The sequence below is a fragment of the Bacteroides acidifaciens genome (assembly GCF_024623065.1).
Classification (GTDB): domain Bacteria; phylum Bacteroidota; class Bacteroidia; order Bacteroidales; family Bacteroidaceae; genus Bacteroides; species Bacteroides acidifaciens.
This window is the reverse complement of the sequence record NZ_JANJZR010000019.1, coordinates 1-57,671: the sequence shown is the minus strand read 5'-3', so window position 1 is coordinate 57,671 and position 57,671 is coordinate 1. Positions and strand designations below refer to the sequence as shown.

Annotated in this window: 43 protein-coding genes (1 of these 43 running past the window's edge); 27 read left to right on the top strand and 16 right to left on the bottom strand. The window is 43.6% G+C overall.

Annotation, left to right across the window (positions count from 1 at the left end; genetic code table 11):
- Together NSB03_RS08075 and NSB03_RS08070 are read left to right on the top strand one after the other, a co-directional pair.
- Positions 1-118: the 3' end of an S-adenosylmethionine:tRNA ribosyltransferase-isomerase gene (locus NSB03_RS08075; RefSeq protein WP_120468896.1), read on the top strand. The gene continues 1,103 nt to the left of window position 1, outside the view; only the last 118 of its 1,221 coding nucleotides appear in the window; the start codon falls outside the window, past its left edge; the stop codon is at positions 116-118.
- Positions 119-172: 54 nt separating this feature from the next.
- Positions 173-691, top strand: a complete 519-nt coding sequence (locus NSB03_RS08070; protein WP_024986865.1) for an NUDIX hydrolase — start codon at positions 173-175, stop codon at positions 689-691.
- A 532-nt stretch (positions 692-1,223) separates the two neighbouring features.
- Here the strand turns inward: NSB03_RS08070 and NSB03_RS08065 are convergent.
- The 16 genes from NSB03_RS08065 to NSB03_RS07985 all read right to left on the bottom strand — a co-directional run bounded on the left by NSB03_RS08065 (position 1,224) and on the right by NSB03_RS07985 (position 31,513).
- On the bottom strand, positions 1,224-3,170 hold the full coding sequence (locus NSB03_RS08065) for a glycoside hydrolase family 97 protein (RefSeq protein WP_257466320.1): 1,947 nt from the start codon (positions 3,168-3,170) through the stop codon (positions 1,224-1,226).
- A gap of 53 nt (positions 3,171-3,223) precedes the next feature.
- Complete coding sequence (locus NSB03_RS08055) at positions 3,224-6,481, bottom strand: GH92 family glycosyl hydrolase (protein ID WP_172504317.1); 3,258 nt, start codon at positions 6,479-6,481, stop codon at positions 3,224-3,226.
- A gap of 8 nt (positions 6,482-6,489) precedes the next feature.
- Complete coding sequence (locus tag NSB03_RS08050; protein WP_024986864.1) at positions 6,490-7,287, bottom strand: basic secretory family protein; 798 nt, start codon at positions 7,285-7,287, stop codon at positions 6,490-6,492.
- A gap of 13 nt (positions 7,288-7,300) precedes the next feature.
- Complete coding sequence (locus NSB03_RS08045) at positions 7,301-9,643, bottom strand: GH92 family glycosyl hydrolase (protein ID WP_257466319.1); 2,343 nt, start codon at positions 9,641-9,643, stop codon at positions 7,301-7,303.
- A gap of 6 nt (positions 9,644-9,649) precedes the next feature.
- Entirely contained in the window at positions 9,650-11,935 is a 2,286-nt protein-coding gene (locus NSB03_RS08040; RefSeq protein WP_162222678.1) for a GH92 family glycosyl hydrolase, read from the bottom strand.
- 307 nt (positions 11,936-12,242) lie between these two features.
- A complete protein-coding gene (locus tag NSB03_RS08035; protein ID WP_024986863.1) occupies positions 12,243-13,868 on the bottom strand; it encodes a RagB/SusD family nutrient uptake outer membrane protein in 1,626 nt (541 codons plus the stop codon).
- Positions 13,869-13,895: 27 nt separating this feature from the next.
- Positions 13,896-17,033 (bottom strand): SusC/RagA family TonB-linked outer membrane protein, encoded by a 3,138-nt coding sequence (locus tag NSB03_RS08030; RefSeq protein ID WP_024986862.1) that lies wholly within the window; start codon positions 17,031-17,033, stop codon positions 13,896-13,898.
- A gap of 282 nt (positions 17,034-17,315) precedes the next feature.
- On the bottom strand, positions 17,316-21,275 hold the full coding sequence (locus NSB03_RS08025; RefSeq protein ID WP_257466318.1) for a helix-turn-helix domain-containing protein: 3,960 nt from the start codon (positions 21,273-21,275) through the stop codon (positions 17,316-17,318).
- A 752-nt stretch (positions 21,276-22,027) separates the two neighbouring features.
- A complete protein-coding gene (glmM, locus tag NSB03_RS08020) occupies positions 22,028-23,416 on the bottom strand; it encodes a phosphoglucosamine mutase (RefSeq protein WP_004313060.1) in 1,389 nt (462 codons plus the stop codon).
- Positions 23,417-23,453: 37 nt separating this feature from the next.
- Entirely contained in the window at positions 23,454-24,128 is a 675-nt protein-coding gene (bamK, locus tag NSB03_RS08015) for a BamK family beta-barrel-assembly machinery protein (RefSeq protein WP_024986861.1), read from the bottom strand.
- A gap of 118 nt (positions 24,129-24,246) precedes the next feature.
- The gene (locus NSB03_RS08010) at positions 24,247-25,284 is read right to left on the bottom strand and encodes a DHH family phosphoesterase (RefSeq protein WP_024986860.1); all 1,038 of its coding nucleotides are present in this window, start codon (positions 25,282-25,284) and stop codon (positions 24,247-24,249) included.
- A gap of 46 nt (positions 25,285-25,330) precedes the next feature.
- Positions 25,331-27,424: a ComEC/Rec2 family competence protein gene (locus tag NSB03_RS08005; protein WP_024986859.1), complete on the bottom strand. Its 2,094-nt coding sequence runs from the start codon at positions 27,422-27,424 to the stop codon at positions 25,331-25,333.
- Positions 27,425-27,432: 8 nt separating this feature from the next.
- On the bottom strand, positions 27,433-28,083 hold the full coding sequence (gene rpe, locus NSB03_RS08000) for a ribulose-phosphate 3-epimerase (RefSeq protein WP_065537708.1): 651 nt from the start codon (positions 28,081-28,083) through the stop codon (positions 27,433-27,435).
- A gap of 67 nt (positions 28,084-28,150) precedes the next feature.
- Positions 28,151-29,122 (bottom strand): methionyl-tRNA formyltransferase, encoded by a 972-nt coding sequence (gene fmt, locus NSB03_RS07995; RefSeq protein ID WP_024986858.1) that lies wholly within the window; start codon positions 29,120-29,122, stop codon positions 28,151-28,153.
- A 33-nt stretch (positions 29,123-29,155) separates the two neighbouring features.
- Positions 29,156-30,949, bottom strand: coding sequence for a chloride channel protein (locus NSB03_RS07990; RefSeq protein WP_217931170.1), 1,794 nt, complete (start codon positions 30,947-30,949; stop codon positions 29,156-29,158).
- Entirely contained in the window at positions 30,950-31,513 is a 564-nt protein-coding gene (locus tag NSB03_RS07985) for an L-threonylcarbamoyladenylate synthase (protein WP_024986857.1), read from the bottom strand. It abuts the gene before it with no gap.
- A gap of 78 nt (positions 31,514-31,591) precedes the next feature.
- Here NSB03_RS07985 and NSB03_RS07980 point away from each other — a divergent pair, with 78 nt between their 5' ends.
- The 25 genes from NSB03_RS07980 to NSB03_RS07860 all read left to right on the top strand — a co-directional run bounded on the left by NSB03_RS07980 (position 31,592) and on the right by NSB03_RS07860 (position 57,127).
- On the top strand, positions 31,592-32,023 hold the full coding sequence (locus NSB03_RS07980; RefSeq protein ID WP_024986856.1) for an acyl-CoA thioesterase: 432 nt from the start codon (positions 31,592-31,594) through the stop codon (positions 32,021-32,023).
- Between the two features lie 145 nt (positions 32,024-32,168).
- Entirely contained in the window at positions 32,169-33,692 is a 1,524-nt protein-coding gene (gene flxA, locus NSB03_RS07975) for a flexirubin biosynthesis tyrosine ammonia-lyase FlxA (protein ID WP_121765418.1), read from the top strand.
- A gap of 1 nt (position 33,693) precedes the next feature.
- Positions 33,694-34,422, top strand: a complete 729-nt coding sequence (gene flxB / locus NSB03_RS07970; protein ID WP_024986855.1) for a flexirubin biosynthesis SDR family reductase FlxB — start codon at positions 33,694-33,696, stop codon at positions 34,420-34,422.
- Between the two features lie 28 nt (positions 34,423-34,450).
- Entirely contained in the window at positions 34,451-35,674 is a 1,224-nt protein-coding gene (locus NSB03_RS07965; protein WP_024986854.1) for a beta-ketoacyl-[acyl-carrier-protein] synthase family protein, read from the top strand.
- Between the two features lie 20 nt (positions 35,675-35,694).
- On the top strand, positions 35,695-35,946 hold the full coding sequence (locus NSB03_RS07960) for an acyl carrier protein (protein WP_024986853.1): 252 nt from the start codon (positions 35,695-35,697) through the stop codon (positions 35,944-35,946).
- Positions 35,947-35,948: 2 nt separating this feature from the next.
- A complete protein-coding gene (locus tag NSB03_RS07955; RefSeq protein ID WP_024986852.1) occupies positions 35,949-36,890 on the top strand; it encodes a lysophospholipid acyltransferase family protein in 942 nt (313 codons plus the stop codon).
- Positions 36,871-37,965 carry a FlxJ family methyltransferase gene (locus NSB03_RS07950; protein ID WP_121765414.1) on the top strand — a complete coding sequence of 365 codons (1,095 nt, stop codon included), beginning with the start codon at positions 36,871-36,873 and terminating at the stop codon, positions 37,963-37,965. The genes NSB03_RS07955 and NSB03_RS07950 overlap by 20 nt, the downstream gene beginning before the upstream one ends.
- A 1-nt stretch (position 37,966) precedes the next feature.
- The gene (locus NSB03_RS07945; RefSeq protein WP_024986851.1) at positions 37,967-38,401 is read left to right on the top strand and encodes a hotdog family protein; all 435 of its coding nucleotides are present in this window, start codon (positions 37,967-37,969) and stop codon (positions 38,399-38,401) included.
- Positions 38,398-38,841 carry an acyl-CoA thioesterase gene (locus tag NSB03_RS07940; protein WP_257466317.1) on the top strand — a complete coding sequence of 148 codons (444 nt, stop codon included), beginning with the start codon at positions 38,398-38,400 and terminating at the stop codon, positions 38,839-38,841. The genes NSB03_RS07945 and NSB03_RS07940 overlap by 4 nt, the downstream gene beginning before the upstream one ends.
- Complete coding sequence (locus NSB03_RS07935; protein WP_024986850.1) at positions 38,826-40,622, top strand: beta-ketoacyl-[acyl-carrier-protein] synthase family protein; 1,797 nt, start codon at positions 38,826-38,828, stop codon at positions 40,620-40,622. The genes NSB03_RS07940 and NSB03_RS07935 overlap by 16 nt, the downstream gene beginning before the upstream one ends.
- Before the next feature lie 17 nt (positions 40,623-40,639).
- Entirely contained in the window at positions 40,640-40,921 is a 282-nt protein-coding gene (locus NSB03_RS07930; RefSeq protein ID WP_024986849.1) for a phosphopantetheine-binding protein, read from the top strand.
- A 3-nt stretch (positions 40,922-40,924) separates the two neighbouring features.
- Positions 40,925-42,223 carry a beta-ketoacyl-[acyl-carrier-protein] synthase family protein gene (locus NSB03_RS07925; protein ID WP_257466316.1) on the top strand — a complete coding sequence of 433 codons (1,299 nt, stop codon included), beginning with the start codon at positions 40,925-40,927 and terminating at the stop codon, positions 42,221-42,223.
- A 12-nt stretch (positions 42,224-42,235) separates the two neighbouring features.
- Positions 42,236-43,267 (top strand): beta-ketoacyl synthase chain length factor, encoded by a 1,032-nt coding sequence (locus NSB03_RS07920; protein ID WP_024986848.1) that lies wholly within the window; start codon positions 42,236-42,238, stop codon positions 43,265-43,267.
- Positions 43,264-43,944 carry a polysaccharide deacetylase family protein gene (locus tag NSB03_RS07915; protein ID WP_024986847.1) on the top strand — a complete coding sequence of 227 codons (681 nt, stop codon included), beginning with the start codon at positions 43,264-43,266 and terminating at the stop codon, positions 43,942-43,944. The genes NSB03_RS07920 and NSB03_RS07915 overlap by 4 nt, the downstream gene beginning before the upstream one ends.
- An 11-nt stretch (positions 43,945-43,955) precedes the next feature.
- Positions 43,956-44,591, top strand: a complete 636-nt coding sequence (lolA2, locus tag NSB03_RS07910) for a flexirubin biosynthesis/transport protein LolA2 (RefSeq protein WP_257466315.1) — start codon at positions 43,956-43,958, stop codon at positions 44,589-44,591.
- On the top strand, positions 44,566-45,126 hold the full coding sequence (lolB2, locus tag NSB03_RS07905; protein ID WP_024986845.1) for a flexirubin biosynthesis protein LolB2: 561 nt from the start codon (positions 44,566-44,568) through the stop codon (positions 45,124-45,126). The genes lolA2 and lolB2 overlap by 26 nt, the downstream gene beginning before the upstream one ends.
- Before the next feature lie 3 nt (positions 45,127-45,129).
- Positions 45,130-45,561 carry an ApeI family dehydratase gene (locus tag NSB03_RS07900; RefSeq protein WP_024986844.1) on the top strand — a complete coding sequence of 144 codons (432 nt, stop codon included), beginning with the start codon at positions 45,130-45,132 and terminating at the stop codon, positions 45,559-45,561.
- A complete protein-coding gene (locus NSB03_RS07895; RefSeq protein WP_024986843.1) occupies positions 45,558-46,748 on the top strand; it encodes a DUF2062 domain-containing protein in 1,191 nt (396 codons plus the stop codon). The genes NSB03_RS07900 and NSB03_RS07895 overlap by 4 nt, the downstream gene beginning before the upstream one ends.
- A complete protein-coding gene (locus NSB03_RS07890; RefSeq protein ID WP_257466314.1) occupies positions 46,745-50,602 on the top strand; it encodes a 1-acyl-sn-glycerol-3-phosphate acyltransferase in 3,858 nt (1,285 codons plus the stop codon). The genes NSB03_RS07895 and NSB03_RS07890 overlap by 4 nt, the downstream gene beginning before the upstream one ends.
- A 1-nt stretch (position 50,603) precedes the next feature.
- Positions 50,604-52,094: a phytoene desaturase family protein gene (locus NSB03_RS07885; RefSeq protein ID WP_024986842.1), complete on the top strand. Its 1,491-nt coding sequence runs from the start codon at positions 50,604-50,606 to the stop codon at positions 52,092-52,094.
- Entirely contained in the window at positions 52,087-53,805 is a 1,719-nt protein-coding gene (locus NSB03_RS07880) for a C45 family autoproteolytic acyltransferase/hydrolase (protein ID WP_024986841.1), read from the top strand. The genes NSB03_RS07885 and NSB03_RS07880 overlap by 8 nt, the downstream gene beginning before the upstream one ends.
- Before the next feature lies 1 nt (position 53,806).
- Positions 53,807-55,102 carry a flexirubin biosynthesis putative acyl-CoA ligase FlxY gene (gene flxY, locus NSB03_RS07875; protein ID WP_024986840.1) on the top strand — a complete coding sequence of 432 codons (1,296 nt, stop codon included), beginning with the start codon at positions 53,807-53,809 and terminating at the stop codon, positions 55,100-55,102.
- A 60-nt stretch (positions 55,103-55,162) separates the two neighbouring features.
- The gene (locus NSB03_RS07870) at positions 55,163-55,732 is read left to right on the top strand and encodes a hypothetical protein (RefSeq protein ID WP_024986839.1); all 570 of its coding nucleotides are present in this window, start codon (positions 55,163-55,165) and stop codon (positions 55,730-55,732) included.
- An 18-nt stretch (positions 55,733-55,750) separates the two neighbouring features.
- The gene (locus NSB03_RS07865) at positions 55,751-56,467 is read left to right on the top strand and encodes a DUF481 domain-containing protein (RefSeq protein WP_024986838.1); all 717 of its coding nucleotides are present in this window, start codon (positions 55,751-55,753) and stop codon (positions 56,465-56,467) included.
- 45 nt (positions 56,468-56,512) lie between these two features.
- The gene (locus NSB03_RS07860) at positions 56,513-57,127 is read left to right on the top strand and encodes a hypothetical protein (protein ID WP_024986837.1); all 615 of its coding nucleotides are present in this window, start codon (positions 56,513-56,515) and stop codon (positions 57,125-57,127) included.
- Positions 57,128-57,671: the final 544 nt, after the last annotated feature.

Here is a 57,671-nt window from a genome sequence, read left to right as displayed (position 1 = left end):
CTTGCTGCTTTTGGTTTCAGCTTTTGTAAAAGGGAATTGGCGCACTATTTATGATTATGCACTGGCGCATGACTTCCGGTTCTTAAGTTATGGAGATTCTTCTTTATTAATACCATAAAATATTCTCCTCTCCGAAAGATTTTACCCAATTTTACCCAATATAAAAGACACTATGCCAAGCGATAATAACCAGGAAATGTTCCCTATCGTAGACGAACAAGGAAATATCACCGGAGCCGCCACTCGCGGAGAATGTCACAGTGGTAGCAAACTGCTTCATCCGGTGGTTCACCTTCACGTATTCAATGCCCAAGGAGACATCTACTTACAGAAACGTCCCGAATGGAAAGACATTCAACCAGGAAAATGGGATACGGCTGTGGGCGGACATATTGATTTGGGCGAAAGTGTAGAAATCGCCCTAAAGAGAGAAGTCCGTGAAGAATTAGGCATCACAGACTTCACCCCCGAGCTTCTCACCAGTTATGTTTTTGAATCCAGCCGTGAAAAAGAGCTTGTTTTTGTCCACAAAACCGTTTATGAGGAAGAAATCCACCCCAGCGACGAACTGGACGATGGACGATTTTGGAAGATCGAAGAAATAAAAGAAAATCTGGGTAAAGGAATCTTCACTCCCAACTTCGAAGAAGAGCTGAAAAAAGCCTCTCTTATTCCTTCTCTGCCCAAGTAATAATCTATCCAAGTAATAATCTTTTCAAATAGCAGACTTTCTTATAAATTAGGGAAGTACACAACTAATACCAAAGAAGTACAGTGAGGCAAAGTTTCCCTATTAACAAGAGAAGTATTCCCAGTTAACAGGGAAAAGATTCCCTATTAGTAGGGAAAGTATTCCCACATTTTGCGGGAATAAATTCCCATAATATGAGGGAATACTTTCCCACAATATATGGGACAAATGAAAGATGTAACAGAAGTAAACGAAGATTGCATAGTTTCATTGATTCATTACTATTTCCGATACACTATGAGAAATGAATGCAACAAGTATGAGAAACAGGATCAAATCCGAGCTTTTTTACGGAGAAACTATGAGAAATGCTGTTTCAAAAATCATTTCTCATAATCTATCCTATTAGTTTTCTGTCATTTACATCTAACGAATGAGAATATGAGAAATGAAATTCAAAAATCTTCTCTGGGAGACGCTGTTAAAATTAAATTTGAAAGAGAGGGAGGAACATTATAAATTAAATATTCTGTTACTCAATGACAGCTACAAAGCCGCCATTTCTAACCATCTTTATAGTTAGCTGCTCTCCGGCTTTCACCTGGGATGACTTGCAACGATAATCCATCGCCTGACGTCCTGCGTTGATACCATCCTCAAAAGAGGTCATTTGATAAGAGCGATCTTTATCCAAGAAATCTAACTTTATGGTAAACTCACGTTCCTTTTTACCATTATTAGTCATTCCTCCTATAAACCACTTATCTCCTTTCCGTTTTGCTACAATGACATATTCACCTGTTTTAGCTTCCAGTGCCACAGTCTCGTCCCACGTTACGGGCACTTGTGTGATGAAACGGGTACAATCTTCATTACGATAATAAAGAGTAGGATTATCCGCCAACATCTGCAAACCACTCTCAAAAACCACAAAGAGTGCCAACTGATAAGCACGTGTTCCGATACTTGCAGCATTAGGACGTTCCGACCGATACACATTAGGCTGCATGCTGATCATCGCTCCGGGAGTATAATCCATCGGACCAACAGCATTGCGCATAAACGGCAAATACAGACTATTGTCCGGATAGCAACCGCCCATTTGTTCCATGCCACGCACTCCTTCGTAAGACAACACATTCGGATATTTATATTCCAGTCCGGCCGGTTTGAAAGATCCATGAAAATCGACAAACAAATGATGCTTGGCTGCTTCCCGGGCTACCCGTTCGTAAAAGTTGACCATCCACTGGTCACTTCTGTCCATGAAATCAATCTTAAGTCCTTTTACTCCCCATTCCTTGAAAGTCTTGAAAAGATCAAAATTGTTTTCTACCGTCAACCACGTCAGCCAAAGCACAATCCCTACATTTTTTTCCTTGCCATAACGAATCAACTCGTGCAAGTCAACTTTAGGATTAGGCGTATAAGGATCACGCGTACTTTTAGCCCAGCCTTCATCCATAATGATATATGGAATACCAAATTTAGAAGCAAAATCAATGTAATACTTATAAGTATCCAAGTTATAACCGGAAACAAAATTCACATCCGGTCCGTAAGGAGAAGCGTCATTCCACCATTCCCAGCTCACCTGTCCCGGCTTAATCCATGAAACATCCTGGAGTTGATTCTTTTCAGCCAGTTTATAAGTCATTGTGTTCTCAAGCAACTGCTTATCATTTTTACTTATCACAAAGTAACGCCAAGGATAATTTCTCGTACCTTTTGTTTTAGCGATGTAATCAGCTTCTTGAGTAATCTTCACGCTACGATCACTATTCTCGGCAAACGCAAGCGGAGCTTTAGGAAAAACAGAGATTGCTCCGTTCGTGCCCGTTCCTTTGAGAAACATACATGGATAATCAGCCAGATCCGACTCGCTGATTAATATTTTATAGTCTTTTTGTGTGTCAACCAATACCGGCAAAACAGCTATCCGTTCTTCAGGCTTCCACGCATTACTTTGAACATGTGTGTAAGGTTCCTCATAAGCTGTATGGAAACTTCCCGGTTGTTGCAAGTGAAGAAGATAATCCGACGGGAAGTTGATAGCACACTCTTCGTTCATTACTTCAACATCCCCTTTTTGTGAGGTAATAAACCGGTAAGCAACTCCATCGTCAAAAGCACGGAATTCTACTGAATAGTCTTTGAAGGTCAGTAGCAATTGATTATAACGATTACTGACTTTCGAATATTTCAAAGGAACAATAGGAGTTAATTGCTCGTCGATATTCCATTGCTTCTGACGACGCAACTTAGGATTCTGTCCCAACACTTGATTTTTCAGAACCAACAGAAGAGAATTGTCTTTCAACAATACATCTCCGTTATAATCTATACTATAATAGATTTTATCCGAGAGATTCAAGGACACTTTCAGTTCTCCATTGGGAGAAACCAACTCTAACCGGTTCTGCGCATGAAGTAGTGAAACCAAGCACAAACACACAACTAACAGGATATATCTTCTCATGATTTAGATATTTAATTAATTAATCGTTTTACAGTGGCAATGTAATAAAAACATCACTTCGTACGATCAAACGGACTGGGTAATACTCCTTCAAAAGTCATTTTCACAGGTTTGATATACCCGTTTTCATCAAAATACATTCGATCAATACAAGTTTCACGACTATTTGCTGCTGTTTCACCTAACGGACGACGATGATAAACAATATACCACTCATCTTCTCCGGCTCCTTTTATCACCGAATGATGCCCTGCTCCGGTAGCTACCGAAAGATCCTGTTCCAGGATTTTACCAACCCTTTTGAACGGACCAAAGGGGGAATCTGAAATGGAATATGCTACACTATAGTTCGGGAGTCCCCAGCCACCTTCCGACCACATGAAATAATATTTTCCATTACGTTTCAACATAAATGGTCCTTCCACATAGTTTTCCGGAGTGACTTCCTTATACATCGTTCCGTCCTCAAAAGGAACAATACTCAACAAGTCAGGAGCCATTTTCACCATATTACAATGTCCCCAGCCACCATAATACATGTAATATTGCCCGTCATCATCCTTGAATACAAACTGATCGATAGGTTGAGCGCCATGAACAATCTTATCAATCAGCGGCTTGCCCAAAGCATCCTTAAAAGGTCCGGCAGGATTATCTGACGTAGCGACACCAATTCCCCCCACTTCATTATTATTTTGGATATCATTGGCTCCGAAAAACAGATAATACTTATCATTCGCCGCAAGCACCGCTGGCGCCCAAAGAGCACGACGAAGCCAACTGATATTCTCTTTTGATATGACTTTCGGATGCTTTGTCCAGTTCACCAAGTCTTTAGACGAAAAAGCATCCATAAAGGTTTGTTCATCATAAGGTGCCGAATACGTAGGATAGATCCAATATTCATCTCCAAACACGACTCCTTCGGGATCGGCATACCAACCTTTAAAAACAGGATTGCCACTCGTTTTCTTCTCTGAAAAAGTTGCCTGATATTTCATTGTCTTTCCAGGCAACGACAAAGAAGGAGCTACTGCTTCATCCGATACCGCACGCTTATAGTTCGGTTTACTGCTCATGACAAAACGTAGTTTCACGCCATCACGTATATCCTCATATTTCAAATAAGATTTGTCATACTTCTTGCCATTCACATACAACTCCTTTACATACACATTCTTCGGCGACCAATTATCTGCTACCATTTCAATAGCTTTTCCGTTACTCATCCGAACTGTTATTGCCTCAACGCAAGGAGAACCGATATTATACATATTGCTTGAAGGAGCCACCGGGTAAAAGCCAATGCAATTGAACATATACCAAGCCGACATCTGTCCGCAATCGTCATTGCCACTTAATGCATCTGGAGTATCGCCATAGAAACGGTCAGCAATCGTACGGACCCACTTCTGACATTTCCAAGGTTCTTTCAAGTAATTATAAAGATACGCTACATGATGGCAAGGTTCATTTCCATGCCAATAGGCTCCGATACGACCTTGAATATCATGTGCTCCCGGAATGTCATCCGGCAACTCTACCGTGAACAGTTCATCCAACCGATTGCGGAACCAATCTGCGCCAGCTTCGTTCATATATCCTTGTACATCTTGTGGTACATACCAGGTATATTGTACAGTAAAGCCTTCCGTAATATCCCCCCATCCATTTACAGATCCGGGTCCCTGATAAGCTACCGGAGTAAACGGTGTGCGCCAGTTTCCCTGACTGTCCTTGCCACGCATATATTTCGTTTCCGGATCAATCAAAGTCTGATAAGAGAGTGCACGATTCAAGAAATAACGATAATCATCCTCCTTACCCAAAGCCTTGGCAGCCTGTGCCATGCAATAATCATCATACGCATATTCCAATGTTTTAGATACTGACTCCGCCTCTTTATCGAAAGGCACATATCCCATCATACGATATTCCGGCAAACAGTCATAATTCGGATTCATCGCCGTGGTCTTCATAGCCTCATACGCACGTTCGTAATCGAACCCTTTCACTCCCTTCACAATCATGTCAGCCAATACGGAAACGGCATGATAACCAATCATACACCAAGTCTCATTTCCATAAAACGACCAGATAGGAAGCATTTTCTCCACACTTTTATCATAATGAGCCAGCATGGAATTGGCAATATCGGCATTCACTTCCTGTTGAACCAGATTGAACCAAGGATGCAAAGCCCGGTAGGTATCCCAAAGAGAGAATACCGTATAGTTGGTAAATCCTTCGGCTTTTTCTATATTTTTATCTAATCCTCGAAACTGCCCGTCTGCATCCTGAAAGATGAACGGATGCAAAGCCGCATGGTAAGCCGACGTATAGAAGGTTCTTTTCGTTTTACGGTCGGCAGTAAGGGTATATTTTCCAAGTTCTTTTTCCCATAGTGCTTCTCCTTTAGCTTTCAGATCATCGAAAGCGAGTCCGGCAAGTTCCGCCATATTGTTCTTTGCTCCGTTTGTGCTGACCGATGAAATAGCAGTTTTTACAATCACTTCCTCTCCGGCTTTTGTATCAAAAGAGATACAAGCCATCAGATTCTTTCCCCAAGCCTCATAGCTGCTACGAAACCGGGAAGTATTGTAAATCACCGGCTTCTTATTCTGCATAAAGCGCAAGCCGGTCAACTTTTTAGAGAAAGTAGCCGTGAAATAGATATGCCGTTCCGGTCCCCAGCCTTTCACCAGTTTATATCCGGTGATGGTAGAATCATTTTCCATGCGCAGATTCGCCCATTCACAAGATTGCCATAAAGTATGGTTCATATCGATCATTATAAAAGCTTTATCCGATTGAGGATAGGTGAAGCGGAACATACCGCTACGCACCCCTGACGTCATTTCAGCTTTTACTCCATAATCAGACAGTTCCACCGCATAATAATTAGGTGATGCCCATTCCTTTTCATGAGAATAACGTGAACGGTATCCTTTTTCCGGCTCCTCACGTGTTCCCGGATCCAGTTTCATCTCGCCTGTTCCGGGAATAAACAAGAAGTCTCCCAAATCAGGTATACCAGTCCCGCTTAAATGAGTCAGGCTGAATCCCAACAAGGTGGAATGATTATATTTATAACCGGAAGCCGCATCATAGTATTTACTATCCGTGTCCGGACTCATCTGAATTCCTCCGAAAGGAATCTGCGCACCCGGATACACATTACCATAACCATCTGTTCCCACAAATGGATTCACATAATCAATCAGTTTCTCGGTTTGAGCCATGCCCGGCAAAATACTCACCAGACACGACCAAACCAAAAACAATCTCTTTTTACCCAATCTACTAGCCATATTTATTCTTATTGTGCTTGTATATCTCCTACTGCAACTTGATATTCGTGCCACAGTTCATCAATATTATATTCTTTCCCTAAAATATGTTTGATAGCACCATCGAACGACCAAGGCACCACCTCCAACGTACTGCGATTGAACTTACGCAGGAATTCAGGATCTTTGTTATCACGCAACCAGACAAAGAAATAACCGGCTGTACGATAACCGTCCATATAGTTCCCGCCTTTCGGACGGGCATTAGGACCATCGAAGCCACCGTTTGCCACACGTACAGCATCTGCCATACCTTCAATAAATGCCCAGAACACACGGTTAGTCCCATAAGAACCAATCCCCTGTGGTTCCAGCTGATAAGCATGTGTCAGTTCATGCAACAATACCCCGCGCGTTTCGAAAAACAACTTTGCCGTATCATTCGCTGCAAAAGATTTTTCAATATGACGTGTACTGTAGAAAATCGTCACATCACCATTGCCACCGCCTTTAGCAGAAATACCGTTGATATCTTCCAAAGTATAATGTATCTTGTGCACTGCGGGAATACTATCTTCCGGAGAATTATAAAGGGTAGCTAATACAGTACGTGCCTGTTCCTTGATGTACGATTCAGCATCGGGAATAATCCGGTGATAAATGTCCGATCCCAACGTTTCCGGTGCTTTATCCTCAAACAATATAGCACCTGTATTGTACTCTTTCCATACATCAAAATTATCCTTCACCTGCTTTTGCACACTTGCAGCACAAGCCCCCATACCTACCAGCAGGCAAGCAGCATAGATTAAATGTATCTTTTTCATATTTCTTTATTGATTATTGATTGATTCCGTTAGTTAATGAATAAGGTTTATCCTCCGGTGATAATCCGCGGCGTTTGTTAGGTGACGCACCCATCTTGAATTCAAGCACGCCTCCTTTCAAAAGGTCTTCATGTGTAATATACATCTTGTCGTATACTTTGCCGTTCAATTTCAGCGACTGCACGTAACGTTTCTTATCGCTGACACCCGGCGCTTTGATCTCCAATGTCTTTCCATTAGGAAGCGTCATCTTCAGATAAGGTAGGTAGGGAGCTCCCAATACATACTGGTCTGTACCAGGACAAACCGGATAGAAGCCCATCACGGAGAAAAGGTACCATGCTGACATCTGTCCGCAATCATCATTTCCACCCAATCCGTTAATATCATTCTTATACATCTTATTCAGAATCTCACGTAGCCAGTACTGTGATTTCCACGGCTGGGAAGTCCACGCATATAGATAAGGAACATGGTGGCTCGGTTCATTCCCATGCACATATCCGCCGACCAAACATTCTTCCGTAATATCCTCATTATGTTCATAGTACTTCTCCGGCAGATGCATGGAGAACAGTTCATCCAATTTCTGCACGAACGTCCCTTCTCCTCCCATCAAGTCGATCATGCCAAATACATCGTGTGGCACATGAAAAGAGAAATTCCATGAATTGCCTTCAATAAAACCTTCACCATAGGTTTGTAATACATCAAACTCTTTCTTGAAAGAACCGTCACTATAACGGGGACGTGCAAAGCCGATGCTCGTATCGTAAATGTTACGGTAGTTGAGGGCACGCTTGCGGTAAGTGTCCGCTATTTCCTTGTTACCGGCTTTCAAGGCTGTCTGATAAATGGTCCAGTCATCATATGCATATTCCAGCGTAGTAGAAGCTGCTGTACCACTTTTGTCAAGCGGAATATATCCCAGCTTCATATAATCAGCTATACCTTCATAATACGGAACGGTGGATGTACTGACCATTGCCGCCAATGCCTCATCCACATTCGAAAAGACGCCTTTGGTTATTGCATCCGCCAGTACAGACACAGCATGATAACCGCTCATACACCAGTTTTCATTTCCCATCAGACTCCATATCGGCAACATTCCGTGCACGCTTTGTTGCTCATGTTTAATCATGGATTCCACCATATCCGCATTGCGTCCCGGTTTCACCAGATTCAGGAAAGGATGTTCCGCACGATAGGTATCCCAAAGGGAAAATATAGTATAGTTGGTGAATCCTTCCGCCCGGTGTATGTTATGATCCAGCCCACGATAGGAACCGTCTACATCCATATACACAGACGGATTAATCATGGTGTGGTAAAGAGAAGTATAGAACATTGCTTTCTGATCGGGCGTACCTTCGATCTCGAAATGTTTCAGTTCACTATTCCAATCTGTACGAGCAGCTTCCGTCAACTGTTCGAAACTCTTTCCGGAAGCCTCGGCATGCAGATTCTTAATGGCCCCTTCCGTACTGACTGCCGACAATGCCACTTTTACAACCAGTTCCGAATTGTTAGCGGTATCGAAGTTAAAGTAAGCCACGATTTTTCGACCTGTGATTTCGGGGAAGTTCTTTTCCAACTTAAAACGACGCCAAAAGCCATTGTACAATACTTTTTCCTTATCCTTATATCCGTAGTCTTTAATCGGCTGTGACAAAGAGATAGCAAAATAGGTATAATTCGTACGCGCCCATCCATTGGTGATACGATATCCGGTCAACAGAGTATCGTTTTCGACTCTCAAATTGGCCCATAGAACTTTGCCGTCATAATTATAAATACCATGCACCAGATCCAAAATCAAATGACCATCTTTTCCTTTCGGGAAGGTATATTTATGTATACCCGTCCGTTGTGTTGCTGTCAGTTGGGCCTTAATGCCATAATCGTCCAGTATCACTTCATAATATCCGGGAACAGCTTTTTCTGTAGCATGGTCAAAACGTGAACGGTATCCCTCTTCCGGATAATCCGCCCGACCGGGATTTAACTTCACATCGCCAACAGCAGGCATCAACAAGATGTCTCCCAAGTCAGAATGTCCCGTACCACTAAGATGAGTGTGACTGAAGCCAACAATGGTCTTGTCCCTATATTGGTAACCGGCACAATACTCGTAGGCATTTTTCTGATAAGCTCCATTTACATTATGCGGAATTGTGTCTGTGTCCGGACTCAACTGTACCCATCCGAAAGGAGTGCAAGCACCGGGAAAAGTGTGCCCCATCCCATTGGTCCCGATAATCGGATTCACATAGTCTACCGGCTGTTGGGCTATGGCGGACAAAGTTGCTGCCGCCATAGTCATCATCAATACTTTCTTTCTCAAATTATTCATATCAGCTTACTTTACGTCACGAGAGAATGAATACGGGAAGTCTGATTCGTTGATACCTCTTCCCTTATTCGGTTTGTTATCCATATCAAACACCAGACGACCGCCTTTCAACAGATCGAAATGGTTCAGATAATTCTTTGTATAATTCTTGCCATTATAGTTCAATGAACGAATATAACGATTATCATCGTTATTCTTCGGGGCGGAGATTTCCAATTTCTTGCCGTTCTCCAGTGTAATCGTTGCTTTCTTAAAGTAAGGAGCTCCCATCACATATTCATTGCTGCCCGGACATACCGGATAGAAACCCAATGCAGTAAATACATACCAAGCCGAAGTCTGTCCATTATCTTCATCTCCACAATAACCGTCCGGAGTAGGAAGATAGAGGCGGTTCATCGTCTCACGCAACCAATATTGGGCTTTCCACGGTTCGCCGGCATAGTTATACAAGTAGATCATGTGCTGGATAGGTTGGTTGCCATGTGCATAGTTACCCATGTTAGCAATTTCCATTTCACGAATCTCGTGAATCACTCCTCCATAATAGCTATCATCAAATACAGGAGGAAGATTGAACACCGAATCAAGCATACTGACAAACATCTTCTTGCCGCCCATCAGATCAACCAGTCCTTGTACATCGTGGAATACCGACCATGTATAATGCCAACTATTTCCTTCCGTAAAGGCATCTCCCCATTTAAAAGGATTGAAAGGAGTCTGGAAAGTTCCGTCGGAATTTTTTCCCCGCATCAACTTAGTTTCCGGATCGAACAGATTACGGTAGTTCTGACTCCTTTTCTTATAAACATCCAGTTCTTCTGCCGGACGACCTAATTTTTCACCCATACGGTAAATGCACCAGTCATCGTATGCATATTCCAATGTGCGTGCCGCATTCTCATTAATTTTCACATCGTATGGCACATAGCCCAGTTTGTTATAATATTCATATCCACGGCGTCCGGTAGTAGAAACTTTCGGATGTACGCTATTGGCCCCTTTCAGTAGGCCTTCGTACATTTTTTCTGCATCCACTTTGGTCACATTCTTCATGAAGGCATCCGCCACTACAGAAGCTGAATTGTTCCCAACCATACAACCACGATGGCCCGGGCTGGCCCATTCTGGAAAGAATCCACTTTCAAGATAGGTATTCAACAGGCCTTCCTGCATCTTCTCACCCATTGAAGGATATATCAAATTAACAAATGGAAACAAGCAACGGAAAGTATCCCAGAATCCAGTGTCGGTAAACATATATCCCAGACGGATTTCACCATTATAGGGACTGTAATGTATAGTCTCCCCCTTACCGTTTACCTCGTAAAACATACGGGGAAACAACACCGAACGATACAAGCAAGAGTAGAACGTACGCATACGGTTCTCATCGCTGTCTTCAACCTTGATACGCCCCAAGACATTGTTCCATGCCTTACGACCGGCCTCTTTTGTCTGTTCAAAGGTCTTATTACCAATTTCCTTCAAGTTCAGTTCCGCCTGTTCGGGGCTGATGAATGAGGATGCCACTTTTGCATGCACTTGTTCTCCTTTTTTCGTCGAAAATCCGATAGCAGCACCCACGTGATTGGATTGCAGTTCGAGATGTGTTTCAACCAAATGATAGTCTGCCCATACTTTATTGAAAGTAAAAGGCTTGTCGAACTCTATCACAAAGTAATTCTTAAAGTTTTGAGGAACACCGCCACTATTGCGTGTCGTATAACCGATTATTTTATTTTCTTCGGGAATCACCTTCACATACGAACCACGATCGAAAGCATCTATTACCACATAGGCATCGGAGGTTTCAGGGAAAGTGAAACGGAAATATGCACAACGTTCTGTCGGAGCTATTTCAGTTGTCATATCATATTCCGACAAATAAACACTATAATAGTAAGGAGTGGCTTTCTCTGCTTTGTGAGAGAACCAGGAAGCACGACTGTCCTGATCAATCTTCAACTGTTTAGTCATCGGCATGATTGAAAACTGACCGTAGTCATTGATCCACGGACTGGGCTGATGGGTTTGCTTGAAACCTCTGATTTTGTCGGATGCATAAGTGTAAGCCCAACCGTCACCCATCTTTCCGGTTTGTGGCATCCAAAAATTCATTCCCCAAGGCAACGCAATGGCGGGATATGTATTTCCATTGGATAGTGAGATTTTCGAATCAGTCCCCATTAAAGGATTCACATAGTCTACCGGTTGCTTTTGTGCAAAGGTAGAGGAAACTCCCAATAGCAGGGCTATTGCGAAAGATAGTAGTTTCTTTTTGTTCATGGTCTACGAATTAAACTATTAATACTAGATTATCAAGTCTTTTTTATTTATGTTACAAATTAAAGCATCTTTCAGCAATTATCAGTCCTCTGATACGCCAAAATAAGAAAAAATAGCAGTATAGTCAACCAAAGGAAACGAGTGTCAACGAGAGTACAAGTTAAATAACTGAGAATCAAAACATAATATTTATGTGTATACAATGAGAGTACAACCGAAAGACTAACCGTTTAAGCAATAGAGAGAGGATAATTAGCCTTTACCCTCTCTCCAATTCTATCAGAAACAAATATTTATTATTACCTAATTAATTCCATCCTGGGTTCTGATGTCCTTCCAACGCAGGATTAGCCTGAATTTCATCTAACGGGATAGGCCATAACAAAGCATATTCAGGAATGGCACCGACTCTTGTGCTTCCATCTGGCTTGTTTTGGATTTGAGCCGATGCAAGAGCAGTCCATTTCAATTTTCCTGATTCTGTAGATGCTTCCGGATACAAACGAGTACGGCGAATGTCGTCCCAAATCTTAAATTCCAACGGTAACTCATGTAAACGTTCAGTCAAAATCGATTGTATTAAATCATTTCCTGTAGCCGTCTCATCTGCCAATCCAGCACGTTTACGCACTTGATTGAGATAATATTTAGCTCCACCGACAGCATTATCTTCATGATTTGTACGTGCCAGACCTTCGGCCGCAATCAGCAAGACTTCCGCAAAACGGAATACCGGCATATTATAATCACCGTCGTGACCGCTAATCAAAGCATTTTCATCAAACCACGCCCAGTTGCCTGCATTGTTCAAAGTATAAGTCTTTCCTGCAGCATCGGTATATTCCTTAAAGAAGAACTGTTTCTCATGTCCTCGAATATCATTAGAGGCATAGCTGTTAAGCAACATATCACAGGGAAGGTATGCATTATACAGCACGTCTCCTCCCGGATGGAACACTCCCCATTGGAAAGCATCTGTACCAATAGAACGACAAGCATAAGAGTTACCTACACTATAATCACTATAATTATATTCTTTAGCATAAATGATTTCTGCAGAACTTTTCGTAGTCTTGATTACATTATATGCCGAGCTCAAATCATCAGTCGTTCCATTTGGATGAATAAGTTCGTGAGGACTGTCATTGATCACTTTCAAAGCCATCTGTGCAGCTTTACTATAATAGTCTGCTCCACCATTTAACGGTGCACCTGCCCATTGCAGATAAACCTGTGCCAGCAAAGTCTGCGCCATTGCCCTGGTAACATAACAGCCATTTTCATAGAACGTCTTATTAGGCAATGCATCTCCATTGACAATATCCAGCAAGTCGGCTTCAATCTTCTTATAGATCTCTTCGGCAGAAAGTCGTTCTTTGTACATACCTTCTGTAGAAGTGTAAGGTTCTGAAATATAAGGAACACCACCAAATTCTTTGACTAGCCAAAAATATCCGTATGCACGGAAGAATTTACCTTGAGCCACATAATTATTAATAGTAGCTTCATCCAGCACACCGGTCATTGTCGGAATATTGGCAATAACAAAGTTGGCACGTGAAATACCTTTATAAAACTCATGCCAGTATTTCATTGCAATATCATCAAAAGATTCAATATTGAAATTACACCCTTCGGATGCCGTAGTAAATGTTCTATCCTTACGCTTATCAACGTACAATCCGGACACAATACCACCCCACATTGTCGCTTTAGGAGTCCAGCCACCGCCTACATCAGTGTTGTGTAAATAAGGTACACCACCGAAATACAATGCGTTCACACCCGACTCCGCATCAGCTTTCGTCTTCCAGAACTGGTCAGATGACTTCATATCCAATGGTTCTTCTTTCAGGAAATCGTCGCATGAATTCAGCAACACAGAAAGTGAACACATGCAAAATGCAGATATATATACTTTTAATAGTTTCATAATTCTTATGGTTTTTATAACGGTGAATTAAAATGCTACATTAAGACCGAACGTAAATGTTCTCGGACGCGGATAGGTAAAGAACTGGCGGTTAGCACCCCATTTGTTGTCACCTAAACGAGATGAGTTATCCGGATCATATCCGTTATAGTCTTTAGAAGTAATCAGGAATGCGTTATTCACATTCGCATACAAGCGCAACGAAGAAAGACCGATCTTCTTAACCAGTGTCGGATTGAAAGTGTATCCGAGCTGAATCATGTTACAACGCAAATAAGAACCGTTGCAAACCCAATCATCATCTGCTTGGTTATTAGCTCCCTGACCAAAGTTGTTCAGGCGGATTGCCTGTTCTTTACCCGACGGATTGAGAGTAGGATGCCATGCTTCTTTATAAAGACGGTCTATACCGTTGGTCAGGAAACGGGCTACAGTAGAGTGATAATATTCTTGCATCACATCTACTCCCCATGTAAACTGAAAGTCTAAAGTCAAATCGAAACCTTTATAATTGAAGGTATTGATAAATGAGCCCATCCAGTCAGGTAATCCGTTACCGATAATTTCGCGTTTCTTATAAGTTACCTTTTCACCGATAGTGGAAGGTATGTTCATCGTCTCCGGATCCCAGTTAGACGGAATACCATCGTAAATACCGGCACGCTTATAACCATAGAAAGAGGAAAGCTCTTCACCTTCACGAATCAACATATCGTAACCCACAAAACCGTCGGTCGTAATCTGACGCTTACCGGTGACAGGATCAACAGATGCACTTTCATCCAACTTCTCTACACGGTTTTTGTTGAAACCTAAATTAAGAGTGGAAGTCCACTGGAAATCATGTGTCTGAATAGGATATGCTGTAACCAGAATATCTAAACCACGATTGGAAACGGCTCCAATATTATCCATAATGGAAGAGTAACCTGTTGATTCAGGAACCGGACGGTCGAGCAACAAATCCGAAGTATACTTATAATAATAGGAAATATCGAAATTCAGCCTGTTATTGAATAAACCCAACTCGAATCCTAAGTCCCACTGTCCTGTCTTTTCCCATTTCAAGTCCGGATTAGGCATATTGTCCAAGTAGGACACAACGTGCAGAGCATCACCAATGATTGTATTCGACTGGCTCACTGTAGCCAATGATTTATAAGTACCGATTTCCGAATTACCTGTCAGACCGTAAGAAGTATGCAACTTCAGTTTGCTGATCAATGAGTTATCTTTCAAGAAGTCTTCATTAGAAATCATCCATCCCAAACCGACTGATGGGAAAAATGCATATTTATTGTTCTGTCCGAATTTGGAAGAACCGTCATAACGACCGGTTACGGTAGCCATATACTTGTTGTCATAAGAATATGCCAGACGCAAGAAATAAGAGTTCATCGCCCACTTGTCGTAATCACTGCCAACAGAAGGACGGTTCGTACCGGAACCTAAATTATAATATCCGTAGAAGTCATCGATATACTTACTGTCGGAAGCATTGAAAGAGGTATAGCGATATTCCTGCCAAGACATACCTGCCATTGCATTAAGATGATGTTTATTAAAATCTTTCACATAAGTCAGGTAAGTTTCTTCCTGCCAATACAGTGAATTGGAATTACTTGCAGAAGCTGATCCTTCAGTACTCTGATTAATCATCGGACGCGGAGTGAACGGCGTATAGTTAGCGTCGCGATTATTGTGGTAATCGATACCGAACTGGGTTTTCAGATCTAATCCTTTCATGAGATGGAAAGTCAAAGCCGCATTACCAAAGATCTGCGTACGATATTGCATAGCCTGCATTCGTTCGAGCAACTCAACGGGATTACCTACACCTTCCGGACTGAATCCTTGTTTTCCGCTATTAGGATCAGTCTGATTATTGAGAATAGAGCTTGTATTAATAATGTTCGTCTGCGTATATTCACCATCCAGCTTAACCGGTAAGAAAGGCAACTGTTCGATCATTGTACGCAATGCGCCTTGTCCGTAAGGGTTATCAGAAGTTCTATTACCCCAAGTATGATTTACTAATAAATTAACGGAAGTAGACAGCCAATCAGTCGGTTTGTCATCATACGCCAATTTTGCATTGATACGTTTGAAGTAAGAATTCAACAAAATACCCTGTTGATCGGTATAATTGATGAATGCTCCGATAGAAGATCCTTCTCCTGTACGTTGGATACTGATCTGATGGTTATGAGAGATGGCAGTGCGGGATGCTTCATCCTGCCAGTTGGTATTATATTTCGGAGAACCGTCTGCATTGAACAAACGTTCGTCTGTGAATATCTGTGACAGATCAGTTGTGAAGTTCTTGCCTTGAAATTCGTTGGCATTTTCCAATCCTTGCTTGAAGGTAGACATCCATTCGTTAGCATCCATTACGTCTATTTTTCTAGCCATCTTACCGATAGACAATGAACCATCATAGGAAACATGGACTCCTTTTCCTGCATTACCACGCTTGGTAGTCACCATGATAACACCATTCGCACCACGGGCACCATAGATGGCAGCAGAGGAAGCATCTTTCAATACTTCGATAGATTCGATATCATTCGGATTAAGCAATTCGAAGTTTGACATCACCACTCCATCGACTACGTACAGCGGTGATGCCGATGCGTTGATAGTAGAAATACCACGAATGATGACACGTGATTCTCCACCCGGCTGACCGGTATTAGAGAAGATATTCACACCGGCCACTTTACCCTTCAATCCGTCAAGCGCATTGAATGATTGTGCTTTCAGCATGTCTTTACCTTTGGCTGTGGAAATGGAACCCGTCAAGTCTGATTTGCGCATGGTACCATAACCTACAACGACTACTTCGTCCAGTGCTTTCGTATCCGATTGCAGAACTACGTTCAGAACATTACTCTTTAATTCCGAGACTTTAAATTCTTGTGTGATATAACCAATATACGAAAACACCAAGGTGGCATTGGAAGGAACAGAGAGAGTGTATTTACCGTTAATGTCAGTGATTGTTCCTGTACTACCGTTTTTAACTTTCACCGTACCACTGATAACCGCCTCTCCCTGATCATCGGTTACCGTACCGGAGATTGATTTTACAGATTGAGCATTCATGCCCAAACTCAACATCATACCTATTATAAATAAGGTAAGATACTTTAGTTTTTCATTCATAATTCCTTTAAATTTGATTAATAATAAGGTTAATTCCCTTTAAAAAGATTGTTGCAAATAAAGGTTATTCGAATAAAACTCCAATGCTCTACCTTGCCAAAAAAACGGCAAAATAAAGATACATATTTAAAGCACAGAATGGCAAATTAGAGCACAGGTTAATACTCTAATAATCAATATAATAAAATTAACAGAAGGGATTTAGAGCACAAGGTTGTGACAAACAAATAAATAATAATGTTTCCCAACTAATCACCTATACGAAAGAATTTAACCTGACAATCAGCATACCTTTCGCTGTTCCCGATAATCTTTCGGTGTCATCCCGAACCGACGGGTAAACTCTTTATAAAAATAAGACCGGCTGGAAATACCGACCTCCATAATAACATCTTGAATAGAAAGTTCTTCATCAAGTAACAGGCGGGCTGCCTTTTCCATACGGTAACTCTTTATTAAATCACCGGGAGCAGTATTGGAAATTTCCTTGAATTTACGATAGAACTGACGGGAACTCATTGCCATACGATCAGCTATCAACGTTGAGCCCAGTTCTTCCTTGTCCAGGTTTTCTTCAATCACCTTTAACAATTTGCGAATAAAATCAGCTTGTTCGGTAGTTGTACAGATAATCTGTCCCGCCAAATCTCCCAGTTCCTCCATATATATCTGCTTCGCTTCCCGCTTTCCATAAATAGCATTATGGACAACTTCCCGCAAAAACAATATATCATAAGGAAGTACAATATAAGAATCAGACCACAAGATCAGTTCCCGCTGAATGGCCGAACCAACTTTCCAGGTTAACAATGGAATAAAAGCTGTCTTTGAAAGCAGAGTACGATTTCGGCTAACATACTCCATAAAAGTACTTTCAGCATTGGCATACATTGTCATATCCACTAATAATAGAGCCGGAGCCGACCGACGAATTTCGTCAAAAGCAAGCTGCACACTCTTTACTTGATGAACCACATATTCATCAGCCAGGAAATTACTAATCAACCAAGTCATTTCATCTCTGTCTTCCAACAAAAGCACAGTTTTTTTCCCTTGTTCACCTGCCACTGTCAAGATCGCCGGTTCAAAGATAATCGTCAACCGATTACCACTCTCATCATTATCATAACGAAGAACGGCATGAATACGTTCCAAAGCTGACCGTACAAAACCTAAAAGTAAATGCACAGCGAACACATGATCGGAATCTTTCTCCGTCACCGAAGAAGCTTTATCTGAAAGATATTCATACAACGCTTTCGCAGTAGCATCTTTAGAAGAAAAATGTAGCTGCATCTTACCATCCTGTTCTGACATTTCTACTATTACGCCATGAGTACCCTTCATTTCAGTAATCCGGAGATAGCAGCAATAAAGAATACTATATAATGCATTCTTGTAAACTGGAAATGTTAAGTGTTCCGGAATCATTGACGATATAGAAGAATGATCAATCCCTTGTTCTCCCAACGTACGCAACACCTCTTGAGAAACTCCCTGTATACTCATACGTGCAGAAACAATAAATCGATCCGGAAAGAATTGTTTAAGTTCTTCCAAAAACAGAGCGTCAGGATTAAGAAGTGCGCTCATCACAGTTTCGCGTATCAGTGACACTTTCTCAAGACATTGCTCATAAGAAAGATTCTCAGCACGCAATTGGTCACAATAATTATAAATGAGAGTAAAATCTTCAAGCATCCTACGGTTTGTATATACAGTCTCGGATTTCCGACAACTTTCTGTCCCCATCAGTGTTTTCATCATCCGTTCCTGAAGGTAGTTTTTACGTAGTAAATATATCACGTACCCTAACAGCAACAAGAAAATGATCAAATAAACAAAATAAGCCGCCACCGATCGATACCAGGGAGAAAGGATATATACCGGAATAGAAAAATGCCGATATTCCATATCAAATACATCCCTCTTATAGCGTACCTTAAAGATATAATCACCTGCCGGCACTCCTGTATATGAGGCTTCATTAATACTACTAAAAGAGGTCCAATCCTTATCATATCCTTCCAACTGGTAAGAATATTCTATATCTTCTCCTGATAAAAAATCCGGAACAACAAAAGAAAGTGAAAATGAAACCTCCGTCCCCTTCAACTGTAATGCCTTACCATCGTCTGTATAGTAATCTCCATCTTCCTGAACCACTTGCGTATGTCCAACAGTCAACTTACGTAACAAAATATCCGGATAAAATTCCGGAGCAGCCTGCACCTCTTTATCCAAATAAAGCAACCCGTCAATCCCACCGAAAAAAAGCTCCTGTGTATATGGACACATGTAATAAGCATCATCGCTAAACTCGCCGATTTGAACACCTGCACTGTAAAAGTAGGCATGTGATGAGCCATTTATCGGATTATATTTAATCAGCCCCCGATTCGTACCAAGCCATAAGAGTCCGTTCTCATCTTCAAGTACACCATGAATCATATCATTGAGCAAACCTTGCTCCCGTCCGATATAGGTAGCTTTCATCTGTTTTCCATTAGAATTCAGACATACCAATCCTGATGTTGTCCCTACATATAACAGTCCTTCTTTGGTCCGATACAGGCTAAGCACATCGTCTACCGACTTATGAAGCATTTCTTTCAAAGAAATCACCTTATATTCTTCAGTCCGCTTATCAAACCGTACGAGTCCTTTCTCCCGACTGCCAAGCCACAAAATAGAATCCCCCTCGGACAGCATTGGATAGAACATCGTAATTTCTCGCTGACCGTGAAAAAAATGATAACTTTTCTGCGACTTGAAACGAATGGTACCTGCCTGCTTCTCAAGTATTAATTTATGAAAACCGAAACCGGCTGTCACCACATAAAGTACACTATCATTTTCCTCATAAATGCCATGTATCTCGGTGGGTTGTGCCGGCAGATTCTCCACAGAATGCAAAGCCTTGTCTTCAAAAGAATAGTAAAATAGTCCCGGATCTCCAGATCCTATCCAAAAGCCATCCATATAACGGCTTTGAACCAATTTATAAACAGGAAATTCTTTATTCCATCGTATATAAGACACAACATTTTGCTTACCTTCAGGAGAGTAAACTGTAACGGTAGAAGCCTCTTCATTCTCACGATAATCCGGTATATGCAACAGTCCATCACCTTTCGTCCCGAACCATAGCCCACCACTATTGTCTGTCATAACAGAACGTACCTGCCTGCTTAAGTTAGATGACAGTTGATTGAGCATCAAATTGGTGGCAATAGAATATTTCTTAGCATACATAATCGTTCCTTGTCCGTCCGAAGCAACCCATAAGACATTCTGATGAGGATCTCGATAAATACTATATATACGCACATTCCGGTCGACCACTTCTTCTTTATATTTTTGTGAAGTACGGAGACGGACTAACCCATTCGTTCGAAAACCAATAATAATATCTTCATAGAAAAGGGCTATTCCTGCAATAGTTCCATTCTTCTGCACTAATGAAGAAAGGTTACGAATATAAATTTTAGATTGTCGGGAAATATCATAAACATAAAGATCATGCTCACTATCGATAAAACAAAGAACACCATTCTGATAAAAGACATCTTCAATAGGTTTCGCATGAAAATTAGTAGATGAAACAGTTGAATGAATTGATAATGTGTCACAATCAAAAGCATCCTGCGAAACCTGTAACAGCTCCCCTGTTTGTTGGGTGAAAATCCACAAAACACCATCATCCGTTACGAATGCCCGTTTATCCATATCTTCTACGGGTACTTTCAGATTCTTAATCTGTACAAATCGTTTATAAGATGTATTATAGTAGAAAATTCCACCATGACTCACCACCCATGTGTTTCCTTTAGAATTGGAATGTAGATAATAATCATCTGTAAAGTCATAATATCCGACAACTTGCCGTGAATTCTGTGAAAGACGATTAATCCCCAAATGAGTAGAAATCCACAAACAATTATTATCCGCCTGCTGAATAGAATGGATTACGTTGTTACTCAAAGCCTTGGGAGCTGAAAAATCGGAACGGAAAACTTCCATGCTTCTGCCGTCATAACAATTGATTCCATCGTAAGTACCGAACCACATCAACCCTGTATTGTCTTGAAAAAGACAAAGCACAGCGCTATTAGATAATCCTTGCTGATAATCTACTTTCCGGAAGATATATGAATCTTTACCACCATCTGCCTGACAGATCAATGAATAAATCAATAGAACAAAAGGAAAAATCAAGCGCATTTTCATTGTGTTAATCATTAATATCATCTATTAAATATCAGGCAATCGCTTATATGTTTTGTTTCGCAGTGCGAAAGAAAATAGCCATTAATAATCGATGCCTTTGATTCTCTTTACACAAAGATACGTTTTTATACGGAAAATGCAACTCTATTTTATCAAGTACCTCTATTTTCAACAATTACTTCACTACTAAGTTCACACAATCTAAGAGTCTGCCTCTTCCATTTTTCAATGATCTCATCATTATAAATAATGCAATCAGTTTTATTTTCATGCCGTACGTTTATCAATATGCATATTTAAGCCATGTGTTTATCATTGATATAAGACCTATAAAGTTGTATACCAATTGATATTCTTGTGGTGTATCTATGCTAACGACGCAGAGAAGTAAGCTTTGTTGATTACTTCTCTCTCAACACTGCTTACTTCTCATGTAATCTATTAATAGAAAAGTTGCTCTTGATTAAGTCCAAACTTTCTTTTTATTAACAGTAAAGTTGCTTTTCATCCCTTCCAATCTATAAATGCAAGCTTTCATTTTAAGTTTGTAAATAACAAAAGAGAAGTTTACTATTAGACGAAAGGAAGTTTAGACTTAATCAAAAGAAACTTTATTGTTAATACTCAAGGAGAAGAGTAACTATTATCATTCAGTGGATATCATCCTAATAAAAAGTCTCGTATATCAATGAGACAACTTATTCAGTTATCTTTATGATATACGAGACTCAAATGTTATAAATAAAATCCTATTTTACAGGATATTATTTTGCTAATTCATTAATTACATCCATTATCTTCTGACCGATTTCCTCGGCAGCTTCCATGGTAGAAGCTTCACTATACACACGGATGATCGGCTCTGTATTACTCTTGCGCAAATGTACCCATTTGTCGGCAAAGTCTATTTTCACACCGTCGATATCGTTGATTTCTTCGTTCTTATAGATTTCCTTCACTTTGGCAAGGATAGCATCTACATCGATTTCCGGAGTCAGGTCTACACGGTTTTTAGCAATGAAGTAAGGAGGATAAGTAGCACGGAGCTCGCTAACCTTCTTCCCTTCGTGAGCCAGATGGCTAAGGAATAATGCGATGCCTACCAATGCATCACGTCCGTAGTGACTGGCAGGATAGATTACTCCACCATTTCCCTCACCACCGATAACGGCATTGGTTGCTTTCATCTTCGTTACAACATTTACTTCGCCTACGGCAGAAGCGCTGTATTCCATTCCATACTTGCGAGTTACATCACGCAAAGCACGGGTAGAGCTCAAATTAGAAACAGTGTTACCGGGGGTATGTTTCAGTACATAGTCGGCAACAGTAACCAGTGTATATTCTTCACCGTACATTACGCCATTCTCGCAGATCATTGCCAGACGGTCAACGTCAGGGTCTACAACGAAGGCTACATCGGCTTTTCCACCCTTCATTAAGTTCATAATGTCACCGAGGTTCTTTTCAAGCGGTTCGGGGTTGTGCTGGAAGTTTCCGGTAGGTTCACAGTAGAGTTTTTCTACATGTTTCACACCTAAACGTTCAAGAAGTTCGGGAAGAATGATACCGCCTACCGAGTTTACACAGTCAATGGCTACACGGAAATCTGCTTTTTTGATAGCTTCTACATCTACCAGGTCAAGAGCCAATACACTGTCGATATGTTTCTGATTATAAGTCAGGTCTTTGCGGTAAGAGCCCAAGTGATCTACGTCAGCATAGTCAAATTCTTCTGCTTCAGCAATACGAAGCACTTCGTTGCCTTCAGCTGCATTCAGAAATTCACCATGTTCATTCAGCAATTTCAGTGCATTCCACTGTTTCGGGTTATGAGAAGCTGTCAGGATGATACCGCCACAAGCACCTTCCATTGTCACAGCAAGCTCTGTGGTCGGAGTAGAAGCAAGATCGATATCTACTACATCCCAGCCCATTCCCATTAATGTGCCGACTACTACGTTTTTTACCATTTCACCCGAGATGCGGGCATCGCGTCCCACAACAATCTTGTTGCTCTTTGCTTTGCAGGTCTTACGAATTAAAGTAGCATAAGCCGAGGTGAATTTTACAATGTCAAGCGGGTTCAGTCCTTCTCCCGCTCCTCCGCCGATGGTTCCGCGGATTCCAGAGATAGATTTGATTAGAGTCATAGGTTTTTAACTAAAAGATTTATCTAATGTTAGTGCTTTAGCTTTTTGCTTTCTCAAACTTACGGATATCATAGAAATAAGGATTGACATATTGTTGTGCAGTTGTATGCCCCATCTTAGAAGGTACAATCAGGCGTACATGGGCATTATTATATAGATATGGCAAAGCCAACAACCATCCGGATGGAATCGCAGTTCCGTAGCCCATAGACGTCCATAAATAGTCATAACCAAACCCTTCAACAATGATTTTTCCATAGGTAGTAGATATGTTTTGCTCATAACGGAATGTCAGTGGATGCTCATAGTAATCAGGAACATCCATCCATCTATCCAAAGCCACATTGAAACATGTGGTATCTCTTGTCATTATATTCATTTCTACATACCGGGTACAAATATTATCATTAGTAGCGAATGAATCTATAGCCGCCGGATGTTCCGGCACTACCAATTCTCCCTTATTTACTATTTGCATATACACGCCATTAGATGAAAAAGCAACATATTCATTCCTGCCTAAATCGGTCTGATAACCTTTTTCTTTAAACTGATCTTCGGAAATGACACGAATATCATTATCTTTGATGAAATTATTCACCGCATTTTTCTCGTCTTCCAGCATTTCTGCATAAGTCTTTGAATTGTCGCATGCCTGGAACAGACTTCCGGCGGTTAACAAAGAGAGAAATAAAAATACAAGTTTCTTCATTATCTGTTATTTAGCTATATTCCGCACAAATGTATCTCAAAATCATTAAAAGTTGAAAGAGGGAAGTTGAAAGTTCGTATCTTTTAACCTTTCCATATTCACTTTTAACCTTCCATCTTTAGCTTTTTGCTGTTAATAAAGGTTTATACTTCTCAAGCGCCTTCTCAAAGACCGCTTTTGCCTCTTCCATTGTTCCGAAAAACTCACCGCCCGAAGCGTTCAAATGTCCGCCACCGTTGAAAAATTCAGCGGCTAACTGGTTACATGGAAAGGTTCCTACCGAACGAAGGGAGATTTTAATCATTGGCTTCTCTGTATCTTCCCGCAAGAAGCAGGAGAAACAAACATTCTTGATGGAAAGGGGGATGTTTACGAAGCCTTCGCTATCACCTTTTATATAGTTGAACTTACTTTGCTCGGCTTTTGTCAATGTGATTAATGCCGAGTTACAATCCGGATAAACAGTCATGTTCGACAGTACATAGCCCATCAAACGCAAACGGCTCTCGGAATAGGTATTATACACCTTACGGTAAATATTATCCTTATCGATTCCTTTGGAAAGCAGCTCGCTGATGATAAAATAAATTTCCCGGTTATTCGAATTATAAGTGAATCCTCCTGTATCTGTCATCATGCCTGTGTAGATACATTCCGCGCCTTCCTTCGTGATATCACTGAAATATCCCATACGACAAATCAGCCGGAATATCAATTCGGAAGTAGAAGAAATCTTAGGATAGGACATTACAATCTTACAGAATTCTTCGGGATACAGGTGATGATCGATCATGATTTTACGCGCAGGAGATGCAGCTACAGCGTCTGCCATATCGTCAATACGCTTCAGTGCATTGAAGTCGAGACAACAGATTACGTCAGCTTCGGCTATCAACTTATCGGCAAAATCTTTGTAACGGTCATACAAAAGAATATCCTTGCTACCCGGCATCCATCGCAGGAAATCGGGAAAAGCATTCGGCACAATTACGTTTACTGTTTTTTCCTGTGAGTTCAGGAAATGATATAATCCCAGTGAAGAACCGATAGCATCGCCGTCAGGAGAAACATGGGATACAATTACTATTTTGTCAGCTCTTTCAAACCATTTGGTAAAATGGTCTATTTTGGCTTGTTCAATTACTTTCGTCAACATACTCTTAAACTTTATCAAGGTGCAAATGTACGATAAATCTTTGTACTTAGAGCAAAAAGCGAACAGAACCTTCGTCGGACAAAGAGATAAATCGCAAACCGGATTTCTTACATTCGCTTTCAAAGAGGTGTTTGCGGTATTCCGAGAGGGATGCGTCCAATATGACATAAGAGAAAGAAAAGACTTGGGCGAGCTCTTCCAGACGACCGTCATATCCTTTGCATAAGTAAAGATACTTAATATATAACGGAGAAACGGCGGATTTGTTTCGCCAACGGTTATCGTTTATGACACATACACGACAACCATGATAAGATATAATCTGCTGTTGACGGCTAAGTTCAGCATGCCGGCAATCAGTTGTTATTTCTTGGGGAGGAAGAAGGTGATGACGCTTCCAGTAATTAGCAGCCATGCGTTTCAGACGTTTTTCATTGGAGAGAGTATCCATATAGTTTATCCAGGATTGCCCGTCACTCTTTATGCAATGTACTGCCGGACAACCACGCACATTGTAAAAGACTAAACTCGTTTGAGGACGATCCAGCCAATACAGCGTTGCATGATAAGTCCCCATCAACAAGATAGAAAAAAGACAGATTTGCAGATTCCGGTATCGGCGATTCATGAAATAATAGGCTAGCAGAGCGATGACAATATAGATACCCAGTACTTCTGACTGATAAAGCCAAATCCCATCTATAGAAGCGTAAGGAAGCTGTTCTACCCATCGGACAAAGAAATTAAGCCCTTCCAACAGTCTCTTAACACCCCCGGCCATTCCTATCTGAAGCCAGGAAAAAGGAGTCAGAAGAAGCATTACGACAGCAGCATATAAGATAATCGTAATCAAAGGAATAACTACTAAATTCGTCAATAGAAAATGCACGGAGAATCGGGAGAAATAAAACAGAACAAGCGGAGCTGTTCCTATTTGTGCGGCAATAGACACGCTCATGAGTCCCCAAACATACTTTCCTATTCTACTTTTCACGGTAATCAAATGGTAGATCGGCTTTTGGATAAACAAGATAGAAGCAACAGCAAGGAAAGAGAGCTGAAAACCAACATCGAACAGCCATGCAGGATTGCAGAATAACATCAACCACGCAGCTACTGCCAATGTATTTAAAGATAAAGGTTCACGACGAACCATATCCGCCATGGCTAAAATCGAAAACATACTGACCGAACGTACTACCGACGGAGAAAGCCCTGTAAAAAAAGCAAAGGTCCACAAGAAGACAAGAAGGAAAACAGAACGCACACATCTACCTATATTTCCTCTTCGGGCAATAGGTTTCAGAATGAAAAAGATCATTGCATATAAAAGTCCGATATGCAAACCGGATAAAGCAAGAATATGACTTGCACCGGCCACCGAATAACTTTCACGAACCGAATCACTTAATTCTGTCTTATCTCCTATTGTTAGTGCTGAAAGTACCGCCAGTTCATCCCCGTTGAATCCCAGTTCCTGATAAAGTGAAACCACGTTTCTTCTACAAGAGCTGGCTATACATTGGAGGTCAAAGTTATTCATTCCGTCGCATTTTATCCATTTCCCGGATGCAACATATCCTGTTCCGCTAATGCCTTTCCGCATCAGGAAGCGGGCATAATCAAATTCATCAAAGTTTCGATTATTGAGAGGAGGAGAAATGCGGGCAGAAATCAGCAGTTCATCTCCACTCTTCAAACGGGAGGCAGACGAATCTTGCTGTAGATAAAGAACCGCAGTATGCCCTATCGGATATATGCCCGCAGTATCACGACGTTCTTTCAATAATGCCTGACAGAGGTAAGTATGTTCTTTAGGTTGAGGCACATCCGTTATCAAAACCCGGTACACAGTTTCTTCTTTCGGAAAAGAGCAGACAGCCTGTTGCAATTGTCCAGTCATTCCAAGCCATCCTCCCGTAAAACAAAGGGCGGAGATAGCTATCCCAAAACACCATCGCAACGAATAGCGTTTCAGAAAATAAAGAGCAAAAGACAATGCAGCCCAAAAAACAAAGAAGAGAATACCACAAAGGGAATCCCATGAACGATCAAAAAAATGATCTCCACAAAAAATGCCTGCTATCCAAGGGATAAGCAGGCGTATAAATGGATATCGATGGATATAAAAGGAATTCAATAGATTAGTCACAATTTATGCAACTGACGAATCATTTCTTCCGGCTCCTGTGCACCAAAGACAGCATTTCCAGCCACCAGCGCATCGGCTCCCGCCTCAACCAAACGAGCCCCTGTTTCCAGATTCACGCCACCGTCTACTTCAATCAGGGCTTTCGAACCTGTCCGTTCAATCAGGGCACGCAGTTCACGAACTTTTTCTACCGAATGTTCGATAAACTTCTGTCCGCCAAATCCCGGATTCACGCTCATAATAAGCACCATATACACATCCTGAATAATATCTTGTAAAAGAGCTACAGGAGTAGCCGGATTGATCGTTACAGCAGGCTGCATCCCAGCTTCTCTGATTTGTTGAACCACCCGATGCAGATGTGGACAAGCTTCATAGTGCACATTCATCGTATGAGCGCCCAATGCTTTTACTTCCGGAATGAATTTCTCCGGATTCACAATCATCAAATGCACATCCAACGGCTTCTTACTTAACTTCGCTACATATTTCAGTACCGGAAAGCCAAATGAAATGTTCGGAACAAATACTCCGTCCATAATATCAATATGTACCCACTCTGCTTCACTGCGGTTTACCATTTCAATATCCTTTGCCAAATATCCAAAATCGGCAGAAAGAATAGAAGGAGCGATAATCGGTTTCATAATTCTTTTATTTTAGGTTCTAATTGTCTCGTGTTCGGGACAGTTTTTATTCTATCTTATTGTCAGATCACTTCATCTTGCACCCATCTTCCAGGTGATAACCACGAAGTAACTCATCTGTTTTCAGTCGTTTTTTACCAGGTAATTGCAAAGAAAGAACAGATACAAATCCATCCGGTACTGCTACTTTCATAAATTTCTTGCCATCAGTCACGATTGTTCCAGCAGCCAATTGATGTGATTCGTAAACCTTCTCACTTTCAAATATTTTCACGACCACACTTTCTGCTTTTTCGGAAGCAATCAGTTCACTCCAAGCAGCGGGGTAAGGTGATAGTCCACGAATAAAATCGTAGATCTTCTTCACCGGCTGGTTCCAGTCAATCCGGCAAGTTTCTTTAAATATCTTCGGAGCAGGACGAAGTTCACCGACAACTGCCATTTCTTCTTGGGAAATCGTTTTGACCGTTCCATTCAGTATAGCATCTACTGTTTCAAGAACCAGTTTTCCTCCCAACATCATCAATTTATCATGTACCACTTCTACATTATCCGTATCTGCAATAGGTACGCGCACCTGTTGAATGACCTCTCCGGTATCTATTTCATGCTTCAAAAAGAAAGTTGTAATCCCGGTTTCCGTATCACCGTTGATAACCGCCCAGTTGATAGGAGCAGCTCCACGATATTGAGGAAGTAAAGAAGCATGAAGATTAAATGTACCCAGGCGCGGCATATTCCATACCACTTCCGGCAACATACGGAAAGCAACTACAATCTGCAAATCGGCTTTCCATTCACGCAACGCTTCCACAAAAACCTCATCTTTCAACTTTTCCGGTTGAAGCAACGGTAAATTCTGTTCGAGCGCATATTGTTTGACAGGAGAATATTGAATCTTATGTCCGCGTCCGGCAGGTTTATCGGGCATCGTAATCACACCTACTACATTATAACCGCCTTCTACCAATTGACGCAGGGCCTCTACCGCAAAATCGGGAGTCCCCATATATACTATTCTTAAATCTTCTTTCTTCATATTCTAAATATGTTATCATTACTAAGGTACGGATTAGTCTTCAGAAAAATGTACCAGCACTTGACGATACGAATTAAATATCTTTGATTTAGAGACAAATCCCTGATAGCGCCCCTCCTCATCTACGACCGGAAGATTCCAGGCTTTCGTATCATCAAACGTTTGCATTACTTGCTCCATTCCATCCGTATCGATAATCTTGGCAGAAGCAGATGTCATCAATTTATTAACAGTGAAACGATGATAAAGTTCCTGCCGGAACATGATGTTACGAATATCATCGAGCAATACAATTCCCAACAATTCACCCGTTTTCTTATCTGTCACCGGAAAGACATTTCGATGGGAAGCTGCGATTGCCTTCACCAGTTCCCCCAAATCCATTTCCGGGTGTACGACAACGAAATCTTTCTCCACCACGTTTTCCATTTTCATCAGCGTTAACACAGCTTTATCCTTGTGATGTGTCAGCAATTGTCCCTTCTTAGCCAAACGCATCGAATAGATACTATGAGGTTCGAAAGCAATAATTGTCAGATATGAACTTACAGATACGATCATCAACGGAAGAAATAAATCATACCCACCTGTCAATTCAGCTATCAGGAACACTCCTGTCAATGGAGCATGCATGACACCACTCATGACTCCCGCCATTCCCATCAATGCGAAATTCTTCTCCGGCAAATAAGGGGAGAAAGCAAAGTCATTGCTAAAATGAGAGAAAACAAAACCGGCAATACATCCCAAATAAAGCGAAGGAGCAAAGATACCACCACAACCACCGCCACCGTTCGTTGCGCTGGAAGCAAATACTTTCAGCAAGATAATCAGCATCAGATAAACCAGCAATAAATTGCCATAACCATAAAACATAGAGTTGTTCATGACCGTATCCCACTCTTCGGCAGACGTTCCATTCAACAAAAGATTAATCGTATCATATCCTTCACCATAAAGAGGCGGGAAAAGGAAAATCAATACACTCAGCATCACACCACCGAAAGCCAGTTTCTTGTAAGGGTTATTGAGTTTGCCAAAAACACCTTCTACCGAGTTCATGGCACGTGTGAAGTATAACGAAATCAGTCCGCAAAAAATTCCCAGCAAGATAACGTAAGGAATACGTTCCAATTCAAACGGCTGATCGAGGTGGAACTTAAACATTGCCTCCGTACCGGTGACTATGTACGAAACAGTTGCTGCTGTCACAGCAGAAATCAGCAGGGGAAGCAAAGAAGACATGGTTAAGTCAATCATCAGCACTTCCAAGGTAAATACCAGTCCCGCAATCGGAGCTTTAAAAATACCGGCAATGGCACCTGCCGCACCACAACCTACGAGCAGCATCAACGTGCGATGTTCCATCTTAAACACGCTCCCGAGATTGGAACCGATTGCCGAACCTGTCAGTACAATCGGTGCCTCTGCTCCGACCGATCCACCAAATCCGATAGTTATGGCACTAGCGATAGTAGACGACCAGATATTATGTCGCTTGATACGCCCTTGTCTACGGGAGATGGCATATAGAATTTTGGTGACCCCATGACTGATGTCATCTTTTACAATATTACGCACAAACCAACCTGCAAGGAAAATACCGACAACCGGATATACCAGATACAGGTAGTTGGCTTCCGTTACATTAAAATTATCAGTCAAGAAATTCTGTATCTGATGGATAAAGAACTTCAATACCAAAGCTGCAAACGCTGTGAAGATTCCGACCAGAAAACTTAATATCAGGATAAATTGCTTCTCCTTTATGTTCGCTTCCCGCCATTTGATGCAACGCTGCAATAAACTAAGTTTCTCTTCTTTCATTTATTCGCGAATTATCTTTATCACTCCACCTTTTCCCAACTTAATAATACTTGAGGGTTTCGGCTTATTCATATCATCCTGACGGAAGCTTACGATATAATCTACCGCCGATTTGATTTCATCGCTGATTTCGCTGAAATTGGCAGCACCGGGCTGCCCGCTCACATTCGCCGATGTAGAGACAATCGCTTTACGGAACCGTTGACAGAGGCGTTTTGAGAACTCCTCGTTTGTCACACGGATACCCACACTTCCGTCTTCCGCCAACAGATTCGGAGCCAAATTACGTGCACCAGAATAGATTATCGTCAACGGCTTGTCGGCCACCTCAATCAAATCCCATGCTACATTGGGTACATCCTGTACATAAAAATCCACCTTCACAGGAGTATCTACCAACACAAGCATCGCCTTGCTGTCCGCACGTTTCTTTATCTCATATACACGACGCACAGCTTCTTCGTTAGTCGCGTCGCAGCCTATTCCCCAAACGGTATCGGTAGGATAAAGGATGACTCCCCCTTCATTCATCACCTGACAGGCTTTTTTAATATCTTCTATCATTTCTTGGTTAATTTCTGTTGAGAATAACACGCAAAAGTACTAATTTTGCGCCGAATTCAAAAAGATTAAGTGAAAACAATGGAAGAAATCGTATTTCACCATACATTGCCTATTCAGTTGCGCTTCAATGACGTAGACAAATTCGGTCATGTCAACAACACCGTTTATTTCTCTTTTTATGATTTGGGAAAGACCGAATACTTCGCCTCGGTATGTCCGGGAGTGGATTGGGAGAAGATTGGCATTGTGGTCGTTCATATCGAAGCGGATTTCGTCAAGCAGATTTTCGCGTCAGACCATATCGCTGTGCAGACGGCTGTTTCCAAGATAGGCACTAAAAGTTTTCATCTGATTCAACGGGTAATCGATACGGAAACAAACGAGATTAAATGTGTCTGCAAGTCGGTCATGGTGACTTTCGACCTGGAGAAACATGAATCTATGCCACTGACAAAGGAATGGATAGAGGCGATATGTAATTATGAAGAGCGGGATTTGCAGAAAGCGTAAATTGGATATCTCATAAATAATGGGATACCAAACAAGCAAAACCAGTTTCTTCGAAAAAGTTTTATTTTGATTCATGTCAGCTATATAACAGAAAATACCTATTTTTGCACTTTATTACTAAGGCATAAAATATCTAGTACAGAAAATGATAGCTGACAAAAGTATAAATTTAGATACCCTTTATAAAGTATTGTTTGAAGACGAGAAACTGGAACTCTCCGAAGAATGTATTCGAAAAGTAGAGGAAAGTTTCAATTTCCTGCAATCTTTCTCCAGTGATAAGATTATTTATGGTATCAATACCGGGTTCGGCCCGATGGCACAATACAGAATAGAAGACCAGTCATTGATTGAGCTTCAATACAATATCATCCGAAGCCACTCTACCGGTGCCGGAAAACCGCTCCCCGAACTTTATGTGAAAGCAGCTATGATTGCCCGCCTGTACACTTTCCTGCAAGGAAAATCGGGAGTGCACGTGGAACTGGTATCGCTTCTTTCCGAATTTATCAATCGTGGCATATCCCCTTTTATCCCCGAACACGGAAGCGTAGGCGCCAGCGGCGACCTCGTACAACTGGCTCACATAGCCCTGACATTGATAGGAGAAGGAGAAGTCTTCTATCAGGGAAAATTGCGTGATGCCGCCACCGTACTCCGGGAAAATGGCCTGAAACCCTTCTCTATGCGTATCCGTGAAGGATTATCCGTAACCAACGGAACTTCCGTAATGACAGGAATCGGCATCGTCAACCTGATTTATGCCCGAAAACTGCTTCGCTGGTCGGTAGCCGCTTCCGTTATGATGAACGAAATCGCCGCCTCTTACGATGACTTTATGGCTCAGGCACTGAACGAAGCCAAACATCACCGCGGGCAACAAGAAATTGCCGCTATGATGCGGGAATGGGTAAGTGGCAGCCAATGCGTGCTCCAAAGAGAGAACGAACTGTATAACCAAGTACACAAAGAAAAAATCTTCGAACATAAAGTACAGCCTTATTACTCTCTGCGCTGTGTGCCGCAGATACTCGGTCCTATTTATGACGAACTGGAGAATGCGGAAGAAGTATTAATCAATGAGATAAACTCCGCTTGCGACAATCCGATTGTCGACCCGGAAACACAGAATATTTATCATGGCGGCAATTTCCATGGAGACTATATCTCCTTCGAAATGGACAAACTGAAAATCGCCGTGACCAAGCTCACTATGCTTTGCGAAAGACAAATCAACTATTTGTTCCATGACCGCATCAACGGCATTCTGCCGCCATTTGTCAATTTAGGAGTGTTGGGACTGAATTACGGTCTGCAGGCATCCCAGTTCACGGCAACGTCCACCACCGCCGAGTGCCAGACCTTATCGAACCCGATGTACGTCCACAGTATCCCCAATAACAATGATAATCAGGATATTGTCAGCATGGGTACTAACTCCGCCTTATTAGCAAAAACTGTCATTGAGAATTCCTATCAGGTGATGGCTATTCAGTTCATGGGGATGGCACAGGCTGTCGACTATCTGAAGATACAGGAGAAACTAAGTCCGAAAAGCCGGCAGGTTTACGATGAAATCCGTAGCTTCTTCCCTGTCTTCACCAATGACACACCTAAATACAAAGAGATAGAAGCTATGATAGCTTATCTCAAAAAAGAAAATAAATAAGATGAAATACGCATTAGTAACCGGTGGAAGCCGAGGTATCGGTCGTGCCGTCAGTTGCAAACTGGCGGAAATGGGCTACTTTATACTTATCAATTATCAGAGTAACGACGCGGAAGCGGAAAAGACATTGCAATCAGTACGGGAGAAAGGGAGCGACGGCGAATTGATGAAGTTCGACGTCACTGATTCCGAAGCGATTGCCGTTGCTTTAGGCAACTGGTCTTCACTGCATCCCGACGAATATATCGAAGTGCTGGTCAATAATGCGGGCATCCGCAAAGACAACCTGATGTTATGGATGACGGGCGAAGAATGGAGTAAAGTGCTCGACATCAGCCTGAACGGTTTCTTCCATGTGACACAGCCTTTATTGAAGAACATGTTGGTGAAACGCTACGGGCGTATCGTGAATATCGTATCCCTGTCGGGCATCCAGGGAATGCCGGGACAAACCAATTACTCGGCAGCCAAAGGCGGCATGATTGCCGCAACCAAAGCGCTGGCACAGGAAGTAGCCAAGAAGAAAGTGACAGTCAACGCGGTGGCTCCGGGATTTATCCGCACGGACATGACAGAAGGTATTGACGAAAACGAATGGAAGAAGCATATCCCGGCGGGACGTTTCGGAACTCCGGAAGAAGTGGCCGACCTGGTCGGTTTCCTGGCATCTCCGGCATCATCCTACATCACGGGAGAGGTGATTTCCATCAACGGCGGACTATATACTTAAAAACAAAAGCATAGAATAGACTAAAATAATGAAAAGAGTTGTTATCACGGGAATGGGGATTTATTCTTGCATCGGCAAGAACCTGGATGAAGTAAAAGACTCACTATACAATGGGAAATCGGGCATCGGCATAGACCCGGTACGGAAAGAACTAGGTTATTTTTCCGCACTTACAGGTATTTTGGAACGTCCCGACCTGAAAAAGTTACTGGACCGGCGCAAACGTCATTGCCTGCCGGAACAGGGAGAATATGCTTATCTCGCGACGTTAGAGGCTTTCCGCAATGCCGGCATTGATGAAGCTTTCCTCGAAAGCAACGAAGTCGGCATCCTGTACGGCAACGACAGCAGTGCCGCCCCTGTCATCAATGCGGTGGACATTATCCGTGAAAAGAAGAATACGGCACTAGTCGGTTCCGGTTCCATCTTCCAGTCGATGAACTCTACCGTGACAATGAACCTGTCTGTCATTTTCAAGCTAAGGGGTGTCAATTTTACCATCGCAGGAGCCTGCGCCAGCGGTTCGCATGCCATCGGTATGGGATATCTGCTTATCAAATCGGGATTGCAGGACTGTATCTTATGCGGCGGCGCGCAGGAAGTGAACCCGTATGCCGTAGGTAGTTTTGACGGGTTAAGCGCTTTCTCCACCCAGGAAGCAGAACCGGAAAAGGCTTCGAAACCTTTCGATAAGCGACGGGACGGACTGATACCAAGCGGTGGAGCCGCCAGTCTGGTGCTCGAAAGCTACGAATCTGCCGTGAAAAGAGGCGCGCCTATTCTGGCTGAAGTGGTCGGATACGGTTTTTCATCCAATGGTGAACATATTTCCGTACCGAATGTAGACGGACCCAGGCGTTCTTTGCAAATGGCAATCAAGGATGCAGATATTGCGCTCGAACGTATCAAATATATCAATGCGCACGCCACTTCAACCCCGGTAGGCGACTTGAACGAAGCGAAAGCCATCGCGGAAGTATTTGCCGGACACCGCCCATATGTAGCTTCCACCAAGTCCATGACAGGACATGAGATGTGGATGGCGGGTGCCAGTGAGGTAATCTACTCCACCCTGATGATGAACAACAGTTTCATCGCTCCCAATCTCAACTTTGAGGAGCCGGACGAAGCCTCGGCGCAGTTGAACATTCCGGCGCAACGGGTAGACTTGGAGTTCGACACGTTCCTGTCCAACTCCTTCGGATTCGGTGGAACCAATTCCACTCTGATAGTGCGTAAATTCAATAAATAATAGATTAAAAGAGAAACCATATGACAAACGAAGAAATCATCGAGAAAATAAGAACCACTCTGGCAGAAGAGTTTGAAGTAGACATCGACGTCATCCAGCCGGACGCACCGCTAATGGAGACTCTCGAACTGGACAGCCTGGACTTGGTCGACATGGTGGTACTGGTAGAAAAGAATTTCGGATTTAACGTGACCGGACAGGATTTTGCCGGTATCAAGACCTTCCAGGACTTCTACAATCTTGTTATTACCCGTATGCAGGAAGCTAAATAAGTATGTCAACGTGGAAAGGCAAAACCAGAGGTGGAACATTCGGATACTTATTCTTTATTTATTTGATTAAGTATCTGGGCATCACTGCCGCTTATATTTTCTTGAGCCTGGTAGTCCTCTATTTTATACCGTTCGCCCCGAAAGCGACGAAAAGCACCTGGTTTTATGCCCGCCACATCCTGAAATACAGCCGGATACGTTCTGTGGGAATGTTGCTGCGCAACTATTACCGGCTGGGACAGATTCTGATTGACAAGGTAGCCATCGGCAACGGGAAAGCAGACCGGTACCGGTTTGAGTTTGAACGATATCCGGAGTTTCTGCGGTTATTGGACAGCGAACAGGGAGTGATTATGATTGGCGCCCATGTGGGAAACTGGGAAATAGGCGTTCCTTTCTTTGATGATTACGGAAAGAAAATCAATATCGTGATGTACGATGCCGAGCATCGCAAAATCAAGGAGATGTTGGAGAAAAACGGGCGGGAGAAGGAATACAAGATTATTCCTGTCAATGAAGACAATCTGACACACGTTTTCCGCATCACCGAAGCGTTGAACAAAAAAGAATATGTCTGTTTTCAAGGCGACCGCTACCTGAATAAGGAAAAGCTACTGACAGGCAGATTGTTGGGACAGGAAGCCCCCTTCCCTACCGGACCTTTTCTGCTGGCTTCGCGAATGAAAGTACCTGTCGTGTTTTATTTCGCCATGCGGGAACCGGGAAGAACGTACCGTTTTCATTTCATCGTGGCGGAGCCGGTGGTACGAAACAAAGATAAGAAAGCGGAGACTGCTCTGCTCGAACAATATACCATTGCCTTGGAACAGATACTAAAGCGTTATCCGGAACAATGGTTTAATTATTACCCCTTCTGGGAACCTGCCGGAAAGCAGTCACCAGATTCAAAAGAAAGACAAAAAGATGCAACAGAACAGATATGACAAAGAGCCGTTGACAGCGGTAGAAGCTCAACGCCTGGCACAGGAAATAGCTTTCGGCCCCATTGTATTTCAGGTATCGCGATTGATGCTTAAATTCGGTATTTTCCAGTTACTTGCGGACCACCGGAACGGACGGACGCAGGAAGAAATCAGCAAGGCTTGCGGACTGTCTTCCTATGCCGCACAAGTGTTATTGGAAGCATCGTTGACAATCGGAACGGTGTTGCTGCGCGAAGGTCGGTACTCACTCGCCAAAGCCGGATGGTTCCTGCTTAATGACAAGATGGTGCATGTCAACATGGACTTTAACCATGATGTCAATTATCTGGGTATGTTCCATCTTGAAGAAGCTCTGACCAACGGACGCCCCGAAGGGCTGAAAGTATTCGGAGAATGGAGTACGATTTATGAAGGATTGTCCAGTCTGCCGTCACAAGTACAGAAGAGTTGGTTTGGTTTCGACCACTATTATTCGGATTGCTCGTTTGACGAAGCACTGGCTATCGTTTTCGCCCGTCATCCCAAGACTTTGTTGGACGTAGGCGGCAATACCGGCCGTTGGGCAACAAAATGTGTAGGCTATGACGCCGCAGTGGAAGTGACCATCATGGACCTGCCGCAACAACTGGAGATGATGCGCCAACAGACCCAAGAACTGCCCGGAGCAGCACGTATCCACGGGCACGGAGCTAACCTGCTCGACCCGAAAGTTCCTTTCCCCACGGGATTCGACGCCATCTGGATGAGCCAGTTCCTCGATTGCTTCTCGGAAGAAGAAGTGACCAGCATACTGACACGTGCCGCCCGCTCTATGGACAAAGAAAGCCGGCTCTATATCATGGAGACTTTCTGGAACCGGCAGAAGTTTGATACAGCCGCCTACTGCCTGACGCAAATCAGCCTCTACTTCACAGCAATGGCAAACGGCAACAGCAAGATGTACCATTCGGACGACATGAAACGATGCATCGAAGCAGCCGGACTGGAAATAGAAGAAATGCACGACCACCTGGGAATGGGACACAGTATCGTACAGTGCAAACTGAAAACTACCACAGAAAATAATGCGGATTAAGATGAACAGGGAAGCTATCATACACGGAGAAGGAATACTCGGACTGATTCCGCAACGCCCGCCTATTGTCATGGTGGACAGTTTCTTCGGCATTGAAGAGAACTGTTCATATTCCGGACTGACCGTCACGCCCGATAATATATTCTGCGAAGCAGGAAAACTGCAAGAACCGGGAATCATCGAGCACATCGCCCAATCGGCAGCCGCACGTATCGGGTTTATCTACACCCGGCAAGGCGCACAGGTTCCGCTAGGCTTTATCGGTTCGGTGGACAAACTCAGGATTTATGATTTACCGGAAGTGGGAATGAAGCTATTTACCGAGATTACCGTCGTGCAGGAAGTATTCGATATTACCTTGATTGCCGCACAAGTAAAAGCCGATGAGAAGCTGATAGCCGAATGTCGGATGAAAATATTTATCAAGAAAGGATGAAACGGAAAACGAGTCAACATACGCCCGCTCTGACCAACCGGACTACATTCAAAGTACGGTTCAGCGAAATAGATTCCATGCAAATCGTATGGCACGGTGAGTACGTGCGTTATTTTGAAGACGGAAGGGAAGCCTTCGGCAAGCAGTACGGTCTGGATTATATGAGTATTTACCGCGAAGGGTACATGGTTCCCATTGTCGACTTGACCTGCCAGTTCAAGCAGTCGTTATCTTTCGGTGAAGAGGCAATTGTCGAGACACGCTATATCGCCTGCGAAGCCGCCAAGATAAAGTTCGAATATGTTATCTACCGGGCTAGCGACCAGAGCGTAGTAGCTACTGGAAGCACAATGCAAGTATTCCTGAACCTGAATAAAGAACTGGAACTTATTAATCCGCCGTTTTATATGGAATGGAAAAAGAAATGGAACATTCTCTGAACATATATATTACAGCTCATACGCTTATTACTTCGCTGGGCTTCGACATACAGGAAAATACGGAAGCTATCCGTGCCTGCCGGAGTGGTATCCGCATTCAGGAGGCCGGACGGATATCCGACAGCCCGCTATTGGCAGGTATGATTGACGCTGCCGAATTGGAAAGACGGGCGAAACAGATGCAGATAACGGATTATACCCGTATGGAACAACTATTTATCTTGGCTGTTCAAGAGGTGATTTCCCAGTCGGGAGCCAGTCTCCGTGAACCGGATTGTGCCTTACTGCTCTCTACGACAAAAGGGAATGTCGATTTATTAAGTAAGCAGGTTGCTTCGGACGAACTGGTTGCTTCGGGTGAATCGAACGGTTCGTCTATACAGCTTCCAACGGACAGTCCTGCCTTTCTTTGGAAAATGGCGGAGCGAATCGGCAACTTTTTCGGAGCCTGCAATCAGGTAGACGTCATTTCAAATGCCTGCATATCAGGAGTTTCGGCACTCATTGTAGCCAAAAGGCAGATAGAATCGGGACGTTACAAACGGGTCATCGTTGCCGGTGGAGATATTCTATCTCATTTTATCACCAGCGGATTCCTGTCTTTCCGGTCTGTCAGCGCACAGCGCTGCCGACCTTACGATATCCGACGGGACGGATTGAGCTTGGGTGAAGCCTGCGGAGCCGTTCTTTTAGAAACTCAAGGAAACACCAACGATATTATTCTCTCCGGTGGAGCTGTCAGCAATGATGCCAACCACATATCCGGTCCTTCCCGAACGGGAGACGGACTGGCACTAGCTATCAGTCAGGCAATGGAAGAAGCCGGAGTAACTCCCGGAGACATCAGCTTTATCAATGCACACGGGACAGCTACCGTTTATAATGATGAAATGGAATCCAAAGCTATCCATCTGGCAGGATTATCAACAGTTCCGGTGAATAGTTTGAAGCCTTATTTCGGACATACGTTAGGAGCTTCGGGTATTATTGAAACTATTCTTTGTATGGAGCAGTTGAAAACAGGAATACTTTACGGGACTTTAGGATACGAAACACTTGGTGTCCCTATGCCTGTCGCCGTCTATGGCACGCATCAACCGATGCCGATGAAATGTTGCGTCAAGACCGCTTCCGGTTTCGGCGGATGCAATGCCGCAGTTGTATTATCTCTTCCTGCCGCTCGTCGCCGCCAAAAACAAGTTCCTTTTTCCAAGGCACTCACCGAATCTGTGAACAGTATCACTATCAGACCGGGAGTAGTAGAACATGACGGAACAGTCATATTCAACTCTTCAGAGACGGACTTTGCACCGTTTATCCGGGAAGCCTATAAGAACTTGGGAGACAACAATATGAAGTTCTATAAAATGGATGACCTGTGTAAACTGGGATACGTGGCTGCCGGCTACTTATTGAAAGAAACTGATTATCAGCCAGAAGAGATTGGAATTATTCTTGCCAACGCTTCTTCATCGCTGGATACGGACTGCAAACATCAGACCCTTATCAGCAAGGAAGGAGACAAAGCCGCCAGTCCTGCCGTATTTGTCTATACGCTCCCCAATGTAGTGCTGGGTGAGATTTGCATCCGGCATAAGATAAAGGGAGAGAATACTTTCTTTGTCTGTCCGCATTACGAGCCTGATTCTTTAGAGGATTACGCACGTATCGTAATGGCTAAAGGGAAGTTGCGCACCTGCATCATAGGCTGGTGCGAACTGATGGACGGACAATATCAGGCAGAATTTAAACAACTTACTAATATATCAACGACTTATTAATAACATATCGACAACTTATGGATAATTCAAATCAAACCCCAAGAGAACTGATGGACGAAGTGAAAGGTAAACTCATCAAAGAGTTAAACCTGGAAGAAATCACTCCGGAAGATATAGACGACGAAGCACCCCTGTTCGGAGATGAAGGCCTTGGTCTTGACTCTATCGACGCCCTCGAAATCATACTGATTCTGGAACGTGAATATGGTATTAAAATAGAAAATCCGGGCGAAGGAAAGCAAATCTTCTATTCGGTACGCACACTGTCTGATTACATTGCAGCCAATCGTAAAGCCTGACGCATGAAGATTTATGTCACCGGACTGGGAGTTGTTTCGGGCATCGGCATCGGAGTTTCCGAAAACATAGAGGCTTTGAGACAAGGGAAACATGGCATCGGAAAAGTAACTCTTTTCCCGACTGCCCTCGACGTGCCCGTATCCGAAGTGAAGCATAGCAATGAGGAACTGAAACAATTGCTGGGCATCCCTCCGCAACGGACTGTCTCACGCACAGCATTGTTGGGAATGGTGGCGGCTAAAGAAGCACTGGAAGATGCCGGACTGAATCAGAGAACATTACAGCATGCACAGCAACCGTCTCAGCATACCCTACAGGACTCACAGTATACCCAACAGGACACTCAGCATACACAGCAGGACTCTCAACCGTTACGTATCGGTTTTATTTCTGCAACTTCTGTCGGCGGCATGGATTTAAGCGAGCATTTCTATGAATCTTTCAAAGAGAATCCCGAACGGGGACGATTGCGTGAAGTCATCTCCCACGACTGCGGAGCCAGTACGGAACTGATTGCTTCCCACCTGGGTATCAACGATTTCATAACAACCATCAGTACCGCCTGTTCGTCAGCCGCCAACGCCATCATGCTGGGAGCAAGGATGATTAAACACGGGTTATTGGATGCTGTCGTTGTCGGGGGAACGGACGCACTTTGCCGGTTCACACTGAACGGATTCAACTCTCTTATGATTCTGGATAAGGCACATTGCCGTCCCTTTGACCGTTCGCGTACGGGACTCAACCTCGGAGAAGGGGCAGGTTACTTAGTGCTTCAACCGGAAAGCTCACTCCGGCGAACTCCTTATTGCGAACTAAGCGGTTACGCCAATACAAACGAAGCCTATCACCAGACGGGAAGTTCTCCCGAAGGAGACGGCGCTTTTCTGTCAATGAGCGAAGCAATCGCTTCAAGCGGTATTTCTCCCGAAGAAATAGACTATATCAATGTGCATGGCACAGGCACTCCCGGCAACGATGCATCGGAAGGAATGGCATTACAGAGAATCTTCGGAGAGCACGTTCCACCGTTCAGTTCGGTGAAAGCCTTTATCGGACATACCTTAGGAGCTTCTGAAGGGATTGAAGCGGTATATTCCGTTCTTTCCATATATAAAGGTATGACTTACCCGAACCTGAACTTCACGGACGCGATGCCCGAAACGGGACTGATACCGGAAACGACTTTCCGGGAAGGAATCCCCGTCCGCCATGTATTATCCAACTCTTTCGGTTTCGGTGGGAACAATTCATCGCTTCTCTTTTCTGCAACTAATATTCCGCAAGGAACGAACCTTTAAGTTATTATGTCTATGCAGCCAGTCTATATCCAACGCATCGCCTCGATTCATCCACAAGAGAAACCGGATGACAGCCGTCCTTATCTGCAAGCCTGTGAGCCTGATTATAAGAACATCATTACCAATGCGACCTTACGCAGACGCATGAGCCGTATCGTAAAAATGGGGGTAGCCTGCGGATTGGAATGTATAGGCGAACTGCCGCCCGAAGAGATACAGGGAATTATCACAGCCACAGGACTAGGCTGCCTGGTCGATACGGAAAAGTTTCTGAATACACTGATAGACAATGAAGAACGGATGCTGAACCCTACCCCCTTCATCCAGTCGACATTCAATACAATCGGTGCGCAAATCGCCCTGATACGTGGGATACATGCCTACAACATGACTTATGTACATCGTGGTCTAAGTTTCGAAAGTGCTTTGCTGGATGCCATGATGAAGATTTGGGAAGGAAGCGGGTATATACTTGTAGGAGCCATGGACGAAATGACGGATACCAGTCACGCCATCCAACAGCGACTGGGGATACTAAAAGGGATAGAAGCCGGAGAAGGCGCACAATTCTTCCTATTGAGCCGAGAAACCGGAGAACACCCGCTCGCGGAAATAAAAGGGATAGAAACTTTCGCCGGGCAGCAAACGACAGAAGAAATCCAAAACCGTATTATGCGTTTTCTGCAACGGAATGGATTAAATAGCCGGGATATTCAGTGGTTTATGACCGGAAAGAATAAGCAACAATCCTGGCAGGATAATTCTCCGAAGCAGACAATCATATCTGAGAAAGATGCGCCATTGAATCAAGCAATCACCTCTGAAAGCAATACCATTTATGAAGAGCTAGAAACAAACCTCTTCCTGGAGAGTATCCATCTCAGCTTCAAAGACGAATGTGGCGAGTATCCTACCGCTTCATCGTATGCCGTATGGAAAGCTGTGAAAGAATCGGAGAACTGCACCACTCCTACGAATATACTGATTTATAATCATCACCACTCCATCAATCATTCTTTGATTCTAATCCGGAAAAGCGTATGATTATCACCTGTCTCGTTCTTGGTTCATTGCTGATACTGTCTTTTCTCGTCTATGCTTCTTATAGCATCCGGTCGGAGATTTATCTCCGCTCGTTTTGCAGAAAGCGTACTGGAGAAAAGGTAATAGTCTTGACTTTTGACGACGGCCCCGACCCTATACAGACTCCGAAAGTACTGAAAGTGCTGAAAGAACACCAAGCAACAGCCTGTTTCTTCTGTATCGGACACAAGATTGAAGGAAATGAGAAGTTATTGCAGCAAATGGTAGCGGAAGGACATCTGATTGGAAATCATTCATTTACCCATTCCGGCTTATTCCCGCTATACAGACTCTCCAGGATGAAAAAAGACCTGCAAACTTGTCAGTCTGAACTAGAACGAGTAACTTCGCAGCCGGTAACTTTGTTTCGTCCGCCATTCGGGGTCACCAATCCGACGATTGCGAAAGCCGTCCGACAATTGGGTTACACCTCTATAGGATGGAACATCCGTACACTGGATACACAACAGCCGTCACCGGAGAAAGTACTCGACAGAATCCGGAAAGGTCTTAAACCAGGCTCTATTATCTTGCTGCACGACCGAATGCCAAACAGCGGGCAACTGGTGAAGCAGATACTGGATTTACTGAAAAAACAGGGATACACCATTGTCCGGCTGGACGAACTATTGGCATAAAATAAAAACGTATGAGAACTTTAGTTACATATACATTACTTATCTTTCTGTCCGTTGTCTCTGCCCATGCGCAAGGCATGAAGAAGTTGACGCAACTTCAGGATTTTGAGAAACGCCTGGCAGAAGAAGCACAGACCGTACAATCTATCGAAAGTGATTTCACGCAAGTGAAATACCTCGACATATTCGACGAAAAAGTTACTTCCAAAGGGAAGTTCTACTACCAGAAGAGCAATAAAATCTGCATGGAATATTTCCGCCCGATGGACTATCTCATCGTGATAAACGGCAGTAAGCTCAAAATCGTTTCGGACGGTAAGAAAAACATCATGAACCTGAACGCCAACAAGATGATGGGACAGATGCAGGATATGCTGACCGCCTGCATGATAGGCGACCTCTCCAAAATGTCGTCCAACTACCAACTGGCATACTTTGAAGATGCACAATTCTACCTGGTCAAGATAAAGCCGGTCAATAAAGCCGTACAAGCCTATATCACCGGGATAGAAATCTACCTCGACAAGAAAGATATGTCGGTACACAAACTCCGCCTGTCCGAAACAGCCACGAATTATACCGAATACGAATTCTATAACAAAAAGTTCAACTCCCTGAAGAATGATACGAAGTTTGCGATTCGTTAATCGGACGGTTCTGCTTTTCTTAGTGATGCAGTTGCCGGTTTCCTGCTCTCCGCGCATAAGCGGGGAAAACAGCATAGTGCCGCCTGCTATCGAACTGGCAAAAGGAGAAAGCTCGCAAAAGTATAATATCCAGTTGGACTTCATGAAGCATCACATGAGCGGCATGCTGATAGTACGCCGTATGCCCGACAATGAAATCCGGATAGTGGCGTCCACCTATTTCGGGCTAAGCCTTTTTGACTTCTCCCTTCAAGATGGTAAGTTCAATGTCAACAGTTGCATTGAACCCATGAAGAAAGAAAAGGTACTGAAACTTCTGGAGATGGACTTCAAACGCCTGTTTCTAAGCGAGAAAAGTATCCGGGCGAAGATGTCCAAAGACGGTTTGACGGAAAAAAGAGCCAGTGGAAAGGGCTTCGGGAAATCTGTCTTATATATCACGGGAGATATTCCGGGCGACCCGGTACAAATAAAAATAAAGCATCCATGGATACGATTGACAATTCGCCTGGACAAACTATCTAAAGAGATTTAATATATGCTACTTGATAACTTCTATACGCTTCTCTCTTCCGAATCACCGGATTCAATCACCTGGACTATCCGGGTAAAACTGAATCCGGAGCACGCTATTTATCAGGGACACTTTCCGGAGCATCCGGTAGTTCCCGGAGTCTGTCTACTGCAACTTATCAAAGAATGTGCAGAGGATATCCGCCGGCACAAGTTGCAATATACACAAGTGTCTTCATGCAAGTTCTTGTCAGTCGTCAATCCTGTCAATACACCCTGCCTGTCGGTAACGCTGACCCTCAAAGATACGGAAGAAGGCAAACTTCAGTTGCAGGCGGAAGGGACTGTAAAGGCGGAAGGAGCCGTAACAACTGAAGGAACCACAGAAGCGAAAGAAACCGCAGAAAACGAATGCTTTATCAAGCTGAAAGCCGTACTAACCTCAACTAAAATATGAAGGAGTCGCAAAGTACAGCCTACTGGCACGAGAAGTTGAAACAATTGGGGATTATCGTTATCATCCCAAGTTACAACAACGGCAAGACACTGGCGGACGTCATAGAGAGTGTACGCTCCTATGCACCGGACATTCTCGTCGTCAATGACGGTTCAACGGACGAAACAGCCGGGATACTCAGCCAGGAAGCCAACCTGCAAGTTATCACCCACCCCGCCAACCGGGGAAAAGGGGTAGCCTTGAAACATGGACTCTGCCATGCAAAGGCACAAGGCTTCCGCTATGCCATCACCATTGATTCGGACGAGCAGCACTTCGCTTCGGATATCCCTTCGTTCATCGAAGCTATCGAAAAAGAGCCGGATACTCTGCTGGTAGGTTCGCGCAACCTTGCTTCGGACAATATGCCGGAAAAAAATACATTTGCCAATAAATTCTCCAACTTCTGGTTCACCCTCGAAACGGGAATCAAGTTGCAGGACACACAATCCGGTTACCGCCTGTATCCATTGCAACAGATGAACGTCCATAAATGGTATTATACCGCCAAATATGAATTTGAACTGGAAGCCCTCGTATTTGCGGCATGGGGAGATATCGCAGTCAAAAACATACCGGTACATGTCTATTATCCGCCACAAGAGGAGCGGGTTTCGCATTTCCGCCCGTTCCGTGATTTCACCCGTATCAGCATCCTGAATACGGTACTGGTATTTATCACTTTCTTGTGGATTATCCCCCGCAACTTTTTCCGCAAACTGACCTGGAAGAACTGCAAGCGTTTTTTCTCCGAACATGTCACCCATTCACCAGAATCCAACCTGCGAATCACGGCAGCCATTGTGCTCGGAGTATTCATGGGCATCGTTCCGGTGTGGGGATACCAAATGCTGACAACCCTGTTTCTGGCACATCTGCTCCGGCTGAACAAAGTCATCGCTATTGTAGCGGCCAACATCAGCATCCCCCCGATGATTCCGTTTTTGCTGTATGGAAGTTACGCAACCGGATGCAAAGTGCTGGGCGACCCCGTCAACCTGCACTTAAATGAGCTCTCTTTCGCAAATGTAAAATCAGTCATAGAGCAATATTTGATAGGAAGTATTATATTTGCAGTCGTTTGCAGCCTGGTAGCGGGAATCATTTCGTTCGCCCTGCTCACGACTTGTAGAAGAAAAAAGATATGACCCAGTTTTTTATCGGACTATATGATTATTTTGAAAGACACAAGATTCTGTTCTACCTGTCCCTCATCTGCTGTATCCTGTTCATGGGCTACTTTGCCCTACAAGTGAAGTTTGAAGAGAACATCACACAGTTCTTCCCCGACACCAAAGATTCACAGAATACCATCAAGGTTTTTGATAATCTCAAGATTAAGGACAAAATCATTGTCATGCTCTCCTCTGCGGATACGTGTAATGCCGTAGAACCGGATTCCCTGATTGAAGCAGCCGGACAACTGCAACAATCTCTGACCGAAAAAGCAGGCGGGACACTGATAAAAAGTATCTTCGCACAAGTAGACCAGAATCTCGTCAGCGGAGCCACCGACTTCGTTTACGACCATCTTCCACTCTTCCTGACAGACACGGATTACCAGCGGTTCGACTCCCTACTGACACAAAAGGGAATACACGCCGCCATGCAGAAGAATTACACCAACCTTCTTTCTCCTGCCGGCATTGCATTAAGAAGTTATATCCTCAGGGACCCGCTCGGACTTGGCAGTGAAGTCCTGAAGCACTTACAGGATTTCCAGTTGGAAGCCAACTACGAAATCTACGACGAACATATCTTCTCCAAAGACGGTTCTACCTTATTGATGTTCATCACTCCGGTATTCAGCACAGGAAGCACCGGAAAGAATGACGAACTCGTCAGAATACTGGAAGAAGAACTCCGGCACGTACAAAGTGAGTCTCCTGTGATTCGGGCGGAATATTTCGGCGGTCCTTCGGTAGGAGTCTACAATGCCCGGCAGATAAAAAAGGACACTATACTAACCTCTACTATCGCACTGCTCATCATCATTGTATTCATCTCATTCGTCTTCAAACGGAAAAGGTCGATACCTTTGATTATTACCCCTGTACTGTTCGGCGGACTGTTTGCCCTGTTCCTGATTTTCTTTATCAAGGGAAGTATTTCGGCTATTGCCGTAGGAGCCGGCTCGGCGGTGATGGGCATCGCACTCAGCTATTCCATCCATATGCTGGCGCATCAGAATCATGTATCCACGGTGCAACAACTGATTAAAGAAATCGCTTACCCGCTGACGGTAGGCAGTTTTACGACCATCGGGGCATTTCTGGGACTGATATTCACCAGTTCCGACCTGCTGCGCGACTTCGGTATGTTCGCTTCCCTAGCACTGGTAGGCACTACTCTTTTCTGCTTGATTTACCTGCCTCATTTCCTAAAGGGACAGGCAGATGTGAAGCAAGGACGTGTACTACGTATCATAGAGAAAATAAACGCTTATTCTTTCGATAAGAATAAATGGCTGGTCGGGGGCATCGCCCTTGTCACCGTCATCTGCCTGTTTACCTCGCAGAAAGTAGGGTTCAACAACGATATGATGAGTCTCAACTACGAGCCTCAACATCTCAAACAATCGGAAGAGAAACTGCTGCACCTCTTCGACAGCCATGAAAAGACAGTCCTCTTTGTCAGCGTAGGCAAAGATATGGTCGGAGCTACTGAAACCTATGCAGCGACCAACCGAAAGCTATCCACCCTGAAAGAACAAGGGCTGATAAAAGAATACGCTTCCGCCTCACAGTTCCTTATCTCCCCACAAGAACAGCAGAAACGCCTGAAGAAATGGGAAGATTACTGGACGAATGAGAAGAAGGAACAGGTTCGTGAGCATCTGGAAGCATCCGCTGCCGAATTCCGTTTCCGTCCCGGAAGTTTCGACGGCTTCTGCCAATGGCTCGCACGGCCTTTCGGCGAATATCATTACTCTTCCCAAGAGGACGATTTATCCGGCAAGCTATTGAATGAATGGCAGACATCGGCTGATTCCATAACGATGCTTATCAGCCAGATACGAATCAGCGAGACAAATAAAGAAGCGGTATATGCGCATTTCAACAAAGACCGGGATGTCGTCATCTTCGACCGTTCCTACTTTGCCAACAAATGGGTGTCCGCCATCAATGATGACTTCTACCTGATTCTATATCTTTCTTCTTTCCTGATATTCTTTGCCTTGTGGTTCTCTTACGGGCGTATCGAACTTACGTTGATGAGTTTTCTCCCGATGCTAGTCAGTTGGGTGATTATCCTCGGGCTGATGGGAATCCTGGGTATTGAGTTCAATATCATCAATATCATCCTGTCTACCTTTATATTCGGTATCGGTGATGATTTCAGCATTTTCATCATGGACGGATTGCAAAACAAGTACCGCACAGGCCAGAAAGTGCTGAACTCGCACAAAACGGCCATCTTCTTCTCTGCCTTCACTACGGTGGTCGGAATGGGTGCGCTCGTTTTCGCCAAGCATCCGGCCTTGCAATCTATTTCACTGATTTCCATACTTGGAATGATAGCAGTGGTGTTGGTAGCCTATACCATCCAGCCGCTTATCTTCCGGTTCTTCATTGCATCTCCGGCATTCAAAGGGTTGCCGCCTTATACGCTTATCAGGCTGCTACGGACTGTCGCGCTCTTTCTGCTCTTCTTTATCGGATGTATCCTTCTCCGGATATTGATAGCCTTGCTCTATCTGATTCCCGTACGCAAGAGCAGCAAGCAGCATTTCGTCTGCCGCCTGATACAGATTACCTGCAAAGGGATTCTATTATTGGCTACCGCCGTCAAAAAGGAACATATCAACAAAGCCAACGAACGGTTTGACCGTCAGGCCATTATCATAGCCAACCACCAGTCGTTTATTGATATTCTCGTGTTGTTGTCTCTTTCGTCCAAAGTCCTGATGATGACCAATCACTGGGTATGGCATTCCCCTTTCTTCGGAGCCATCATCCGCTATGCCGATTTCTATTATATAGGTGAAGGATACGAACAATATATAGAACGGATGAAGAAAAAGGTGGAAGAGGGTTATTCCATTGCGGTCTTCCCCGAAGGCACACGTACCTATAACGGAAAGATGAAGCGTTTTCATAAAGGGGCATTTTATCTGGCGGAAACGCTGCAACTGGATATTCTCCCGATTCTGTTATACGGCAACGACAAGATTATCGCCAAAGCGCAGCCTTTCAATGTCCGCAAAGGAATCATCTACACGGAGATACTTCCGCGCATACCCGTAGGTGACCCGTCTTTCGGAACTACCTATCAGGAACGTACCAAACGCATATCCACCTATATGCAACAGGAATATGCGCGTATCTGCCGAGAAAAGAATACGACGGACAACCCCGCTTTTTATGAGGCGCTTATCCAGAACTATATCTACAAAGGCCCTATCGTGGAATGGTATATCCGTATCAAGGTGAAAATGGAAGGAAATTACCGGTTGTTCAACCGGCTGATTCCCACTCAGGGGCAAATCACGGACATAGGCTGCGGATTCGGCCCGTTATGCTATATGCTGTCCCTGCTGTCCGAAGACCGGGATATTCTGGGCATCGACTATGACGAGGACAAAATAGCCGTAGCACAACACGGATGGTTGCGCGGCGACCGTCTTCAGTTCAGGCACGGCAACGCACTTGAATATCCGTTGCCGGAAAGCGACGTGTTTATCTTGAATGATATGCTGCACTATATGAGTTATGAACATCAACGGTCATTGCTGTTGAAATGTGCCGGCCGGCTGCGCCCGCAAGGAATGATGATTATACGTGACGGGAACTCCGCCAACACTTCCAAGCACCGTCTGACCCGGTTCACAGAGCTACTGTCCACGCGCATCTTCAAATTCAACCGGGCAACCGAAGAACTGTCCTTCACCACGGAAGCCCAACTGCGGGAGATAGCGGCAACCTGCGGTATGAACGTCGAAACCATACCAAACGACAAATATACATCAAACACCATTTATATATTCAGAAAACCGGACTAGCATGAGTAAATATGACATTATCATCATCGGAAGCGGACTGGGCGGACTGGAATGTGGAGCGATTCTCAGCAAAGAGGGATTCAACGTATGCGTAATAGAGAAAAATGCGCAGTTCGGGGGATGCTTCCAGACGTATCAGCGAAAAGGACGTTTGCTTGATACAGGCATTCATTATGTAGGAAGCCTGGATGAGGGACAGGTGATGAACCAGTATTTCCGCTATTTCGGCATTATGGACAAGCTAAAAGTGAAGCGGTTGGACGCCGAAGCTTTCGATACGATTCACTACAGAGGGCAAGCGTATGATTACGCAATGGGATACCCGCAATTTATCGAGACGCTCCACCGGTCTTTCCCTCACGAGAAAGAGAACCTGAAACGCTATACCGAGCAGCTTCAAGCGGTAGGAAACTTGATTAGCGTAGACCATCTGAAACAAGGCGTCATTGCGTTGGAAGGCATGAAGTATTTCTGCACTTCCGCTGCCGGACTGATTGCCGACATCACCCACGACCATACCCTGCAAAATGTGTTAGCAGGCTCCGCTTTGCTCTATGGCGGCCTGAAAGATGTTTCCACCTTCTATCAGCATGCCATGATTAACCATTCCTATATTGAAAGCGCTTACCGTTTCGTAGACGGAAGCATGCAGGTCAGTCTGGAACTGATTGACGTAATCCGGGACAATGGCGGTACGGTTCTCAACAACAGCGAAGCAACCCGCATCATCGTCGAGGACGAGAAAGTGCAGGGAGTCATTGTCAACGGTGAAGAACGGTTGGAAAGCGATTATGTCATATCGAACATACACCCCAAACGGACATTGGAAATACTGGACAAGAACCGCAGTATCAAAAATGCCTTTATCTCCCGAATCCGTTCGCTCGACAACACGTACGGCATCTTCACACTTTATCTGGTAATGAAAAAGAAAAGTACTCCGTACCAGAACCGCAACATCTATCTGCATGGGAACAATAAAGTGTGGTATGACAAGTTGCTCTATCCGGGACGAACTACTAACTGCATGATTTCGATGCAAGCCTCTTCCGAGGACAGCCAATATGCCAGTGTCATCTCTATCCTGACACCGATGTATATGGATGAATTGTCCGCATGGAAGGACTCCTCTCCCGAACACCGCGGCGAGGGTTACCAGTTCTTCAAGAAAGAGAAAGCGGAACAAATACTCCGTTTCCTACGAAGACACGGTTTCGATTTCTCTGAAAACATAGAGGAACTATTCACCACTACTCCGTTGAGTTATCGTGACTACACAGGTACGGTAGACGGTTCCGCATACGGAATCATCAAAGACTATAAATGCCCGCAAATCGGTTTTGTATCTACACGAAGCCGATTGGGAAATCTCTTTTTTACAGGTCAAAACCTGAATGTACATGGCGCACTGGGCGTAACACTGACAGCTATGCTTACGTGCACCGAATTTGTGGGACAGGAATATTTAGCTAAAAAAGTAGGAAATGCATAAAGTTATCAAACAGACCATCAAATATACGAGCGGCATTCTCTTGTTGCTCGTCATCGTATTAGCAGGCGGAATCAGTTATCTCTACTTTTCAGCGGATATGATGACACCGCCAAAAGAGCCTAATATCATCCTGACAGAAGTACCTTATGCAGATACTATTGCTCTGGTTCCGGCAGAAGTGCTCTACAAGGATACTCTCGATCTTCGATATTATGCTGATAACTTTATGCGACGCAGTGAAAGCGGATTGTGGGAATTGTTCGTGAGAGGCGATGCCCTTGAAAGAGGGGACGCCATCGGCAAACTGTCTGCCGATTTGCTTCATCACCAAGAGAAAGTATTCGTTGACCAGATTCGTGAAATTATACCTTCAGACAGTTATCTGAAATTTCTGCGGTTCTTCATTGTACTGTTCAACCGTAATTTGGGTGAGAATGTCCCTGAAGAATATCGGGAAGAGATTTATGGAATCTCACTATCGTGCACCCACGACTACGACTTTATCGGCACTCCTTACGAACGCCAGTTGAATTACCATGCGGCACACGACTTGGGACATGCCATGCAGGACTATATGTTAGTGGGATGCAGCTCGTTCGCTACTTGGGGAACTCAAAGTGCGGACTCGTCGCTGCTTATAGGGCGCAACTTCGATTTCTATGTCGGGGATGCCTTTGCAGAAAACAAGCAGGTCACCTTCTGCGCACCGTCCAAAGGGTATAAATTTGCTTCCATCGGATGGCCGGGCATGATAGGCATATTGTCCGGCATGAACGAAGCCGGGCTTACCGTAACCATCAACGCGGCAAAGTCCGCCATGCCGACAAGTTCCGCCACCCCCATCTCCATCCTTACCCGGGAAATCCTGCAATATGCATCGACTATCGACGAAGCCTTCGCCATCGCCCAAAAGCGGAAAACTTTTGTCTCCGAATCTATCTTGATAGGCTCCGCCAAAGACGGCAGGGCAGCTATCATCGAGAAATCTCCCGAGAAGACCGTCCTTTTCAACGGAAAGGAAAAAGACAGGATTATCTGCACTAATCATTACCAATCGGATGCATTTGCCAAGGACGAACGGAATATGGAAAACATACGGACTTCCGACAGTCCTTACCGTTATGCACGTCTGGAAGAACTGATTAGCGAGAACCAACCGATGAATCCGGTGAAAGCCGCTTCTATCCTGCGTAATCACAAAGGGCGGCAAAACGCCGACCTGGGACTGGCAAACGAAATGGCTATCAACCAGTTTATCGCCCACCACTCCGTCATCTTCCAACCTGAGAAGCAGTTGATGTGGGTATCCACCTCTCCGTGGCAATGCGGCAAATACATAGCTTACGACTTGAACCTGATATTCAAAAAAGCCATCGCTCTCCGGGCTGAGATATACATTCCGGAACTGACCATTCCCGCAGATGAATTCATGCAGGAACCGGAGTTCGAGCAACTCCTTACTTACAAAAGGCTTACTCCGTTGCTACTGAAAAAGATAAAAGCAAAGGAGAAAGTGGAAGACAGTCTGCTCAAGGAATACGAAGCGTCCAACCCTTCTTTCTATTATGTGTATGAAGTACTGGGCAATTACTACGAAGCTATCCGCCAGCCTCAACAAGCCGTCGGCTATTGGAAAAAGGCATTGACCAGACCGATTCCCAAACTACAAGAAAAAGAACGTATCCAACAGAAAATACAAAAACACTCTTAAGATGGAAAAGAATCCCGACATTCAGTTCCGCTCACCGGAAGAAATAAAATGCTATCAGGAAGAACAGCTAGCTGAAGCGTTAGCCTATCTGCAAGCACATTCCAAGTTCTACCAACAGATGTTCGAGGAACATCATATCGATATCAACCGGATTCGGAAGATAGAAGACCTGCAACAAATCCCCGTCACCACGAAGACGGATTTGCAACTTCATAATGAAGATTTCATCTGCGTAGGTAAAGAAGAAATCATCGACTACGTGACGACTTCCGGCACATTAGGCGACCCGGTGACTTTCGTCCTCACTTCCGAAGACCTCGACCGCTTATCCTACAACGAGTTTCTATCTTTCACCACCACCGGATGCACCAGGCAGGATATCCTGCAACTGATGACTACCATCGACCGCCGCTTCATGGCAGGACTGGCGTATTATATGGGGGCACGCGAACTCGGCATGGGAGTTATCCGTGTAGGCAACGGCATCCCCGAGCTGCAATGGGATACGATTCGCCGGATACAACCCACTTGCGGAATGGTGGTTCCTTCTTTTCTTATCAAACTGATAGAGTTCGCCGAGAAAAACCATATCGACTATAATGCCTGTTCCATGCAGAAATGTATCTGTATCGGTGAAGCATTGCGCAACCAGGAGTTCCAGTTAAATACGCTCGGACAGAAAATACATGATAAATGGCCTGCCTTGCAACTGTATTCCACGTATGCTTCCACCGAAATGCAGTCATCCTTCACCGAATGCAGCGAATTCCACGGCGGACATCTGCAACCGGAACTTATCATCGTCGAGTTTCTGGATGATAATAACCAGCCTGTTGCCGAGGGAGAAGCAGGCGAAGTGACCATTACGACATTGGGTGTCAAAGGGATGCCGCTGCTCCGCTTCAAAACGGGTGATATCTGTTACCATCACACCTCACCTTGTGCCTGCGGAAGAAACACGATTCGCCTGAGTTCCATCCTCGGTCGGAAAGGGCAAATGATAAAGTACAAAGGCACGACATTATATCCACCCGCATTATTCGATATTCTGGATAATATTCCTTTGGTAAAGAACTACATTATAGAGGTCTACACCAACGAACTGGGTACGGATGAGATTCTGATTCGCATCGGAAGCGAGAACCGCAGCGAGAGTTTTGCCAAGGAGATAAAGGACTTGTTCCGCTCGAAAGTCAGAGTGGCGCCAAGCATCAATTTCGAGTCGGCAGAGTATATCGCCAAGATACAAATGCCGCCCATGAGTCGAAAAGCGATTAAATTCATTGATTTACGATAACTTTTTTCTACTTTTGGGAATCAATAACAATATACATAATTCACTTTAACATTAACGTATATGAAAAAACTTATCCTATTCTTATTCTTAAGCACAAGCCTGTTCTGTTTCGGACAAGGCAAAAGTGCATTGAAAGATGTTCAATCTATCAAATTCTATGGTGTAGACTATTCTCAGGTCAAAGTTTTCGGTGCGGATGAATCACCGCTACAATTCAAAGATGCTTTCAGACGTATCAATGAATTGTTTATCACGGAAGCCAAGAAGTATAATGTAGGCAAACAGTTGAGAAAAGAGGTGACGGAAATTTCACTGGACGCCGTTAATCAGGTAAATCGCAATATTAACGAGTCTGAACTGATGACTACTAAAACAAAGTATAGTCTCGACAAAGAACAAATCAAGACAGCCATCGAAGCACTGCCTATTCAGAAAACGCCCGGCGTAGGCATGGTATTTATCGCACAATTCTTGGACAAGTCAAAAAACAGTGGTACTTATGAAGTTGTATTCTTCAATACCGAAACTAAAGAAATCATCGAGGAATGGATTACAGAAGGAAAAGCCGGTGGCTTCGGTTTGCGTAACTACTGGGCCGGTTCCATCCATAGCGCACTCAAGAAATTATAAACAAATAAAAATAGAATTATGAGAAAACTACTATTATTATTGACTTTATTACTGAGTATCAGTACTTATGTTGCAGCTCAAAACTACACAGAAGTTGTATATCTGAAAAACGGAAGTGTTATCAAAGGAGTCATCATTGAGCAAGTGCCCAATGTTTCTTTAAAGATTAAGACTAGCGACGGCAGCCTCATCATCTGTCAGATGAACGATGTGGAGAAAATTACGAAAGAAGAAAGATACACACGGGATTACCGCAAGGATGCCAACAATCGCAAAGCAGCAAGAAATACACTGAAAGGCTATAAAGGTTTCATTGACTTCGGTTACATAGCTGACCTTAGTGATTATGATGCGAACAAAGTAGAAATTTCAACTTCCCACGGATACCAGTTCAATAACTATTTCTACTTGGGTGGTGGTGTTGCGGCAGATTTCTATACCGATGCAGACCTGATAGCCGTACCTATCTTTGTTGATTTCAGAGCCAACTTTATCAACAAGAAAGTAACTCCGTTTGCTGATATCAAAACAGGATATTCAGTTGGCGATGTTGAAGGACTGTATGTCTCTACCGGTATCGGAGTACGTTTCTCCCTAAAAGGCAAAAAAGCTCTAAATCTCAAATTGGAATATAACTATCAGCAATATGATTACTATTACAGTGGCTATTATATTAGTTATGACGACACAGCGGATTTGGAAGGCCTTGGATTTAAAGTAGGATTTGAATTCTAGTAGATTTAAGTAACTAATATCCATAATAACAAGCCAAATAAAAGCATGAAAAAGAGAATAACAACAGTTGTATTATTAAGTTGCTTTACTATCCTTTCATACGCACAAAGCATTGTTATGACTTCCGGTTCTATTGATTTCATTAAAGCCCAGAAAACCATTGACTTTTCTTTCTCTTATGAAGAGATGTTGGTAGGCAAGCTAACCGAAAAAGAATATGTAGATAAGAAAGTGTCCGAGTATAACAAGAAAGAAGAGGGCAAAGGCGACCAATGGAAAGAAGCTTGGCATAGTGACCGCAAAGAGCGGTTTGAACCAAAATTCCTTGAATTATTCGACAAGTATATGAGTGAGGTAGGTATCACAGCAGGTACAGAAGGAGCGCAATATCGAATTGAAATCAATACGGACTTCACAGAACCCGGCTGGAATGTAGGTGTCATGCGACAAAATGCCTCGATCGACTTAAGTTGCAAAGTGAAGCATATTGAAACAGGCGAGCAAGTAGCCTCTATCCGAATACGCAATGCCTCAGCCAATAACTTTTGGGGTACTGATTTTACTTCCGGATATCGCGTTCAGGAAACGTATGCCAAAGCAGGAAGAGAACTTGCCAAGTTCTTCATCAAGAAAGCAAAGTTGCGTAAAATAAAAGACTAAAGCCATACATTGCTTTTGGATATTCCAATAACGAAAAAGCGAAGTTTCCCTGGAAGCCTCGCTTTTTTTATTTCTCAATACATCAACTGTTAATTAAAGCAATCGCACCAAAAGTTTGTTTCTCTTATGTAGGTTATGAAGTATTTCAACTTCTCCACCAACTTGGTAATAAAAGTTCATCTTTTATCTTTCACGCTTTTCACTGTCTCATAAACTGTAGAATAACAGATGTTTGCTGTGATTTTACAACCCCATTTTAAACTCCTCACATCCTTCACACTGTTCACACTTTTAAGAAAACCTTGGTTGAAACAAAAGCTCAGGTGTTTTCTTATGTGGAAGGACGTAAGAAGAATATGACCGGATACCGGATTGAAACAGCCGACATCGTATCAGCCGACTAAGGGGCTGACTAAAAAGTCCCCACCGAAAAAAAAGTTCTCTCTATCCGCTGATATGAGAGAACTTTTATGTATATTTAGGCTACCAAACCAATGTAAATATACATAGTCAAAGATATGCAAAAAGTTCAATTTAAACAATA

What these genes read in the sequence shown, in the direction of transcription:
- NSB03_RS08070 (WP_024986865.1), top strand. Translation starts at nt 173, where the DNA reads ATGCCAAGCGATAATAACCAGGAAATGTTCCCTATCGTAGACGAACAA.
- NSB03_RS08065 (WP_257466320.1), bottom strand. Translation starts at nt 3,170, where the DNA reads ATGAGAAGATATATCCTGTTAGTTGTGTGTTTGTGCTTGGTTTCACTA.
- NSB03_RS08055 (WP_172504317.1), bottom strand. Translation starts at nt 6,481, where the DNA reads ATGGCTAGTAGATTGGGTAAAAAGAGATTGTTTTTGGTTTGGTCGTGT.
- NSB03_RS08050 (WP_024986864.1), bottom strand. Translation starts at nt 7,287, where the DNA reads ATGAAAAAGATACATTTAATCTATGCTGCTTGCCTGCTGGTAGGTATG.
- NSB03_RS08045 (WP_257466319.1), bottom strand. Translation starts at nt 9,643, where the DNA reads ATGAATAATTTGAGAAAGAAAGTATTGATGATGACTATGGCGGCAGCA.
- NSB03_RS08040 (WP_162222678.1), bottom strand. Translation starts at nt 11,935, where the DNA reads ATGAACAAAAAGAAACTACTATCTTTCGCAATAGCCCTGCTATTGGGA.
- NSB03_RS08035 (WP_024986863.1), bottom strand. Translation starts at nt 13,868, where the DNA reads ATGAAACTATTAAAAGTATATATATCTGCATTTTGCATGTGTTCACTT.
- NSB03_RS08030 (WP_024986862.1), bottom strand. Translation starts at nt 17,033, where the DNA reads ATGAATGAAAAACTAAAGTATCTTACCTTATTTATAATAGGTATGATG.
- NSB03_RS08025 (WP_257466318.1), bottom strand. Translation starts at nt 21,275, where the DNA reads ATGATTAACACAATGAAAATGCGCTTGATTTTTCCTTTTGTTCTATTG.
- glmM (WP_004313060.1), bottom strand. Translation starts at nt 23,416, where the DNA reads ATGACTCTAATCAAATCTATCTCTGGAATCCGCGGAACCATCGGCGGA.
- bamK (WP_024986861.1), bottom strand. Translation starts at nt 24,128, where the DNA reads ATGAAGAAACTTGTATTTTTATTTCTCTCTTTGTTAACCGCCGGAAGT.
- NSB03_RS08010 (WP_024986860.1), bottom strand. Translation starts at nt 25,284, where the DNA reads ATGTTGACGAAAGTAATTGAACAAGCCAAAATAGACCATTTTACCAAA.
- rpe (WP_065537708.1), bottom strand. Translation starts at nt 28,083, where the DNA reads ATGAAACCGATTATCGCTCCTTCTATTCTTTCTGCCGATTTTGGATAT.
- fmt (WP_024986858.1), bottom strand. Translation starts at nt 29,122, where the DNA reads ATGAAGAAAGAAGATTTAAGAATAGTATATATGGGGACTCCCGATTTT.
- NSB03_RS07990 (WP_217931170.1), bottom strand. Translation starts at nt 30,949, where the DNA reads ATGAAAGAAGAGAAACTTAGTTTATTGCAGCGTTGCATCAAATGGCGG.
- NSB03_RS07985 (WP_024986857.1), bottom strand. Translation starts at nt 31,513, where the DNA reads ATGATAGAAGATATTAAAAAAGCCTGTCAGGTGATGAATGAAGGGGGA.
- NSB03_RS07980 (WP_024986856.1), top strand. Translation starts at nt 31,592, where the DNA reads ATGGAAGAAATCGTATTTCACCATACATTGCCTATTCAGTTGCGCTTC.
- flxA (WP_121765418.1), top strand. Translation starts at nt 32,169, where the DNA reads ATGATAGCTGACAAAAGTATAAATTTAGATACCCTTTATAAAGTATTG.
- flxB (WP_024986855.1), top strand. Translation starts at nt 33,694, where the DNA reads ATGAAATACGCATTAGTAACCGGTGGAAGCCGAGGTATCGGTCGTGCC.
- NSB03_RS07965 (WP_024986854.1), top strand. Translation starts at nt 34,451, where the DNA reads ATGAAAAGAGTTGTTATCACGGGAATGGGGATTTATTCTTGCATCGGC.
- NSB03_RS07960 (WP_024986853.1), top strand. Translation starts at nt 35,695, where the DNA reads ATGACAAACGAAGAAATCATCGAGAAAATAAGAACCACTCTGGCAGAA.
- NSB03_RS07955 (WP_024986852.1), top strand. Translation starts at nt 35,949, where the DNA reads ATGTCAACGTGGAAAGGCAAAACCAGAGGTGGAACATTCGGATACTTA.
- NSB03_RS07950 (WP_121765414.1), top strand. Translation starts at nt 36,871, where the DNA reads ATGCAACAGAACAGATATGACAAAGAGCCGTTGACAGCGGTAGAAGCT.
- NSB03_RS07945 (WP_024986851.1), top strand. Translation starts at nt 37,967, where the DNA reads ATGAACAGGGAAGCTATCATACACGGAGAAGGAATACTCGGACTGATT.
- NSB03_RS07940 (WP_257466317.1), top strand. Translation starts at nt 38,398, where the DNA reads ATGAAACGGAAAACGAGTCAACATACGCCCGCTCTGACCAACCGGACT.
- NSB03_RS07935 (WP_024986850.1), top strand. Translation starts at nt 38,826, where the DNA reads ATGGAACATTCTCTGAACATATATATTACAGCTCATACGCTTATTACT.
- NSB03_RS07930 (WP_024986849.1), top strand. Translation starts at nt 40,640, where the DNA reads ATGGATAATTCAAATCAAACCCCAAGAGAACTGATGGACGAAGTGAAA.
- NSB03_RS07925 (WP_257466316.1), top strand. Translation starts at nt 40,925, where the DNA reads ATGAAGATTTATGTCACCGGACTGGGAGTTGTTTCGGGCATCGGCATC.
- NSB03_RS07920 (WP_024986848.1), top strand. Translation starts at nt 42,236, where the DNA reads ATGCAGCCAGTCTATATCCAACGCATCGCCTCGATTCATCCACAAGAG.
- NSB03_RS07915 (WP_024986847.1), top strand. Translation starts at nt 43,264, where the DNA reads ATGATTATCACCTGTCTCGTTCTTGGTTCATTGCTGATACTGTCTTTT.
- lolA2 (WP_257466315.1), top strand. Translation starts at nt 43,956, where the DNA reads ATGAGAACTTTAGTTACATATACATTACTTATCTTTCTGTCCGTTGTC.
- lolB2 (WP_024986845.1), top strand. Translation starts at nt 44,566, where the DNA reads ATGATACGAAGTTTGCGATTCGTTAATCGGACGGTTCTGCTTTTCTTA.
- NSB03_RS07900 (WP_024986844.1), top strand. Translation starts at nt 45,130, where the DNA reads ATGCTACTTGATAACTTCTATACGCTTCTCTCTTCCGAATCACCGGAT.
- NSB03_RS07895 (WP_024986843.1), top strand. Translation starts at nt 45,558, where the DNA reads ATGAAGGAGTCGCAAAGTACAGCCTACTGGCACGAGAAGTTGAAACAA.
- NSB03_RS07890 (WP_257466314.1), top strand. Translation starts at nt 46,745, where the DNA reads ATGACCCAGTTTTTTATCGGACTATATGATTATTTTGAAAGACACAAG.
- NSB03_RS07885 (WP_024986842.1), top strand. Translation starts at nt 50,604, where the DNA reads ATGAGTAAATATGACATTATCATCATCGGAAGCGGACTGGGCGGACTG.
- NSB03_RS07880 (WP_024986841.1), top strand. Translation starts at nt 52,087, where the DNA reads ATGCATAAAGTTATCAAACAGACCATCAAATATACGAGCGGCATTCTC.
- flxY (WP_024986840.1), top strand. Translation starts at nt 53,807, where the DNA reads ATGGAAAAGAATCCCGACATTCAGTTCCGCTCACCGGAAGAAATAAAA.
- NSB03_RS07870 (WP_024986839.1), top strand. Translation starts at nt 55,163, where the DNA reads ATGAAAAAACTTATCCTATTCTTATTCTTAAGCACAAGCCTGTTCTGT.
- NSB03_RS07865 (WP_024986838.1), top strand. Translation starts at nt 55,751, where the DNA reads ATGAGAAAACTACTATTATTATTGACTTTATTACTGAGTATCAGTACT.
- NSB03_RS07860 (WP_024986837.1), top strand. Translation starts at nt 56,513, where the DNA reads ATGAAAAAGAGAATAACAACAGTTGTATTATTAAGTTGCTTTACTATC.